Consider the following 57,671-nt stretch of genomic DNA (forward strand, 5'->3'; position numbering starts at 1 on the left):
CCCGCACCGCCCTCGAACGCCGGCGGGGCCCACCGAGTGGGCCCGACCGGCGTTCGGCGTGTGCGGACCGTCCGGCGTCCGGGGAGGAATCGGCCGTCCGGCCGGCTGCGCCGTGTGTGACCTTCGCCGCTCCCGCCGTGGGGGGTGGGCAGTCTGGTTACTCGCAAGTAGCATGATGGTGGCGGCGCACTTCCGGGTGCGCCGCGCAGCAGTGCCATCCCGCACCCTGGAGGAGAGCCATCGTGCCTCGTACCATCCGGGACGTCGTCTTCGTCGACGGCGTCCGCACCCCGTTCGGCAAAGCGGGCCCGAAGGGCATCTACCACGAGACCCGCGCCGACGATCTCGTCGTGAAGGCCATCCGGGAGCTGCTGCGCCGCAACCCGGAACTGGACCCGGCCCGTATCGACGAGGTCGCCATCGCCGCGACCACCCAGATCGGCGACCAGGGTCTGACGCTGGGCCGTACCGCCGGAATCCTGGCCGGTCTGCCGCAGTCCGTCCCCGGTTATTCGATCGACCGCATGTGTGCGGGCGCCCTGACCGCCGTCACGTCGACGGCCGGTTCCATCGCCTTCGGCGCGTACGACGTCGTCGTCGCCGGCGGTGTCGAGCACATGGGCCGCCACCCGATGGGCGAGGGCGTGGACCCGAACCCGCGCTTCGTGTCGGAGAAGCTGGTCGACGAGTCCGCCCTGTTCATGGGCATGACCGCGGAGAACCTGCACGACCGCTACCCGCAGATCACCAAGGCCCGCGCCGACGAGTACGCGGTCCGCTCGCAGGAGAAGGCCGCCAAGGCGTACGCCAACGGCAAGATCCAGCAGGACCTGGTGCCGGTCTCCGTGCGCCGTACCAACGCCGAGGCCGGCGAGACGGGCTGGGGCCTGGTCACCGCCGACGAGCCGATGCGTCCGGGCACCACGCTGGAGTCCCTGGCCGGTCTGAAGACCCCGTTCCGCCCCCACGGCCGCGTCACCGCCGGTAACGCCGCGGGGCTCAACGACGGCGCCACCGCCTCCCTGCTCGCCGCCGAGGACGTCGCCCGCGAGCTCGGCCTCCCGGTCAAGATGCGCCTCGTCTCGTACGCCTTCGCCGGTGTCGAGCCGGAGGTCATGGGCTACGGTCCGATCCCCGCGACGGAGAAGGCTCTCGCCAAGGCCGGGCTGACGATCGGTGACATCGGTCTCTTCGAGATCAACGAGGCGTTCGCCGTGCAGGTGCTCGCCTTCCTCGACCACTACGGCATCGCCGACGACGACGCGCGCGTCAACCAGTACGGCGGCGCCATCGCCTACGGCCACCCGCTGGCCTCGTCCGGTGTGCGTCTGATGACGCAGCTGGGCCGGCAGTTCGAGGAGCAGCCGCAGGTCCGCTACGGCCTGACCACCATGTGCGTCGGCTTCGGCATGGGCGCGACGGTCATCTGGGAGAACCCGAACTTCGACGGAGGCAACGCGTGAGCGAGCGCAGCGAGCGAACGGACAAGAGGTGCAGCCTGAGCGAATGCTGGGCCGAGCGAAGCGAGGGTCAGGCATGAGCTCCACCACTGAACTTCTGAAGGGCGCAGCCGAGCTGTTCCCGGGCGAGGTCGTCACGCAGGCGCACGTACGCCACCTCGACCTGCCGGCGGGCGCGGGCAGGTTCGCCCTCATCACGCTGGACAACGGCCTGGACCACACCAAGCCGACCACCTTCGGACCGCAGTCGCTGGCGAACCTGAACGCCGCCGTCGACCAGGTCGAGAAGGAGGCCGCCGAGGGTGCGATCGCCGGTATCGGCATCACCGGCAAGCCGTTCATCTTCGCCGTCGGCGCCGACCTCAAGGGCGTCGAGCTGCTGAAGAACCACGACGACGCGCTCGCCATCGGCAAGGGCGGCCACGACGTCTTCCGCCGCCTCTCCGGCCTCGCGGTCCCGACGTTCGCGTACTACAACGGCGCGGCGATGGGCGGCGGCGTCGAGGTCGGTCTGCACTGCTCGTACCGCACCGTCTCCAAGGCGCTGCCCGCGTTCTCGCTGCCCGAGGTCTTTCTCGGCCTGGTCCCCGGCTGGGGCGGCTGCGCCCTGCTGCCGAACCTGATCGGCGCCGACCGCGCGGTCTCGGTGATCATCGAGAACTCGCTGAACCAGAACCGTCAGCTCAAGGGCAAGCAGGTCTTCGAGCTCGGGATCGCCGACGCCCTCTTCGAGGGTGCGGACTTCCTGGAGCAGTCGCTGATCTGGACCGCGGACGTGCTGAACGGCACGGTCACGGTGGAGCGCCCCGAGGTCGACCGCGGTGACGCCTGGGACCAGGCCGTCGCCCGTGGCCGGGCCATCGCCGACTCCAAGGTGCACGGCGCAGCCCCGGCCGCGTATCGCGCGCTGGAGATCATCGCCGCGGCGAAGGACGGCGACCTGAGCGCCGGCTTCGACGCCGAGGACCAGGCGCTCGCGGACCTGATCATGGGCGGCGAGCTGCGCTCCGGGATCTACGCCTTCAACCTGGTCCAGAAGCGCGCGAAGCGCCCGGCCGGTGCCCCGGACAAGAGCCTGGCCCGCCCGGTCACCAAGGTCGGTGTCGTCGGCGCTGGCCTGATGGCCTCGCAGCTGGCGCTGCTCTTCCTGCGCCGCCTGGAGGTGCCGGTCGTGCTGACCGACATCGACCAGGAGCGCGTCGACAAGGGTGTCGGCTACGTCCACGCCGAGATCGAGAAGCTGCTGGGCAAGAGCCGGATCAACCAGGACAAGGCCAACCGCCTGAAGGCCCTGGTCTCCGGTGTGCTGGACAAGGCCGAGGGCTTCTCCGACGCCGACTTCATCATCGAGGCGGTCTTCGAGGAGATCGGCGTCAAGCAGCAGGTGTTCGCGGAGGTCGAGGCGGTCGCCCCGGCGCACGCGATCCTCGCCACCAACACCTCGTCCCTCTCGGTCACCGAGATGGCGTCGAAGCTGCAGCACCCCGAGCGGGTCGTCGGCTTCCACTTCTTCAACCCGGTCGCGATCCTGCCGCTGCTGGAGATCGTCCGCGGCGAGCAGACCGACGACGCCTCGCTGGCCACGGCGTTCGGTGTGGCGCGGAAGCTGAAGAAGACCGCGGTGCTGGTGAAGGACGCCCCGGCGTTCGTCGTCAACCGCATCCTCACCCGCTTCATGGGCGAGATCCAGAACGTGATCGACGAGGGCACCCCGGTCGCGGTCGCGGAGAAGGCCATCGAGCCCCTCGGCCTGCCGATGTCCCCGCTGGTGCTGCTGGAGCTGGTCGGCCCGGCCATCGGTCTGCATGTCTCCGAGACCCTGAACCGCGCCTTCCCGGAGCGCTTCACCGTCTCCGAGAACCTCGCAGCGGTCGTCAAGGCCGGCAAGCGCGGCTTCTACGTCTACGACTCCGGCAAGCCGGAGCTGGACCCGGAGGTCGCCGCGCTTCTCCAGCAGGGCGACGTCGTCCTGTCCGAGGAGCAGGTCCGCGACCGCGTCCTGGACGCGGTGGCGCAGGAGATCGGTCTGATGCTGGACGAAGGCGTCGTCGCCGAGGCCCAGGACATCGACCTCTGCCTGATCACCGGTGCGGGCTGGCCCTTCCACCTGGGCGGCATCACGCCGTACCTGGACCGTGAGGGCGTCTCGGAGCGGGTCACGGGCAAGAAGTTCCTGGACCAGGGCGTGGCGAGCGTTCCGGCGTAACACCACTGCCCGGCGACGGAGGGTGCGGCTCGCAGGACGGGCCGCACCCTCCGTGCGTCGACCGGGCCGTCCGGACTCGACGGGGTGGTGACAGAATGTCCGGTCTCATCCCTGAGGTGGACGGTGTTCCGTCCCTGAGCAGAGACGGCGGTCACCGTCAGGCATGGCACGTACCGGCAGTCTCATCGGGCGCAGAGCACTGATCGTCGCGTGCGCCGGCACCGTGATCGCGGCCGCCGGAGGCGTTCTGCTGCCGCGCGGACCCGACCCCGATCCGCAGGACGACGGCAGACCCGCGGGACCGGTCGGACTCTTCGACGTCTCCGCGGCGTCGGAACTGCTGCCGCCCAGCCCGCTGCACCATGTCTCCGGCCCGCAGTCGGTCTCGTACGGCGACGGGTCCGGCACGGTGTACGCGCTCCAGGTCGTACCGGCCTCGGTCCGGCTGCCCGACGAGCGGCGGCCGCTCGGCGGCCGCGCCCGGCGGCTGGCCGGCGACCTGTGCGTCTCGGTCCTCTCCCGTTCCGGTGCCGAGACCGGGCACATGTATCTGCGGGGGTTCGGGCACGGGATCTCGTTCGGGGTGGAGTCCTCGGGCGGGGAGCTGCTGCTGTGGGTGGAGTCCGACGTGGACCCCAGGACCGGGTACGGGCGGGCCGTCGCCCGGATCCCGTTCCACGACGGCGCGGTGCTCGACAGTTCGTCGCCGCGGGTGCGGCACCACCGCCCGCTGCCCGGCAGCCGGCAGCTCCATCCGACGCTGGATCCGGCAGCCCGCCGCGTGCTGGTCAGCCACTGGATCGGCCGGACCCACCACTACACGGTCTACCGCACGGCGGACTTCGTCTCCGGGCGGTACGAGCCGCTGCACCACGTCGAGGACTCCGCGCTGCGGGACGGCGAGACGTTCCAGGGCTGCGCCCTGCACGGGGATCACATCTACCAGCTGACGGGGCAGCAGTACACGGACGCGGCGGGCGGCAACCCTCCGTCCGCCGGAGGCAACACCTTCGTGTCGGCGATCGACGTGCGGAGCGGGCGGACGGTCGGGCGCCGGAAGGTGACTGCGGGCCCCGGGCTGAACTTCCGCGAGCCGGAGGGCATCGCCGTCCGGCCGGGCCCGGAGGCGCGGCTCTGTGTGGCCTTCTCGGTCAAGACGCCCGGCCGGAGGGAGCTGGCGGTCTACGCGTGTCCGCCCGGAGCCGGGCCCTCGGCTTGAGAGACCTGAGCACCGGGTGAGCTGGAAAGCGTTACGGAGGTCACACCGGAAACCGCAAGTTCATAACTGTTCGGTATCCAGACGTCAAATGTTCGACTTTTGACCCTGTGAATGTTCACCAAAAGCGTCATGAGTGTCTAAAGTTCGATCGGATGCTTCACAAGTTCCTTACGCACCGTCCGCGCCCTGCACTTCTGCGGACCGGCCCCCCACTGTGACGTGCGGCACTCCCGTCCGCATCGGCAACGTAGCCCCTGCGCCGCACACAGATCACTGAAGGAGGGCCCTGCCGCCCATGGGCAAGGCAAAACGTCAGGCCGTGCTTGGGTTCCTGATCACAGCGGCCCTGGTTCTCAGCTTCGTCGCCATGCTGGCGGCAGTCGTGTTGGCTTCGCTCCCCGTCTTCGCCTACGCGACCGCGGTCAGCTACGCGGCCGACCTGCTGCTGCACACTTCCGAGTCCTCGACCCTCGACCGGCTGAGGGATTCACGCTTCGGCCTCACCATCCGGTTCCTGATCCGTCAGTTCCTGCTGCTGGCCCTCTGCGGCTCGATCAGTGACCTCGACTCGTTCGTCGTGCAGATGTCGTCGGTGGGCCTGCTGCTGCTCTTCGTCCTGCAGCTCGCCTACGGCGGGCTGCTGAAGCGGGTCAAGTCCGAACGCGCGGCACTGCCCTTCACCACCCGCGGCCTCGACCTGGAGGCGCTGGGGATCCGGCGGCTGCCCCACCCGTTCCTGATGGACAAGCACGTCCGGAAGATGCTGCACCTGGACGTCCCGCTGGTCGGCGGCACGATCGGCACGATCGCCACCGACCGCTGGGAGTACGTGACGTTCGGCGGCATCGCCTCCGTCTGGTTCGCCTTCGTCGCGGTCCTGGTGCTGATACCCGGGGCCCGGAACGCCCTCGTCCTGCCCTCCGCCGACGACGCCATCGACGAGCTGAACTGGCAGCTGGCGCAGTACCGGCCGCAGGTCGCGCTCTACTTCACCTTCGCCGCTGTCTCCCGCGACTTCATGTACCAGGTCAACATGTGGCTGGAGTCCCTGGAGTCGATGGATCTGCGGCCCATCATCGTCCTGCGGGAACGCGCCACCCTGCGCTTCCTGGACGCCACGTCCGTACCGGTCATCTGCGTCCCGAAGGCCGAGTACCTGGCCCGCGTCGAGATGCCCGAGCTCCGGGTCACGCTCTATCCCGGCAACGCCGGCAAGAACGTGCACATGCTCCAGCGCCATGAGGTCAAGCACGTCTTCATCGGTCACGGCGACAGCGACAAGCTGGCCAGCAGCAACCGGGTGAGCAAGGTCTTCGACGAGATCTGGGTGGCCGGACGGGCCGGACGCGACCGCTACGAGCGCATCAAGCACGCCGTGGCCCCCCACCAGATCGTCGAGGTCGGACGGCCCCAGCTGATGACCCTGCGCCGCTGGACCGGCTCGGTCGGCCAGGCCGTTCCCACCGTCATCTACGCCCCCACCTGGGAGGGCTGGACCGACGACGCCTGCTACACATCGGTCATCCCGGCGGGCGAGCACCTCATCCGTACCCTGCTGTCGCACGAGCGGCAGCTGCGGATCATCTACAAGCCGCACCCGCTGACGGGCACCCGTTCCCCCGCCGCGGCGGCCGCGCACCGTCGCATCATCGCGCTCCTGCAGGAGGACAACGCCCGCCGGTTCGGCCGGAAGATCCTCGACTCGAAGACGGCGGCCCGGCGGCTGGCCCGTATCGACAAGCGGCTCGCGGCGCTCCAGGAGCGCGGTGTCCGCTCGAAGTACCCGGACCTCACCGAGCAGGAGCGGACCACCCGGATCCGTAAGCTCCGTGACCAGGCCGGCACGCTCTACTGGGACTCGCTGCCCGTCGACGCGCACCATGTGGTGACCGACCGGGTCCCCACCCTGTACGACTGCTTCAACCACTCGGACCTGCTGATCGGCGACATGTCGAGCGTGGTCTCGGACTTCGTGGCGACCCGGAAGCCGTACGCGATCTTCAATCTGGAGGGTCTTCCGGACGCGGAGTTCAGGAACGAGCAGCGCACCGCGTACGCCTCGTACCTGCTGGACGCCGAATGCAACGGTCTGGACACGGCGCTCACCGCGATGTTCTCCCGGGACCAGGACGTCATGGCCCCGTACCGGGAGCAGCTCAAGGACTACCTGCTCGGCCCGGACAACCCGCCGTCGGCCGTCCGCTTCGCCCACGCCGCGAACGATCTCTACCTCCGCGGGCTGAGGGACTTCCCGGTCGAGTACCCCGAGTACCCGGACCAGCAGGAGCGGCAGCCTGCCTGACGGGCGTCGCCTGTCCGGCCCGTTCCTCACCTACGACAGAGAGCTCAAAACGTTGACCATCCGCGCAACCCGTCGCCGCACTGTCGCTGTCGTCCTCGCCGGTGGCACCGGGCAGCGCATCGGGCTCGCCATCCCGAAGCAGCTCCTGAAGATCGCCGGGAAGCCGATACTCGAGCACACCCTGCACATCTTCGAGAACGCCCCGGACATCGACGACGTCATCGTCCTGATGACGCCGGATCACGTCCCCGCCGCCGAGAAGATCGTCGCGAGGGCGGGTCTCGGCAAGGTGTCGCGGGTACTGGCCGGTGGCAGCACCCGCAGCGAGACGACGAACATCGCGATCCAGGCGGTGGCGGACCGGCTCGGCGACGGCGAGGACTGCAATCTGCTGTTCCACGACGCGGTGCGTCCGCTGCTCTCCCAGCGGGTGGTCAAGGAGTGCGTCGAGGCGCTGGAGCGGTACCGCGCCGTCGACGTGGCCATCCCGTCGGCCGACACCGTGATCGTGACCAGGACGCACGGCGACGACGGCGAGTTCATCACCGAAGTGCCCGACCGCGGCCGGCTGCGGCGGGGGCAGACCCCCCAGGGATTCCGGCTCTCCACGATCCGGGACGCGTACGAGCGCGCGGCGGCCGACCCGCTGTTCCGCGCCACCGACGACTGTTCGGTCGTCGTCAAGTACCTTCCCGACGTGCCCGTCCATGTGGTCATGGGCGACGAGTACAACATGAAGGTCACCCAGCCCGTCGACGTGTTCATCGCCGACAAGCTCTTCCAGCTGGCCTCGACCACGGCGCCGGCCCCCGGCGACGAGCAGGTCTACCGGGACCGGCTGGCCGGACGGACCCTCCTCGTGTTCGGCGGCGCGCACGGCACCGGGGCGGACATCGCCCGCATCGCCGAGGGGTACGGGGCACGCGTCCACACCCCCGACCGCTCCACCACGGGCACCGATGTGGCAAGCCCCGAGCAGGTGGACGAGGCCTTCGCCAGGGCGTACGCCGAGACGGGCCGGATCGACTACGTCGTCAACGCCGCGGGTGTGCTCCCGGTCGGCCGGCTCGACGAGACGGACATCGCCACCGTTCGCGAGGCGCTCCGGATCAACTACCTCGCCCCGGTGAACATCGCCCGGTCCGCGTACAAGTACCTCGCGGAGAGTCAGGGACAGCTGCTGCTCTTCACCGCCGGCAGCTACACCCGCGGGCGCGCCGAGTACAGCCTCTACTCCTCGACCAAGGCGGCGATGGTGAACCTCACCCAGGCGCTGTCGGAGGAGTGGGCCGAGGACGGCATCCGGGTCAACTGCGTGAATCCGGACCGGACCGCGGCCCCGCTGGGCGGCAGGGCGCTCGGGCGTCAGCCCGGCGGTCCGCTGCTCTCCTCCGAGGAGGTCGCGCGCAGCTCACTCGACGTCCTGCTCTCCGGCATGACCGGCCATGTGATCGATGTGCGCCGGGACGACCCCGCGTCGGCACCCCGCTCGGCCTTCGAGACGGCCCTCTCGCGCGTTCTCGACGACTCCGGCGACCAGCCCGCCTGAGGCCCGCCGGGAGACCACCGCGCGCGGCATTCGGAGCTGAAGCCCTCACGGCCACGGATCCTGGAGGACCCACGTGAAAATCGCATTTCTGATGTACAGCGCCTATGGACAGGCCGGTACGTCCGTCGCCACCGGGACCCTCGCCAACGCGCTCGCCGCCCGGCAGCACGAGGTCGAGCTGGTGAGCGTGTTCCAGTACCACGACGTGCCACCGCTCCGCTACGCGCCGGGCGTCCGGCTGCGCACGCTCGTGGACACCCGCGCGGGCTCGCCCGATCTGAAGGATCCACTGCACGCGTCGGCCTCCCGGCACTGCACGGGGTTCAAGGCCGACGACAAGAACCGCTACAGCCGGCTGATGGACGAGCGGGCCGCCGCCTATCTGGAGAGCTCCGACGCCGATGTCGTCATCGCCACCGCCCCCAACACGGTGTCGCTGCTGAGCGCCCTCGGGACCGGCCGGTACATCACGCTGGGCCAGGCGCACACGCATTACCACCACCAGACGGCGGCCTCGCGGAAGATGCTGGATGCCGCCATTCCGCGTCTGGACGGGTTCGTCACGGTGACCGCGAAGGACGCCCAGACCCACCGGGACGCGTACGGCGCGGTCGGGACGGCGTTCCACGCCATTCCCAACGCCGTCCCCGGCACCTTCCTCCGGGCCGACGTGCACAGCTCACGCATCGTCACGGCGTCGGGCCGGCTGGTCGACTGGAAGCGTTTCGACCTGCTGGTGAACGCCTTCGCGCAGCTCGGCAGGAGGCATCCCGACTGGACTCTGCGGATCTACGGAAGCGGCGAGGAGAAGCCGAAGCTGCGCAAGCTCATCGACGATCTCGGAGCCAACGAGCGCGTCCTCCTGATGGGGCACACCCAGCATCTCCGCGAGGAGCTGGCCAAGGCGGCACTGCACACCTCGACATCGACGGACGAGACGTTCGGCCTGACGATCGTGGAGGCCATGACGTGCGGTGTCCCGGTGCTCAGTACGGCGGGGCCGCACGGCCCGTCGGAGATCATTTCCGACGGGGTGGACGGTGCGCTGTCGCCGGTCGGCGATGTGGACGCGTTCACCAAGAATCTGGACTGGCTGCTGGGGGACGCCGATCTGCGGGCACGACTCGGCGCGAACGCGGTGGAGAAGTCCCGTCACTACAGCAGCGAATCGCAGGCGCAGGCCTACGAGACGTACCTGTCACGGCTGCTCACGGCGCGCGACTTCCGGCCCGAGGCGCTGTGCCGGGCCACCCCCGCGGGTGACCTGGAGTTCGTGGTCGATCCGGCCAGGGCTCCGGGCAGCCGGTTCACCGTGCTCTGCGTCAACGCGGCGGACGGCCGGCAGGCGCTGCTGGCGGCGCAGGTCGAGCAGGCGGCCAACGGGCACCTCTACGCCGTGGTCCCGGCCCGGCTCCGGCTGGCGCCCGGTACGTGGAACGTGCTGCTGCGCCGGGAGGACGACGGCGTCATGCGCAGGGTCAAGGTCGACGAGCTCCAGCAGTCGGCGAACTCACTGATATCGTCTCCGGCGCAGGCCAGCCCGGTGCGCTTCCGTACCTTCACACGTTCCGAGGACGGCGGCTGCCTCCAGATCGTCTCGCGCGAGTTCCCCGCCCACGCGGAGGTGCTGTCGGTGGAGTCGAACGGCTCGCATCTCAATGTCCGCTCGTACGCCCTCGGGGTCACCGCCGGCGTGAGCGGCCCGCAGGTCGACCTCGCCGGTCAGGGTGCGCATGTGATCGCGCAGAGCCGGAAGAACGCGGACGCCTTCGTCACCATTCCGTGCGCGTTCTCGGACGGCGGGGCCTCGTTCACGATCGATCTGCAGCAGTACGCGGACCGGATGATCGACGTCGACACCATCTGGGACCTGTCGCTGGACATTCCGGGGAACCTGACGGTCTCCGGCGAGGCGCACCGGCTGCGGCTGGGGCGGTTCGGTGACGAGATCACGCAGCGCAAGCACGTACACGTCTATCCGAAGCGGACCGTCACCACCGCGCAGGGGCGCTCGGTGACCTTCCACCCGTACTACACCGACAGCAACTACCTGTCCATCGGGCTGAAGCTTGCCTCCTGAGCCGTGTTCCCGCCCCGTGAGGCAACGGGGGCACTCGCCGTGGTGAGTGCCCCCGTTGCCGACGGTTCGGCCCGCAGGGGCGGTTGTTCAGACCCGGACGGAGTGCTCCAGCGCGAGGCCCGGCTCACGGCTCTGCCGGGCGACGCGCAGGGCGCCGTCCTCGCCGACCAGTGCGAGCACCACGCGGCCGTACGCGTCGTACGCGAGCGCGGGTCCGCCGACGCAGCGCTCGCCCGTCGGCGACCACCACACGCCCGCTCCCTCGTTCTCGGTGCCGCAGGCGGTGAGCATGACCTGGCCCTCCTGGTCCCGGTGGGCCAGCACCGTGCAGTCGTAGCCGTCGAGCATGGCGCGCAGCGCGGCCACCGGACCGTACGACGGGGAGCTGTTGAGCGGGATCGCCCAGGTACCGGGGCGGAGCGCCACGATGCCGCCGGTGGCCTCGTCGGCCCAGTAGTACGTCACCCTTTCCGGGGCGGTCTCCAGAGCGGTGGCGCTGCCCGGGAGGTGGGCGAACGGGATGTCCTGGTCCTGCGCGAAGGCACCGGAGGGTTCGTTCTGTCCCCAGCGCATCGTCATCCCCTGCCCGGGCACGAGCACTTCGACGCGGCCGGACGCGGTGGCGACCGCGGCCGCCCCGTCCTGGAGCCGGCCGCCCTTGAGGTCCTGCCAGCCCTCCCACTTGCCGCCCGTCTTCTCGCGCCGCAGGGCGAGCTTCCCGTCGGCGTTACGGGCGAAGACGTGCAGCAGCCCGCCCGCGCCCACCGCGGCCGTCGGAGCGCCGAGCCGGGCCGCTTTCTCGCGGTCCTTGTGGGGGTTGCCGACGGAGCGCCACTCGGTGACGGGTCGGCCGGACTGGAACTGGGTGGCATGCACGACGTCGACGACAGGGCCGTCGTCCTTCCGCACGGTGCGGCGGCCGATGAGGTGCACGAAGCCGTCGGTTCCCTGGGTCACCGACAGATGGGTCAGGTTCGCCACCGGGAAGAAGTCGGGGCCGGCCCAACCGGGGCCGCCGGGGCGGGTCTCCGTCCAGCGGAGCAACCCTCCGTCGCAGGGCGCATAGGCGCTGAGCCGGCCGTCCTTGCCGAGAACGAGCCAGTGTCCGTCGGCCGTCGCCCGCGCCGCCCGGTTCCTGTCTGCGTCGTGGACGCCGGCTCCCGGAACGGGGGCCTTCCCCTGGGCAGCGCGTCTGGATCTGACCGGCATGACGTGAAGTCGTCCTTCCCCATGGTTCCTCGGCCCCGGCCGGGGAGCCGTTTCGGCTCTCCGGCACGCCACGGGCCGAACCCACCCATCATAGATTCCCCGCCCGCCGGGCAGGTCGGCGCTCCTGGGCACCACAAGGATCCGCGAAGGCAACTGCATTACCACGGAACGAATAACAATTCGGTGCCGGAGTTGAAGACCACACGAAGGATCACACAACATTCGAAAATATGTCTATAGTGCACGCTCAGCCCCCCACATGCGTGGACCGGCCCCACCCGAGTCCCCGGCCCCACCCCGGCCCCTGCGGGCCACGAGATCAAGGGACTCGAGCAGGATGAGCCACGACGACGTTCCCCCCGGCCCGCGCGGATCACGGCGGGCGAATCCGCGTAAGAAGGACCGCAGACCCCGCAAGCACAAGGGCTTGAAGATCACCCTGAGTGTCCTGCTCGTGCTGCTCCTCGCCGCCGGTGGCACCGTCTGGTGGCTGTACAGCCGTCTCGACGGGAACATCAAGGGCGTCGACATCGACAAGGCGCTGGGCGACAACCGGCCGGAGAAGCTGCCGACGAGCGGTCAGAATCTGCTGGTCCTCGGTTCGGACTCGCGAGCCGGTGCCGAGAACAAGGCGCTGGGCGGTGGCGGTGGCGTCAGTGGTGCCCGGTCCGACACCGCGCTGGTGGTGCACATACCCGAGGGCCGGCAGAAGGCCGTCGCCGTGTCCATCCCACGCGACACCCTCGTCACCCGGCCCGAGTGCGCCAAGGCCGACGGCTCGACGATGCCGACCGCGAACCGTGTGATGTTCAACTCCGTCTACTCGCAGGTCGGTCCGGCCTGTGTGGTCAAGACCGTCGAGAAGATGTCCGGGGTCCGGATCGACCACTACCTGGAAATCAACTTCGCGGGATTCAAGGACCTGGTCGACGCCATCGGCGGGGTCACGGTCGATGTCCCGCAGGACATCCACGACTCCGCGTCCGGCCTCGACCTCACGGCCGGCCCGCACAAGCTCGACGGCACCCAGTCCCTCTCCTACGTCCGCACCCGGCACGGCATCGGCGACGGCAGCGACCTGGGCCGGATCGGGCTCCAGCAGCAGTTCCTCCTCGCGCTGCTGAGCGAGGTCAAGTCGCAGAACCTGCTGGGCAGCCCGACCAACTCGTACAAGATCGCCAACTCGGCCACCAAGTCGCTGACCACCGACTCCGGCCTCGCCTCGCTGAAGTCCCTCGCGGAGTTCGCCCGGTCGATGAACGGCGTGGACCCGAGCACGATGGAAACGATCATGCTGCCGGTGGCGTACGACAAGCAGGACCCGAACCGCGTGGTGGCGGCCCAGCCGCAGGCCGGTGACCTCTGGAAGGCCATCCGCAAGGACACCACGATCCCGGAGTCGGCGAAGAAGTCCCCGGCCCACGGCGGCTGACGGCCCGTCCGGCGGGCGGAGGTGGCGCCGTACGGTGCGTGGGCCGCCGTACGGCACAGGCGCCGCCCCGCCCCCGTCGCGGCCGCACCGGACGGTCTACGGGCGGCTGGTGTCGACATCGATGCGGCTGTGCCTGCGCCCGTACGCGAAGTAGATGCCCACGCCGATGATCATCCAGATGACGAACCGGAGCCATGTCTCCGCCGGCAGATTGAGCATCAGCCAGACCGAGGCGGCCACCGAGGCGATCGGGAGCACCGGAACCCACGGCGTGCGGAACGCACGGGGCAGGTCGGGGCGGGTCCGGCGCAGCACGATGACTCCGAGGGCGACGACGACGAACGCGAAGAGCGTGCCGATGTTCACCAGTGTCGCCAGCTCGTTGATGCTGGTGAAGCCGGCGACGATCGCGATGATCACGCCGAGCAGGATGGTCGGGCGGTACGGCGTCCCGAACCTCGGATGCGTCTTCGAGAAGAACCGCGGAAGCAGCCCGTCGCGGCTCATCGCGAAGAACACCCGGGTCTGCCCCAGCAGCAGGATCATGCAGACGGTGGTGAGTCCGACCGCCGCGCCGAAGCTGATGAACCCCGCGAAGACGGGATGGCCGACGGCCTTGAAGGCGTCGGCCAGCGGCGCGCTCACCGACAGCTCGGTGTAGTGCTGCATGCCGGTGACCACCAGCGAGACGGCGACGTAGAGCACGGTGCAGATGAACAGCGAGGCGAGGATTCCCCGCGGCATGTCGCGCTGCGGGAGCTTGGTCTCCTCGGCGGCGGTCGCCACGACGTCGAAACCGATGAAGGCGAAGAAGACGATGGAGGCGGCGGTGAAGATGCCCAGGACACCGAAGTTGGTGGGCGCGTAGCCGAACATCAGCTGGATCAAAGGGGCGTTGAGACCGGAGTCGGCGGACTGCGGCTGCGCCGGCGGGATGAAGGGCGAGTAGTTGGCGGTCTTGATGAAGAAGAACCCCGCGATGATCACGATCAGGACGACGGCCACCTTGATGGCGACCACGACCGTCGTGACCCGGGCGGATAGCTTCATGCCGAGGACCAGGATCACGGTCAGGACGAGCACCAGGACGAAGGCCAGGATGTCGAAGCCGAACCCCGTCGCCACATCCGGTCCGGAGAGCACATCGGGCATGTGCCAGCCCACGTTGTCCATCAGTGAGCGGACGTACCCGGACCACCCGACCGCCACCACCGCCGTGCCCAGGGCGAACTCCAGCACCAGGTCCCAGCCGATGATCCAGGCGATCAGTTCGCCCAGCGAGGCGTACGAGAAGGTGTAGGCGGATCCCGCGACCGGCACGGTGGAGGCGAACTCGGCGTAGCAGAGCGCGGCGAGGGCGCAGACGACTGCCGCGACCACGAAGGCGATGGCGGTCGCGGGCCCGGCCGCCTCCTTGGCCACCTTGCCGGTCAGTACGAAGATGCCGGTGCCGATGATGACACCCACTCCGAAGACCGTGAGGTCGAGGGCGGAGAGGGACTTCTTGAGAGCGTGCTCCGGCTCCTCGGTGTCACGGATGGACTGCTCGATCGTCTTGGTGCGGAACAGTCCTTCTCTGCTGGGTGGTGTGTCCTGCTGGGCGGTCACCGGCGTACCTCCACGCACTCGTCGTGTACGCCATGATTGGGACAGCACCGGCGGCGAAGAGCGCCGCCCGGGGCGATTTCACGCGAATGGGCCGGTCGGACCACCCGTACAGGGTGGCCGACCGGCCCATCTGCCGTGCATGGAGCCGGCGGCGGGGACCGTACGGGTCAGTCGCGCGCGGGCTCGATCACGGAGCGGCTGTGGTCGTAGCGGCCGTCGAGCCTGGCGACGAGACCGGTGACCTGCCGGGCGATGTCCGGCGCCGTCAGCCCGATCTCGGCCATGACCTCCTTGCGGGAGGCGTGGTCGAGGAAGCGCGCCGGGATTCCGAAGTCGCGCAGCGGCATGTCGACCCCGGCGTCGCGCAGCGCCTGGGCGACCGCGGAGCCGACACCGCCGGCCCGGCTGTTGTCCTCCACGGTGACCACGACGCGGTGCCGTTCGGCGAGCGGCGCCATGGCCTCGTCGACCGGCTTGACCCAGCGCGGGTCGACGACCGTCGTCGTGATGCCCTGGGCGTCCAGCAGATCGGCGATCTCCAGGCACATCGGGGCGAGCGCGCCGACGGAGACCAGGAGAACGTCCGGGCGGGACGACTCGCAGGCACGCAGCACGTCCATGCCGCCGACCCTGCCGACGGCCTTGACCGCCGGGCCGACCGCGCCCTTGGAGAAGCGGACCACGGTCGGCGCGTCGTCGACCTCGACGGCCTCGCGCAGCTGGGCGCGTACCTGGTCGGCGTCGCGCGGGGCGGCGATCCGCAGGCCGGGCACGCACTGCAGGATCGACATGTCCCACATGCCGTTGTGCGAGGCGCCGTCGGTACCGGTGACACCGGCCCGGTCCAGGACGAACGTCACACCGCACTTGTGCAGGGCGACATCCATCAGGACCTGGTCGAAGGCCCGGTTGAGGAAGGTGGCGTACACCGCGAAGACCGGGTGGAGTCCGCCGGTGGCGAGGCCCGCCGCGGAGACCGCGCCGTGCTGCTCAGCGATGCCGACGTCGTAGATCCGGTCCGGGAATTCCTTCTCGAACTTGGTGAGCCCGACCGGCTGGAGCATGGCCGCGGTGATCGCGACGATGTCCTTGCGCTCCTTGCCGAGCTTGACCATCTCCTCGCCGAAGACGGAGGTCCAGTCGAGGCCGGAGGTGGCGACGGGCAGGCCGGTGTCGGGGTGGATCTTGCCGACCGCGTGGAAGCGGTCGGCCTCGTCGAGGAGGGCGGGGGTGTAGCCGCGGCCCTTCTCGGTGAGGCAGTGCACGATGACCGGACCGCCGAAGCGCTTGGCGCGCTGCAGCGCGGACTCCAGGGCCTCGATGTCGTGGCCGTCGATCGGGCCGACGTACTTGAGGCCGAGGTCCTCGAACATGCCCTGCGGGGCGATGAAGTCCTTCAGCCCCTTCTTCGCGCCGTGCAGGGTCTCGTACAGCGGCTTCCCGACGACGGGGGTGCGCTCCAGGATGTCCTTGCCGCGGGCCAGGAAACGCTCGTAGCCGTCGGTGGTACGGAGCGTCGCGAGGTGGTTGGCGAGGCCGCCGATGGTCGGGGCGTAGGAGCGCTCGTTGTCGTTGACGACGATGACGAGCGGGCGGTCCTTGGCGGCGGCGATGTTGTTCAGCGCCTCCCAGGCCATACCGCCGGTGAGCGCGCCGTCGCCGATGACCGCGACGACGTGGTCGTCCTTCCTCAGTACCTCGTTGGCCTTGGCGAGGCCGTCGGCCCAGCCCAGGACGGTCGAGGCGTGCGAGTTCTCGATGACGTCGTGCTCGGACTCGGCGCGCGAGGGGTAGCCGGACAGGCCGCCCTTGCTCTTGAGCTTCGAGAAGTCCTGGCGACCGGTGAGCAGCTTGTGCACATAGCTCTGGTGGCCGGTGTCGAACAGCACCTTGTCCTTCGGCGAATCGAAGACCCGGTGCAGGGCGATGGTCAGCTCGACCACGCCCAGGTTGGGGCCGAGGTGGCCGCCGGTCTTGGAGACGGCGTCGACGAGGAAGGTCCGGATCTCTTCGGCGAGCTGGTCCAGCTGCTCGGGAGTGAGCCGGTCCAGGTCACGCGGTCCACCGATGCGGGTCAGCAGAGCCACCCGTGCCTCCTTGCGTTTCGAGCTGGTCGAGCATGCCGATCCGATGAGTCTAATGTTCCGTCCGCGCCCGGAGTCATCGGGCGGCGTGTTCGCGGGGGGATCGCCTGCGGACGCCCCTGTGAACGGATGCGCGCATCCGCGCTCGGAAGCGGGCGCGGATGCACGCGCGCGTGTGCCCGGCACCACGAAGGGTGCCGGGCACACGCGTGCGTGCCGCGGTCAGGCGCGGCCCGCGGTCTTCTGGGTCTTGCGCGAGACCGAGTCGATGATCACGGCGATGAGGAGTACTCCACCGGTGATCATGTACTGGATCGCGTTCGACGACAGGTTCATCTGGTTGAGGCCCTGGACGATCGACTGGATGACCAGGATGCCCAGCAGCGCGGACCAGACCTTGCCGCGTCCGCCGAACAGGGACGTACCGCCGATGACGGCTGCGGCGATGCACATCATGAGCTGGTTGCCGCCACCGAGCGAACGGTCGGCGCCGCCGGTCGCGGAGGCCAGGAAGAGACCGCCGACCGCACCGAGCGTGCCGGAGATCATGAACACCGAGATGCGGATCCAGGACACGTTGATACCGGCACGACGCGCTGCCTCGATGCCACCGCCGACCGCGAAGATCTGACGGCCGTAGGTGGTGCGGCGCAGAACGAAGTCGGTGATGACCAGGATCGCGAGGAAGATCACCAGGGAGAGCGGGAGGCCCTGCTCCTGGTTGAACGCGTACGCGGCGAGGAGGCACAGGACGGCGATCAGCCCGGTGCGCAGGATGATCTCGCTCTGCGGGCGGTGCGGCAGCTCTGCGGCCTTGCGGCGGCTCGAGTCGCGCAGCTGCGCGAGGTAGAAGGCGACGATCACGACCACGGCGAGACCGTAGGCGGCGGCGACGTCGGCGAAGTAGTAGCTGGTCAGGTCGCGGACGAAGCTGCCGAGCGGGGTGGTGATGGTGGACTTGTCGCCCATCACCCAGGTCTGCAGACCGGCCCAGCCCAGGAAGCCTGCCAGCGTCACGACGAACGCGGGCACGCCGATCTTGGCGAAGACGATGCCGTGGAAGGCGCCGATGACCGTGCCGGACAGGATGCCGACCACGATGGCGAGGGAGTCGGGCATGTCCGTGCCGAGCACGGCCCACACCGAACCCGCGAGACCCGCGACGGAACCGACCGCGAGGTCGATCTCGCCGAGCAGCAGTACGAAGACGATGCCCACGGCCATGATGCCGGGGCCCGCCGCGTACAGCGTGATCTGGTCGAGGTTGTACGAGGTGAGGAAGTTGCCGGTCTCGGCCTGGAAGACGATCCCGATGACGATCAGGCCCACCACGACAGGCAGCGAGCCGATCTCACCCGAGCGCACCTTGCGCTTGAACTCGGTCCAGTAGCCCTTGAAGCCCTGCTCACGGATGAGCAGGCGGGGGTCGACGACCTTGACTGCGCCGGCCGCTGCTACGGGAGCCTCGGTGGCCTTTGCCTGGGCCGGGACCTCGGCCGAAGTCTTGCTGATCTTGCTCACTTGGATGCCTCCGCGCTGCGGGACTTGCGACGGGTCACGGCGTTGTCCGTGGCGCCCGTGATCGCGGCGATGATTTCTTCGTGGCTGGTCGTCGCCACAGGGAAGATGCCGTTGTTGTGGCCGAGTCGCAGCACGGCGACCTTGTCGGCGACAGCCTTCACATCGGCCATGTTGTGGCTGATGAGGATGACGCCGAGGTTCTGCTCGCGCAGCCGCTCCACCAGGTCGAGGACCTGTGCGGTCTGCTCGACGCCGAGGGCCGCGGTGGGCTCGTCCAGGATCACGATCTTGGGGTTGCCGACCAGGGCACGGGCGATGGCCACGACCTGGCGCTGGCCGCCGGAGAGCGCGGCAACCGGGATACGGACGCTGGGGATACGGATGGAGAGCGTGGACAGGAGGTCCTGTGCCCGCTTCTCCATGGCGACCTCGTCGAGGACGCCACCCTTCTTGATCTCGCGACCGAGGAAGAGGTTGGCGACGACATCCAGGTTGTCGCAGAGCGCAAGGTCCTGGTAGACGGTGGCGACGCCGAGGTTCTGGGCGTCGTGCGGACGGTTGATGTCCACCTTCGCGCCCTCCCACTCGATGACGCCCTCATCGATGGGGTGCACGCCGGCGATCGTCTTGACCAGCGTGGACTTTCCTGCACCGTTGTCGCCGACCAGGGCGACCACTTCTCCGGCGTGGACTTCGAGATCGACACCGGAGAGGACCTGGACCGCTCCGAATCGCTTGAAGACTCCACGCAACGCCAGCACGGGCGTCTGTGACACGTGAACCATCTCCTTCGCCGCCTGACCGGCGGGGATGTGCCGCCTGACCGGCGGAGACGCCGCGCCACGAGGGGCAGCGTCGATGTACTGGAAGTACTGGGGGAAGAATGTCCGGCACCCGGCCGGCAGCGGGGTGTGGGCCGGCCGGGGCCGGACAGTCATGGGGCGGGCGGACTCCGCCGTGCGGCGCGGACCAAACCCGTACGCGCCAGGGCCTGTTGGCCCTGGGCGCGAGGAGGGACTACTTGATGCCCAGTGCGGTGCACTTGGCGGCGATGTCCTTGACGCAGATCGCGGAGGCCTGGTAGATGCCGTCCTTGACCACGGTGGACTCGATGTTGTCCTTGTTCACCACGGTCGGCTCGAGCAGCGTGGAGGGAACGCCGTCCGTCTTGCCCGAGGCGCCGATGTCCTTGCCCTGGAGCAGGTTGACAGCGAACTGGGCGGCCGTCGGGGCGAGCTGCTTCGGCGACTTGTAGATCGTGAAGGTCTGCGTACCGGCGATGATCCGCTGGATACCGGGGAGCTCGGCGTCCTGGCCACCCACCGGGATGTCCTTGATGCCGGCGTTGCTCAGGGACGTGATGATGCCGCCGGCCATGCCGTCGTTGGCGGAGTAGACCGCGTTGATCTTGCCCTTGCCGACCGAGGAGATCGCGGCGGTCATCTTCTCGCCGGCGATCTTCGGGTCCCACTCGCCGGACGCCTCGTAGGCAATCTTGATCTTGCCGTCGAGGGCCTCGTGAGCACCCTTCTTGAACAGGCCGGCGTTCGGGTCCTTCTCGTCACCGTTGATCATGACGAGGTTGGAGCCGGCCGCCTTGGAGCCGAGGGCGTCGAGGACGGCCTGGCCCTGGAGCTTGCCGATCTTCTCGTTGTCGTGGCTGACGTAGGCGTCGGCACCGACGATGGCGCGGTCGTACGCGACGACCTTGACGCCCTTCTTGTGTGCGTCGGCAACCCACGCGGCGGACTTCTCGGCGTCGACCGAGGAGATCGCGATGACCTTGATGCCGTCGGCGATCTGCTGCTCGAACTGCTGCTTCTGCTGGCCGACATCACCGGCCGCGTTGTTGTAGACGACCTCGCAGGCCGCGCAGTCCTTCTTGACCGCTTCGATGAACAGCGGCTTGTCCAGCGTCTCGTAGCGAGCGGTCTTGTTCTCCGGGAGCAGCAGACCGATCTTGGTCTTGCTGCCCGAGTCCGCCGAGTCCTTCTTGTCGTCGCCCGCCTTGCCACAGGCTGCGAGGGAGACGGCCATCGAAACTGCGGCCGTGCCTATGACGATGCGTCGCGTCATTGCGTTCATTGCGGGTGTGCCTCCCTGACGAGGCCGCAGCGTTGCGGCCGAGGTGGCTGGAAGTCAACTCGGCCTCAACGTCGGCGTCAAGGAGTAAATCCTTAACGAGATGACAACGGTGCCATTCGTTATCTAAGTGAAGGCAGGAGTCGCAGTCGGGAGAGTGCTCTCCAAAAGGGTCGAATCGCCCATTTCGCTCAGCACGAGAGCCAGTGCGCCGAGCACCTCCGCACGCCCTCCCAGCGCCCCGGGAAGGACGGAGAGCTGCCGTGCCGCACTGGGGATGGCGTAGCGCGACACGGAGTCGCGGATCGGCCCGAGGACCAGCTCCCCCGCCTCCGCCAGGGAGCCGCCGAGCACCACCCGGCTGGGATTGAGCAGGTTGCACAGATTGGCGACGCCGCTGCCGATGTGGCGGCCCACGTCGCCGATCACCCGGCGGCAGCCCGGGTCGCCCTCGCGTGCCAGCTGGACCACCCGCTCCATGGTGAGATCGGCCCCGTGGCTGGGCTGGAGCAGGGGCAGCACGTACCGCGCGGCGGTGAACGTCTCCAGGCACCCACGGTTGCCGCAGCGGCAGACCGGGCCCGATTCGTCGAGCGTGATGTGGCCGATCTCGCCGGCCGTGCCCCCGGGGCCCCGGTAGATGTGCCCGTCGATCACCAGACCGGCACCGACGCCGCTGGCGACCTTGATGTACGCCAGGTCCGTGACCCCCCGGCCGCTGCCCCAGACCAGCTCCCCCAGCGCGCCGAGATTGGCGTCGTTGTCGACGTACACCGGGACGCCCAGCCGCGAGGCGAGCTCGTCGCTCGGGTTGATGCCCGTCCAGCCCGGCAGGATCGATGTGGAGCCCAGCGTCCCGGACTCCACATCGATCGGGCCGGGAACACCGAGACCGACGCCGATCACCTTGTCCGGACTGATCCCGGTCGTCTCGATCAGCCGTTTGACCAGCTGTTCCGCCCGCCCGAAGCCCTCCGCGGACGAGGCGTCGACGTCCAGCGGCTCGGACTCCTCGGCCAGCACCTGGTGGGCCAGGTTGCCGACGGCCACACGCAGGTGCGTATGGCCGAAGTCGACGCCGATCACGATGCCCGCGTCGCCGCTGAGCGAGACGCTCCGGGCCCGGCGGCCACCGGCCGAGGTCGGGGTCACCTCGACCGTCCCGCCGTCCTTCAGTTCGCGAACGATATTGGAAACCGTAGCCGCGGAGAGGCCCGTGCTTCTGGCGATCTCCGCCTGGGTGAGCGAACCCGCCATACGCACGGCACGCACGACCCGCTCAAGGTTGGCGCGATGCAGAGATGTCTGCGATCCCGGAGTCTCCATCGACTCACTCACTCCTACCGGTTTCTCTAACATGTGAACTCTAAGCTGAGCGTTTTGGGGTACTCCCCGTCAAGACCTTGAGCAGTGGAAGCCTCGGATGAGCAGCCTGTGCAGCCGGTGCGACCACGAAAAACAGACGAACCGCCCGCCGGCATGTGGCCGACGGGCGGTTTTTCTGTGTGCAAGAAGTGTGCGGCGCTACTTCACGGCTCCCGCGGTCAGACCCGCGACGACCTGGCGCTGGAAGATGATGTAGGCCGCGAGGACCGGCAGCATCGCCATCACCAGACCGGCGAAGAGACCGGACCAGTCACCCTTGTAGCCCTGGCTGTTGGCCAGTTCGACCAGGCCCTGGGAGAGCACCCGGTATTTCGGGTCGGTGTTGAGCACCGTGGGCAGCATGTACTGGTTCCACTGTCCGAGGAAGTTGAAGATACCGACGCTGATCAGGCCGGGCTTCGCCATCGGCAGCATCACCTGGAAGAACGTCCGGGTGTGCGAGGCCCCGTCGAGCATCGCCGCCTCCGCCACCGAGGTCGGCAGCGTCCGGAAGAACGAGGTGAGGAAGAAGACGGTGAACGGCAGTGAGTACGCGATGTAGACCAGGATCAGTCCGTGTCGCGTGTTCAGCAGGCCCATGTTGTTCATCACGAAGAACAGCGGAACCAGCGCCAGGATGATCGGGAAGCTCATCCCGCCGATGAACAGGAAGTACAGGAAGCGGTTCCCCGGGAAGTCGAACCGCGCCAGCACGTACGCAGCCATGGAACCCAGCAGCAACGTGCCGACGAGCGAGCAGCCCACCACGATGATCGTGTTGAAGAAGTAGTCGCTCATGTGCGCCTGGCTCCAGGCGCGCGACCAGTTGTCGAAGTGCAGCTTGTCGGGCAGCGCCCACGGCGTCGACAGAATCGAGTCGTCGGTCTTGAAAGAGGCCATCACCGCCCAGAGCAGCGGCATGACGACCAGGATCGCCCAGATGATCAGCACACCGTGCGAGAAGACATTGAGGACCTGACCCTCGCTGCCCTTCTCCTTCTTGCCGCCGGGCACGGTCACCTTCGACACGGGCACGCGGTCCGCCGCAGGCGCGGGAGGGGTGTCAGTCGTCTTCATCAGAACTCCAGCCGCTCGCGCCGGCCCAGTCGCATCACGATGGCCGCGAAGGCCATGGTGACGATGAGCAGTCCGACACCGATCGTTGTTGCGTATCCTGCCTGGCCGTCACGGAAAGCGGTCTGGTACACGTACAGCGGGAGGACCGTCGTCGAGTAGGCGGGACCACCGGGACCCACGGTCATGACCTGTACGGCCGTGAAGGCCTCCACGCCGAGGGCCAGGATTCCCATGTAGACCCAGCCCGACTGCACCGTGTCCCAGAGCAGCGGCAGGGTGATCCTGAAGAACGTCGTGAAACGATTGGCCCCGTCGAGGAGCGCCGCCTCGTAGAAGTCCTTCGGAATGGACGCCATTCCGGCGGAGAACAGGACGACGAAGAATCCGACCGTCGACCAGATCAGCACCGACATGACGCAGACGAGCGCGAGGCTCGGATCACCCAGCCAGTCCGGCTGAATGGATCCGAGACCGATCCCCTTCAGCGTCGCATTCAGCATCCCGTCGCGGGGATTGAAAGCGAACTGGAAGAGCAGGGCGACAATGACGATCGAGAGCACCTGGGGGAAGAAATAGGCGATCTTGTAGAAGCCCGAGCCCCGCACGCCGGCGACCGTGGCGTCCTTGCGCCGTCGGCCACCGACATTGAGCATGAAGGCGAAGAAAAGCGCCAGGCCCAGCGTCACCAGCGGCAGCAGCAGCACAAGCAACACGCTGTGCTGCAAGGACTTCCAGAAGATGTCGTCCTTCAGCATCCTGGTGTAGTTGTCGAACCCGACCATCTTGAAGTCCGGGCTCAGACCTGTCCAGTCCGTGAACGAGTAGTAGATGGACTGGATGAACGGCCAAATGACGAAGACCGCGTACAACGCCAGTGGGGCTGCCAGGAACCCCACAATGAAGCGGTACTTGCCGTGCTGCATCGTTTACCGACCCCGATCTTTCCGCGGGTGCCGCCGCTGGTGACGGTTGCTCACTGGTGCTTGTAGTGCTTGATGGACTGGTCCTTGGCCGCCGCGTCCGCGAAGGCCTGGATCTTCTTGATGGCCTCCGCCGGGGTCGCGCGGCCCGCCATCATCTCGCCGATGCCGGCGACACCGATCTGCTCCTTCTGGAGCTTGACGTACCAGTCCTGCAGACGCGGGTTCACCACGTTGTCGCCGGCCTTCTTCAGCGCGTCGACACCGGCCTGCATGGCCGTGGACAGGGTCAGACCGTCGGTGCCACCGTTGAAGGCGCTGAGGGACTTGACCTGCTTGGTGAAGTTCTTCGAGGACTCCTCGGAGAGCATGATGCGCAGCTGCTCCATGCCGCCCTCGGGGTTCTTCGCCTTGGCCGGGACGACGAAGGGCTCGCCGCCGGAGGCCCAGATGGTGCCGAACGGCATCTTGTCCGACGAGTCCAGGCTGGACGGCGCCGAGACCATCATCTTGAAGTCCTTGGGCGTGGTGGGCGCCGCCTCGTTCTCCACCCACGAACCGTTCGGGATGAAGAGCGCCTTGCCCTTGGTCCACTCGGTCTGCGACTGGATGTGGGTCAGGCCCGGGGTGCCCTTGAGGATGTACCCCTTCTTGTAGAGCTCGTAGTACGCCTCGAACGCCGCCTTGACCGCGGGGTCCTTCCAGGCGTTCGGCTCCAGGTTGTCGATCTTGTCGAGAACCTCCCGGCCACCGATCTTGCCGATGAACGGGTAGAGCGAGAACGGCAGGTAGTAGGGGTACTTACCGGCGTACGTCCAGCCGGCGATGCCCTTCTTCTTCGCCTTCTCGCAGAGGGCGAGCATGTCGTCCCAGTTCTCGGGGTACTGCGCGTCGAGGTTGTCCAGCGCGGTCTGCGAGTACCAGACGCCGTAGACCGTGTACGCGTAGTACATGATCCAGACCGGGTCGCCGTCGAACTGGCCCATCTCCAGGACGCCGGGACGCAGCGTGTCGCGGACCTTCTTGCTCGGGTCGTCGATGGACGGGGCGTCCATCAGCGGCGTCAGGTCGAGCAGCTGCTTCTTGCCGACCAGGACACCCATGTCCATCTGCTCGGCACCCGAGTTGTCGATCAGGTCCGGCGGGGTGCCGCCGTTGAAGCGCGGCTGCAGCTGCGACTGGATCTTCTGGGTCGCGCTGTGCTTGACCTTCGGGGCCTTCGGGAACGCCGCGTTGTACTTCTTCTCCGCGTCGATCGCGTACTGCTGACCGAAACCGCCGTCGAAGATGACGACGTCGAGGGGGGCGGTCTCGTTGACGCCGAGCGGGTTCTTGGCGCTCGTCTTGCCCTTCTTGACCGTGTTGTCGCTGCCGCTGTCGCTGCTCGCACATGCCGACAGGAAGCTCATCGTCGGAACGGTGATCAGACCGAGTGCGGCAGAACGCTTGATCACGTCGCGACGGCCAAGGCCCTCATTCGTGTGGCCGGAGGTGGATCCCATGCTCAAGTCCTCGCCTTCTCCAGGACTCAGGCGGTGTGTACCGGTCGCCCGTCGAAATTCGCCTCAGGCGAAGGGCCCCGCCACCGCGGTCAGTTGCGCTTGGGTTGTGCTGATTTTGCAGGCTAGCCAGATACAGCGGGGATTCGGGATGTCGAGCAGTGGATGCACCTGCGGCACCCTTCGGCCGTTGCCCCTGCCCCCGTGTCGCCCGCGTGGAAACGGCGGGGCGGACGCCGACAGGTATAGTCCACTTGCAGTGGGGTGGGCAAGATCGAATGCACCTTTGAGCGGCAGTCTTTCCCGAGTTGAGACCTCACAGATACATGGACCTCGCATGCATGCGTCCGGGTGTAACGATTTCCGCAATACGGTCGATTCTCCCGGCCGTTCGTGCCCAACGCCCTTGACACATCCAGTCACTTGGCTCCCTACTAGATCCTGCGCATCACTCTGACAACGTTGTCCAGGCGCACATCCTCGGGAGGAATGGCTCGGCATGCAGCCCCGACATGGTTCTCGCAAGAGACAAAGCCGTACGGCCGCACTCATCGCGGCTTCGCTGGTCCTGGTGGTGACCGCCCCTTCGGCGGCCTTCGCCCAGTCGGCAAGGTCCACCGAAAGGGGTGAAAGGCCCACAGGTGACCAGACGTTCAGCTCGTCGTTCGAAACGGACGAGAAGCAGCCGGACTGGCGCAACACCGTGGAAGTCGGGCCGGACGGAAAGAATCGGTCATCCGGCATCGATGGTGGCTTCTCTTCCGGAATACCGGGAAATGTCACGGACAAGGTCACGGACGTCCGGGCCAGCGATGAGAACAGCGGCGGCGGCGAGGTCAAGGAGAACCTCGTCGACGGGGAGTCCTCCACCAAGTGGCTGTCCTTCGAACCCACCGCCTGGGTCGAGTTCGACCTCGAGGCGCCGGTCAAGGTCGTCACCTATGCACTGACGTCGGCCAACGACCACGACGAGCGCGACCCGAAGGACTGGACCCTTCAGGGCTCGGACGACGGCAAGACGTGGAAGGACCTCGACACCAGGACCGACCAGTCCTTCACCGAGCGCTTCCAGACGAAGTCGTACGACTTCACGGCCGACGCGGCCTACCAGCACTTCCGGCTCAACATCACGAAGAACAACGGCGCTTCGGACGCGACCCAGCTCGCCGACGTCCAGTTCTCCGACGGCAACACCAGCACCCCGGCACCCGCGGAGATGCGCAGCCAGGTCGACCACGGCCCCTCGGGCTCGCCCACCGCCAAGTCGGGCGCGGGCTTCACGGGTACGAAGGCCCTGCGGTACGCGGGTACGCACAAGGCGGACGGTCACGCCTACTCGTACAACAAGGTCTTCGACGTCAACACCGCCGTCACCCGTGACACCGACCTCTCCTACCTGGTCTACCCGCAGATGGGCGAGACCGACCTCTCCTACCCCGCCACGCATGTGGCGGTGGACCTGGCGTTCACGGACGGCACGTACCTGAGCGATCTGCGGGCCACCGACAGCAACGGCGGTCTGCTGACCCCGCAGGGCCAGGCGGACGCCAAGCGGCTGTACGTCAACCAGTGGAACAAGGTCGACTCGCGCATCGGCACGGTCGCGGCGGGCAAGACCGTCGACCGGATCCTGGTGGCGTACGACTCCCCCAAGGGCCCGGCGAAGTTCCAGGGCTGGATCGACGACATCAAGATCGCCCCGAAGGCTCCGGAGAAGCGCCGCGCGCACCTGTCCGACTACGCGTCGACGGTCCGCGGCACCAACTCCAGCGGCGGCTTCTCGCGCGGCAACAACTTCCCCGCCACGGCGGTCCCGAACGGCTTCAACTTCTGGACTCCGGTCACCAACGCCGGGTCGACGAGCTGGCTGTACGACTACGCGCGCGCCAACAACGACGACAACCTGCCGACCATGCAGGCGTTCAGCGCGAGCCACGAGCCGAGCCCCTGGATGGGCGACCGGCAGACGTTCCAGCTGATGCCGTCGGTGGCCTCGGGCACCCCGGACGCCTCCCGCACCGCGCGCGCACTGCCGTTCAAGCACGAGAACGAGACGGCGAAGCCGCACTACTACGGTGTGAAGTTCGAGAACGGCCTCAAGGCCGAGATGACTCCGACCGATCACGCGGCACGGATGCGGTTCACGTACCCGGGTGACGACGCGAGCATCGTCTTCGACAACATCTCCAACGCCGGTGGCCTCACGCTCGACCCGAAGACCAGCTCCTTCACGGGCTTCTCCGACGTGAAGAGCGGCCTCTCCACCGGTGCCACCCGGCTGTTCGTGTACGGCGTCTTCGACGCGCCGGTCACCGCGAGCGGCAAGCTGCCCGGTGGTGGCGGCGACGACGTGACCGGCTACCTCCGCTTCGACGCGGGCAAGGACCGGACCGTCAACCTGCGACTGGCCACCTCGCTGATCAGCGTCGACCAGGCGAAGCAGAACCTGGCCTCCGAGATCCCCGCCTCCAGCTCCTTCGAGCGGATCGAGGACCGGGCGCAGCACGCCTGGGACAGCATCCTGGGCAAGGTCGAGGTCGAGGGTGCCAACGCCGACCAGCTGACCACGCTCTACTCCAGCCTCTACCGTCTCTACCTCTACCCGAACTCGGGCTTCGAGAAGGTCGACGGCAAGGACAAGTACGCCAGCCCGTTCTCGGCGCAGCCCGTCCCCGACTCCCCGACCCACACGGGCGCGAAGATCGTCGACGGCAAGGTGTACATCAACAACGGGTTCTGGGACACCTACCGGACCACCTGGCCCGCGTACTCCTTCCTCACGCCGACGAAGGCCGGCGAGATGGTCGACGGGTTCGTCCAGCAGTACAAGGACGGCGGCTGGATCTCCCGCTGGTCCTCCCCCGGCTACGCCGACCTGATGACCGGCACCTCGTCCGACGTGGCGTTCGCCGACGCGTACGTCAAGGGCGTGAAGTTCGACGCCGAGGCGGCGTACGACGCGGCCGTGAAGAACGCCACGGTGGTCCCGCCGACGTCGGGTGTCGGACGCAAGGGGATGGAGACCTCCCCGTTCGACGGATACGCGAACACGTCGACGCACGAGGGTCTGTCCTGGTCGCTCGAGGGCTACCTCAACGACTACGGCATCGCCCAGATGGGCAAGGCGCTCTACAAGAAGACGAAGAAGCAGCGGTACAAGGAGGAGTCCGAGTACTTCCTCAACCGGGCCCAGAACTACGTCGATCTCTTCGACACCAAGGCCGGCTTCTTCCAGGGCAAGGACGCCGACGGTGACTGGCGCGTCCCGTCCGACCAGTACGACCCGCGGATCTGGGGTTACGACTACACGGAGACCAACGGCTGGGGTTACGCCTTCACGGCGCCGCAGGACAGCCGCGGTCTGGCGAACCTGTACGGCGGCCGCGACGGCCTGGCGAAGAAGCTCGACACGTACTTCTCCACGCCGGAGACGGCCGGACCGGACGTCGTCGGCTCGTACGGCGGAGTCATCCACGAGATGACGGAGGCCCGCGACGTACGCATGGGCATGTACGGCCACAGCAACCAGGTCGCGCACCACGTCACGTACATGTACGACGCGGCGTCGCAGCCGTGGAAGACCCAGGAGAAGGTCCGCGAGGTCCTCGGCCGTCTCTACACGGGCAGCGAGATCGGCCAGGGCTACCACGGTGACGAGGACAACGGCGAGCAGTCGGCCTGGTACCTCTTCTCCTCGCTCGGCTTCTACCCGCTGGTGATGGGCAGTGGCGAGTACGCGATCGGCTCCCCGCTCTTCACGAAGACGACCGTGCACCTGGAGAACGGCCACGACCTCGTGGTCAAGGCTCCGAAGAACAGCACGAAGAACATCTACGTGCAGGGTCTGAAGGTCAACGGCAAGACCTGGACGTCCACGTCGCTGCCGCACGACCTGCTGGCCAAGGGCGGCGTCCTGGACTTCGACATGGGCTCCAAGCCGTCGTCGTGGGGCACCGGCAAGAACGCGGCCCCCACCTCGATCACCACGGACGACAAGACTCCGTCGCCCCGGACGGACGCCCTGAAGGGTGAGGGCGCACTGTTCGACAACACGTCGGCCACCACGGCGACGGTGAGCGGCTCGGTGGAGCTGCCGGTCGGATCGGCGACGAAGGCGGTCCAGTACACGCTGACGTCGGGTTCGGCGGCGAAGGCGCCGACGGGCTGGGTGCTGCAGGGCTCGTCGGACGGCACGACCTGGAAGGACCTCGACAAGCGGTCCGGACAGTCGTTCGCGTGGGACAAGCAGACGCGGGTGTTCTCGGTGAGCAACCCGGGGTCGTACGCGCACTACCGTCTGGTTCCCGCCGGTGACGGGAGCCTCGCGGAGCTGGAGCTGCTTTCCTGATCCAGCGTTCGTCACGTGTGACGCGGACGGCCGGTACCTCCCTTCCGGGGGGTACCGGCCGTCTGTCCTTCCGGGGGGACCGGCCGTCCGTCCAGCTCGTCCGCCGGGGTCAGCCCCACTCCGCCGGATCCGGCAGTGCCCCGCGCAGAAGCCTCTCCGGCAGCGCCAGGTTCAGTGCGGTGACGACCGGCTTGCCGTGCTCGGTGCCGAGCCGTGAGACGGCCCCCGTGGCGAGCTGGAACATGGTGCCGCCGGCCGGAGTCAGCCCCAGGTAGCGGGCGGTGAGCACGCGCAGGAAGTGGGAGTGCGCGACGAGAGCGATGTCCGCGTCCCCCATCTGTTCGGCGGCCGCCCGGACCTCGCTCAGTACCCGGTCCGCCCGTTCCCCCACGTCGGCCGGCGTCTCCCCGGGGTGGGACTCGGGTCCGGGGGCGACGCCGTCCGTCCACAGGTTCCAGGTGGGCCGGGTGCGGTAGATCTCGACGGTGGTCACCCCCTCGTAGCCGCCGTAGTCCCACTCGCGCAGGTCCGGGGTGATACGGGGCGAGGACAGCCCCGCGAGCTCGGCGGTGCGGCGGGCCCGCAGGGCCGGGCTGACGAGGGTGAGACCGATCTTCAGATCGGCGATCAGCGGCACGAGCGCGCGGGCCTGCCGCTCGCCCCGTTCGGTCAGGGGCAGATCGGTGTGGCTCGTGTGGCGCCCGTTCCGGGACCACTCGGTCTCGCCGTGCCGGATCAGGATCAACTCGCCCATGGATGCCATCCGCTCTCTGTGCTGGTCACGCCGCGTACTGCGTAACGTGGAAACCCATCGGTCCACGATCGCATTCCGGATGGCCCGCGAGACGGCGGCCGGTGCTCGTTCCGGGTGCGGCAGCGGGCGGAGTCCGCGGCGGTTCAGTGCGGGATGCTGTCAATGAGTTCTCGGGCGCCCTGCCGCAGAAGGGCCACCGCGACAGATGTTCCGAGCGTGGCCGGGTCCAGGCGCCCCGCCCACTCGTGCGCGTTGAGGATCACCTTGCCGTCGGGGGTGAAGACCTTCGCCCGCAGCGACAGCTCACCGGATCCCTCGGTCCGGGCGTAGCCGGCGATGGGGCTGTTGCAGTGGCCCTGCAGCACGTGGAGGAACATGCGCTCGGCGGTGGCCTCCCGGTGGGTCGCGGGGTGACCGAGACCGCTGACCGCGTCGATCAGCGCCGTGTCCCCCTCACGGCACTGGAGGGCGAGGATCCCGGCTCCGATCGGCGGGCACATCACCTCGACCGGCAGGACTTCGGTGACCACGTCCATGCGGTCGATGCGTTCCAGCCCCGCGACGGCCAGCAGCAGCGCATCCGCCTCGCCCGCGGCGAGCTTCTCCAGACGGCGGTTGGCGTTGCCCCGCATCGGCACGCAGCGCAGGTGCGGGTGGGATGCGGCCAGCTGGGCACTGCGCCGTACGGATGAGGTGCCGATGCGGGTTCCGTCGGGGAGCCGGTCGAGGGAGAGTCCGCCCGGGTGAACGAGCGCGTCCCGGATGTCGTCCCGTTCGACGAAGGCCGCGAAGGTCGTGCCGGCGGGCAGCGGCCGGTCGGCGGGAATGTCCTTGACGCAGTGCACCGCGAGATCCGCCTCGCCCGAGAGCAGGGCCGCGTCGACCTCCTTGGTGAACGCCCCCTTCCCCTCGACCTGGGCGAGATCGCCCATCCATCTGTCACCGGTGGTCTTGACGGCCACGACCTCGGTGGCGGTGCCGGGGAGGAGCGCGGCCAGCTCGGCACGGACCCGGGCCACCTGGGCGAGGGCCATGGGCGAGTCGCGGGACACGATGCGGATGAGTTCAGGGGTGGACATGGCGCCCACGATAGACCGTCGGACCCGGGTCCCCCGGCGCACGCCGCGTACCCATGTGCGCGGAGACGTAAGCAAGTTGAAGCCATCGGACGGGTGTGCGAGACAAGTCCGACGCCACTGCCACGGACCCTCGCGCCGCCTGCCCGGAATCTCCCGCGAGGCCGTTGCCGTCCCGGACGAGGCTGCCGACCGCCAGGAGATCACACCGTGGAAACCTGGCCGCAGTCCGATCGACAAGACGTCCTGTTACGGTCGACGGCATGCGGCCGACGTCGCCCGCCCCGACAGCCCCGGATCCTGTCCGGCCGGTGTACGAGGAGGTCAGCCGTGCATGTCCCGGTACGTCGCGGTGCCCGGTCCGTCCGGCGCCCCGCGCCCGTCTGGCTCACCCACCCGCTGAGCCGGCGCCCGGCTCCCGTTCCCCGGACCGCGATGGTGCGTGGCGCGCTGGCGGCGGGGCCGCTGCTCGGCGCCGGAATCGTCACGGAGCACACGGGGCCCGGAGTTCTCGCGGCGCTCGGAGCGATGCTCGCCGGGGTCAACGACCGCCCGGGGACCCGGCGCAGGGGCGCGGTGGGCATCGGACTGCCCGCCCTGGCCGGATCGCTCGGGATACTGGTCGGGACCACGGTCGCGGACAGTGCCGGAGCCTGGGCCGCGGTGCCCGTGCTCTTCCTGGTGGGATGGTTCTCCGGCGCGCTCAGCACGGTGGGTCCGGTGTGGTCGGCGGCCGCCCTCCAGCTGCTGGTCGCCACCACGATCGGCCTGGGGATGCCGATGCCGGGTCCGGCCTGGTTCAAGGCCGGCTGTTTCCTCTCCGGCGCCTCCTGGCTGCTGCTGTTGCGCCTGGTCCCGCGGACGCCGCGGCCCGGCGGGCCCGTACGGTCGAACGGTGAACACGAGGCGGTCGCCGCCGTGTTCGACGCGCTGGCGGACGCTCTGCACGCATTCGGCGGACCTCGGGGCCCGGCCGCGCGCCGCAGGCTGGTCGCCGCGCAGCAGCAGGCGGACGAGGCGCTACGTCTGATGCGGCTGCTGCCCTGGCCCGGTCGGGCCGGCGCTGCGGGCCATCCGCTGGCCAAGCGTCTCGGCGCTGCCGTCGCGCTGTGCGAGGCGGGCATCGCGCTGCTGTGGGAAGGTCGCGCCGTGCCCGGCGAGGTCGCCGACGGACCCCGCAGGCTGGCCGCCGCCGTACGGACCGGCGGCCCGGTGGGGCTGCTGCCGAGCCCGCTGTCGGACACGGTGGGGCGGGCGGCGTTCGACCGGGCGCTGCTGGAGGCCGCCGTGGTGTTCGACCGGACGCTTCACGGCGCCGCCTCCCCGGGCCCGAGGAAGGTCACCGCGCCGGCGCGGCCGTGGCGGAGCATGCGGTCGCCCGCCGGGAGGGAGTACGGGCTGCGGGTGGCGCTCTGCGTCACGGTCACCGGTGCGGTGGCACAGACGCTGCACGAGGCGCACTGGTACTGGCTGCCGGCCACCGCCGCGTTCCTCGTCAAGCCGGACATGGGGCCGCTGTTCTCCCGGGTGGTGAACCGGTTCGCGGGCACCGTCGCCGGGGTACTGGCGTTCGTCCTGTGCACGGCGGTTCCCGGCGGGCTCGGCGCCCCGGCCACCGTGGCGCTGGTCGTCGCGGGTGGCGCGCTGATCCCGTTCTCCGTACGCCACTTCGGTCTGCAGACCGCGGTGATCACGGTGCTGGTGCTCTCCTTCGTCCGCACGGCCGGTGACACCGAGGCCGCTCCCGCCCGGCTGCTGGAGACCACTCTCGCCTGCGCCATCGTGCTGCTCGTCGGGCACCTTCCACGGCTGGCCGACCCCGGGGTGCGGGTGGGCCACCGGTACGCGGTCGCGCTGCGCTGCACCGAGCGGTATCTGCGCCATGTGCTGGCCGGGCCGGAAGGGTCGCTGGCCCCGCGCAGGCCGGGCGCGCAGGGGCCGGCTCTGCGCAACGCCGCGTACCGCGCGCTCGCCGAGGCACGCGCGGCCGCGGAGACGGCCGCGGCCGAACTGCCGGGCCCGTACGGGGGGAAGAGGCGCGACTGGTCGGCCGTGACGGCCTCCGCGGAACTGATCGTCGACGCGGCCGCCGTGTGCGCGCTCCGGGTCGAGCACGGTGTGCCCCGGCCCTCCCCGGCCGAGGTGGAGCAGGTGACGACCGCGCTGTCGTCGGCTGCCGACGCGCTGGAGGGCGGTCACGGCGGCAGCCGTCCCGCGCCGGGTGCGGGGCCGCGGGACTGCCGTTCGCTGCGGGACGTCATGACCCAGCTGCACGGCATTCACGCGTTCACCGCCGCCGCGTGAACGCGGCAGGGCCGCATCCCGTCACCGGGATGCGGCCCTGCCTGCTGTTCCTGCCGGACCCTACTTGCGGATCAGGCTGCGGAGCACGTACTGCATGATGCCGCCGTTGCGGTAGTAGTCCGCCTCGCCGGGGGTGTCGATGCGGACGACCGCGTCGAACTCCACACCGGTGTCGGTGGAGACCTTCACCGTGCGCGGCGTGGTGCCGTTGTTCAGCTCCGTCACACCGGTGAAGGAGAAGGTCTCCTCGCCGGTGAGGCCGAGGGTCTCGGCGGTCGCGCCCTCCGGGAACTGGAGCGGCAGGACACCCATGCCGATGAGGTTCGAGCGGTGGATGCGCTCGTACGACTCGGCGATGACGGCCTTGACGCCGAGGAGCGCGGTGCCCTTGGCGGCCCAGTCACGGGACGAGCCGGAGCCGTACTCCTTGCCCGCCAGGATGACCAGCGGGACGCCCGCGGCCTGGTAGTTCTGCGAGGCATCGTAGATGAACGACACCGGCGCACCTTCATCGGACCGGGTGAAGTCGCGGGTGTAGCCACCCTCGGTGCCCGGGGCGATCTGGTTGCGCAGGCGGATGTTCGCGAAGGTGCCGCGAATCATGACCTCGTGGTTACCGCGGCGCGAGCCGTACGAGTTGAAGTCGCGGCGCTCGACACCGTGCTCCGTCAGGTACGTGCCGGCCGGGGTGTCGGCCTTGATCGCACCGGCCGGGGAGATGTGGTCGGTGGTGACCGAGTCGCCCAGCTTGGCGAGCACGCGCGCGCCGGCGATGTCGGAGACCGGGGTGGTCTCCATCGTCATGCCCTCGAAGTACGGGGGCTTACGGACGTAGGTCGACTCGGCGTCCCACTCGAAGGTGTTGCCGGTCGGGATCGGCAGCGCCTGCCACTGGGCGTCGCCCGCGAAGACGTCCTGGTAGGACTTGTTGAACATGTCCTCGCCGATGGAGTTGGCGACGACGTCGTTGACCTCGGCCTCGGTGGGCCAGATGTCCGCGAGGTGGACCGGCTTGCCGTCCTGGTCGACGCCCAGGGCGTCCTTGGTGATGTCGACCTTCATCGAACCGGCGATGGCGTACGCGACGACCAGCGGCGGGGACGCCAGGTAGTTCATCTTGACGTCGGGGTTGATCCGGCCCTCGAAGTTACGGTTGCCGGAGAGCACCGAGGTCACGGCCAGGTCGTGCTCGTTGACCGCCTTGGAGACCTCTTCCGGCAGCGGGCCGGAGTTGCCGATGCAGGTGGTGCAGCCGTAGCCGACGAGGTTGAAGCCGACCTTGTCGAGGTACGGGGTCAGGCCCGCCTTGTCGAAGTAGTCGGTGACGACCTTGGAGCCCGGGGCGAGCGTGGTCTTGACCCACGGCTTGCGGGTCAGGCCCTTCTCGACCGCCTTCTTGGCCACGAGCGCGGCGGCGACCATGACGTACGGGTTCGAGGTGTTGGTGCACGAGGTGATCGCGGCGACGGTGACGGCGCCGTGGTCGATCTCGTACGTCGTCCCGTCGGGGGCCGTCACCGTGGTCGGACGCGACGGCACACCGTTGCTGGAGGCCGGCGAGTCGGAGGCCGGGAAGGACTCCTTGCCCGACTCCTCGTCCTCGGAGACGTAGTTGCGGACGTCCTGCGCGAACTGCTGCGAGGCGTTGGCGAGGACGATGCGGTCCTGCGGGCGCTTCGGGCCGGCGATGGAGGGGACGACCGTGGAGAGGTCGAGCTCCAGCTTCTCGGAGAAGTCCGGCTCGGCGGCCGGGTCGAGCCAGAGGCCCTGCTCCTTGGCGTACGCCTCGACGAGCGCGACCTGCTGCTCGTCACGGCCGGTCAGGCGCAGGTACTTCAGCGTCTCGTCGTCGATCGGGAAGATCGCGGCGGTGGAGCCGAACTCCGGCGACATGTTGCCGATGGTGGCGCGGTTCGCGAGGGAGGTGGCGGCGACGCCCTCACCGTAGAACTCGACGAACTTGCCGACGACGCCGTGCTTGCGGAGCATCTCCGTGATGGTCAGCACGAGGTCGGTGGCGGTGGTGCCGGGCTTCAGCTCGCCGGTCAGCTTGAAGCCGACGACGCGCGGGATGAGCATCGAGACCGGCTGGCCGAGCATCGCGGCCTCGGCCTCGATGCCGCCGACGCCCCAGCCCAGCACGCCGAGGCCGTTGACCATGGTGGTGTGCGAGTCGGTGCCGACGAGGGTGTCGGGGTACGCCTGGCCGTTCCGGACCATGACCGTACGGGCCAGGTGCTCGATGTTGACCTGGTGGACGATGCCGGTGCCCGGGGGGACGACCTTGAACTCGTCGAAGGCGGTCTGGCCCCAGCGCAGGAACTGGTAGCGCTCCTTGTTGCGGCCGTACTCCAGCTCGACGTTCTGCGCGAACGCGTCCTTGGTGCCGAACTTGTCCGCGATGACGGAGTGGTCGATGACCAGCTCGGCCGGCGCCAGCGGGTTGATCTTCGCCGGGTCGCCGCCGAGCTCCTTCACGGCCTCACGCATGGTGGCGAGGTCCACGACACACGGAACGCCGGTGAAGTCCTGCATGATCACGCGGGCCGGCGTGAACTGGATCTCCTGGCTGGGCTGGGCCTGGGAGTCCCAGCCACCCAGCGCCCGGATGTGGTCGGCGGTGATGTTCGCGCCGTCCTCGGTGCGGAGCAGGTTCTCCAGCAGCACCTTCAGGCTGTAAGGGAGGCGCGCGGAGCCCTCGACCTTGTCCAGCTTGAAGATCTCGTACGACTCGTCGCCCACGCGCAGCGTGCTGCGGGCGTCGAAGCTGTTCGCCGACACGACAGTCTCCTTCATCAATGTGCGCGTACTACCGCGCCGCGCCTCTTTTTCGGCGGGCGCCGCGTGGTGCCGCCTACGGCTCCTCGACCATCCGCTAAGGTAAGGCTTAGTTAGGTAACCCTTACCTCTCGGCGGCGCGGTGCACCCTCGGCAGATATCTCGATGTCGAGATAACTCTAGTACATCACCGCCGACGGGTCATGCGCGGCTGCCCCTGTCCTGCCCCGACGAAGTCAGTCGCCCTCGCCCGCGCTCGTCCGCGTGGACCGGATCGGGTGAGACGTAGAGACTCGGTTCGTCGAGACGGATCCCGGGGGCCAGGACCGAACAGGCTCCGTACCGTCCGGTCCCAGGTCGGGCTGCCGCTGTACCGGTCGGGCCGTCACGCCCTGGCGCCGGCGACTCCCGAGCCATCCGTGCAGTCACGGACTCGCGCACCACCGTTCGCGCCGTGGCGACCGCGGCGAGCGTCGATCCGGCTCTGGCCATGCAGTACTTCGGCTCGAAGCGGGAGCTGTTCAGCCAAGTCGTGCAGGCGCCCTCCGGACGCGCCGGCGACGGTGCGGGCGCCCTGCGCCCGGTCCGGGCCCGTGCTCTTCCCCGATTCGCCTGCCCACGGGACGCCCCTGCGGCCACAATCGGCTGCGGCCGACGAGGGAGCACCTCCACACCTGCGGCGAGGGGAACGGACCGGATGGACGAGCGCACGCGGCAGGCCGAGCGATTCGAGGGAGAACGGGCCCGTCTGCGAGCGATGGCCTACCGGATGCTCGGCTCGGTGAGCGAGGCCGACGACGCCGTCCAGGAGACCTGGCTGCGCCTCGGCCGCACCGACGCGGCCGGCATCGAGAATCTCGGCGGATGGCTGACGACGGTGGCGGCCCGGGTGTGTCTGAACATGCTGCGCGCACGGGAGTCACGGCGTGAGGAACCTCTCGGCGCGTCCGCCCCCGAACCGGTCGCGGGCCACCGGGACGGCGGCGCTCCCGAGGAGGAGGCGATCCTGGCCGACTCGGTCGGCCTGGCCCTGCTGGTGGTGCTGGACACGCTGTCACCGGCCGAGCGGATCGCCTTCGTGCTGCACGACCTCTTCGCGGTGCCCTTCGACGAGATAGCCCCGATGATCGAGCGCTCCCCGACCGCGACCAGGCAGCTCGCCAGCCGCGCCCGCCGCCGGGTCAAGGGGGTCTCCCCTGCGCCCGCCGCCGATCCGGCGCTTCAGCGTCGCGTCGTCGAGGCCTTCCTGACCGCCACCCGCGGCGGGGACTTCGACGCACTGGTACGGCTGCTCCACCCGGACGTGGTCCTCCGCGCCGACCCCGCGGTGATCCCCACCCCCACGCCCGTCGTCGTCCGCGGCGCCCGCACCGTCGCCGAGGGGGCGATGGCCGCCATGGGACGGGCCCGGTCCACCCGGACCGGCCTGGTCGACGGAACGGCCGGACTCGTGATGGCCCCTGGTGGACGACTGTTCCTGGTACTCGCGTTCACGATCACCGACGGCGTGATCACCGGGATCGACGTGATCGCGGACCCGGAGCGTCTGCGCCGGATCGATATCGCGGTTCTCGACGCGTGAGCACGAACCGGCGTCCCGCACCCGGACAACGGAGGCCGGACCGGATGCCGGCCCGTCCGACCCCGGGGCGCTCACTCCGCGACACCCGGTCGGACCCGCCCGGCGTGCCGAACCGCCGCAACAGGCGGACAGTGGGACCGGGTGGCGCGTCCTTTTCCGAGGGCGCGCTCCCTAGTGCGCCCGCGCCCCCTCCAGCGCTTCACATGCGTCACTCGAACACCACGGCCCCGCCTCATTGACATCTCATATTTGAGATAACCTGGCGTCATGTCAGACGACTACCTTGCACGCATCGGCAAGCTCATACGTGACGCCCGCCAGCACAGGGGCTGGACACAGAGCCAACTCGCCGAGGCGCTCGGCACCAGCCAGAGCGCCGTGAACCGCATCGAGCGCGGCAATCAGAACATCAGTCTTGAGATGATTGCCCGTATCGGTGAAGCACTCGACAGCGAGATCGTGTCGCTCGGCTATGCCGGGCCGATGCACCTCCGGGTGGTCGGCGGACGCCGCCTCTCGGGCTCCATCGACGTCAAGACCAGCAAGAACGCCTGCGTGGCCCTGCTCTGCGGCTCGTTGCTCAACAAGGGGCGTACGGTGCTGCGCCGGGTCGCCCGGATCGAAGAGGTCTACCGCCTCCTCGAAGTGCTGAACTCCATCGGTGTCCGCGCCCGGTGGATCAACGACGGTACCGATCTGGAGATCGTCCCGCCGGCCCGGCTCGACATGGACGCCATCGACGCGGACGCAGCCCGCCGCACCCGGTCCATCATCATGTTCCTCGGCCCCCTGCTGCATCGCATGGACCGGTTCAAACTGCCCTACGCGGGCGGCTGCGACCTCGGCACCCGGACCATCGAGCCGCACATGATCGCACTGCGCCGGTTCGGCCTGGAGATCGCCGCCACCGAGGGCCTGTACCACGCACAGATAGACCACTCGGTCACCCCGGACCGCCCCATCGTGCTGACGGAGCGAGGGGACACGGTGACCGAGAACGCACTGCTGGCCGCCGCCCGCCACGACGGCACGACCGTCATCCGCAACGCGTCCTCCAACTACATGGTCCAGGACCTCTGCTTCTTCCTGGAGGCGCTGGGCGTACGGGTGGACGGCGTCGGTACGACGACGCTGACCGTGCACGGCGTGCCGCACATAGACGTGGACGTCGACTACTCCCCCTCCGAGGACCCGGTCGAGGCGATGAGTCTGCTCGCCGCCGCCGTGGTGACGGAGTCCCGGCTGACCATCCGCAGGGTCCCGATCGAGTTCCTGGAGATCGAGCTCGCGGTACTGGAGGAGATGGGCGTCGACTGCGACCGCACGGCGGAGTACGCAGCGGACAACGGCCGTACCCGGCTGGTCGACCTGACGGTCCGGCCCTCCAAGCTGGAGGCCCCGATCGACAAGATCCACCCGATGCCGTTCCCCGGCCTCAACATCGACAACGTGCCGTTCTTCGCGGCCATCGCCGCCTCGGCGCACGGCCAGACCCTCATACACGACTGGGTCTACGACAACCGGGCGATCTATCTGACCGACCTCAACCGCCTGGGCGGCCGACTCCAACTCCTCGACCCGCACCGGGTTCTGGTGGAGGGTCCGACCCGGTGGCGCGCGGCCGAGATGATGTGCCCGCCGGCGCTGCGCCCCGCCGTGGTGGTCCTGCTGGCGATGATGGCGGCCGAAGGGACCTCCGTCCTGCGCAATGTGTACGTCATCAACCGCGGCTACGAGGAACTGGCCGAACGGCTCAACTCGGTCGGCGCCCAGATCGAGATCTTCCGGGACATCTGAGACTGGACAAGTGACCACTCCGCCACACCCCACCCGAGCTGCGCACATACAGATTCGGAGGGGGTGTGGCGGTGACCTTGGGACTTCCCTGGGACTTTGCGCCGTGCGCAATTCAGGATATTTCCGTTCGGGCGATTGACGCGTACATGCAGTACAATGCGCCTCTGGAATCTACTCAGAAGAGAGCATTGTGAATAAAGCGCGCACATTTCTCGTGGTGGCATGCACACTCATGGTCGCCGCATGCGGGGGAAGCAGCACTTCCATCAACACATCCCGCCTGACCGACCGGGAAAAGGAATGGGTCGAGTTCTCCTACGCGCACGAGAAGAACGAAGATATCAAACGGACCTGGGAACAACTGCCCGCCGAAGGCGTCAAGTCCTACCTCGATCAGCAGCGTCCCCGCCTGTGCGGCGACACGGCGTCGCTGATGCAGAGTCTGAAGGAAGCGGGCTACGAGGCAGGTGAAATGCAGGAGTACAAGGAAAAGACAGCGGAACTCATTTGCTAGCCCCCATGGAGCGGATTTTTTCCGTCAAGGCGTTCCAGGGGCAGACCACACGCTTGCAGAGCGAAGGTCCCTGCCGTCGCCGGCAGGGACCTTCACGTCCGGAAGCCGGCTACTTGCTGGATGACACCGCGCCTCCGAGAATCCTCAGTGAATACTTGTCATACGCCCGGTGCAGAACCATCGTCACCGGACCCGAGGTGAAGACCCCACTGACGACGTACTCCATCTTGTTTCCCAACTCGGCGACCTTCTTCTCATACAGGGAATCGGTCTCCTTCTTCGCCTGCTCGAGCCACGAAGACGCCTTTCCGTGGTCTACTCCCGCCACGTCGAGTCCGGTGCAGGAAGCGAGGAAGTCGAAACCATCGGATTGGTTCGTGCTGGTTCCGCACAGGAGAGACGACATGTTCTCGTGATCGGCGTATCCGGCCGAAACCGTCACCCCGTTCCCGCCGCGTCCGTGGACATAAGTTCTCTTTTTCCCGTCGGGCATCTCCTGCTCAACGGGCTTGTCCAGCTTCAGCTTCCACTCTCTCGAGAGCCCGGTGAGGAATTCTTTCCCGGTGTATCCCGAGGCCATCGTGTCCGCCGCGCCGAAGCTGGGCCGCTTGTCGCCGGTTACCGCGTGCTTCGGCAGATCGGCAGCACGCGGCGCAGTCCGCGTCCTGGACGGCTCAGGATGAGGCGCTGCCGCCTTCGTACGCTCGGACGCTGCCGTTCCGGGGCTGTTCCGGCTGCAGGAGGCGGCTCCCGCCGCGCCGATGACGACAGTCATCAGCACGGCGGGAACGCGGATGGCGGCGCGTATCACAAGCCACCGTCGTTGAGGGCGCACGGGCCGGGGTCGGAGTAGTTGAACGGAACGAAGGCGATCGCGTCGAACGCCACGTTGTCGTCTCCGGTGCCGTCCTTGTGGATGTTGTCCGCCTCGATCCGGCCACCCTTCCAGAAGCTGAAGGTGCCCAGCTCGAACCAGGTGTCGTTGCCCGCGCTGCGGGTTCCCTGGTTGACATTGCAGTAGTCGGGTTTGGCGCCCATCGTGTTGTCGCCCGGGATGAGGTCGTACCGGACGACCGCTTCCGCGCCGTGGCTGGGCAGGTGGACATAGACCTTGTAGCGCTGACCGGGCTGGTCTCCGGAGGGGAGCTTCTCCTGGTTGACCTCCCACCGGCCGGTGACCTTGTGGAAGGGCTCGCTGTATCCGTAGCTGTGCGTGAAGTAGATGTGGTGGTCGTACCCGGCACCGAGCTGGTGGAGGTCGATGGGGGCGATGTAGGGGGTCGCGCGGAAGGTGCCGTCGTCCCTCAGCATGGTGATGTTGTCACCGGTCTGAAGGGTGAACTTGCCGTCGTCGGCCGCCTCGAAGTCCCCGCAGTCGTAGGTGTCCTCGTGCTCTCCGAGGTCATCGACGATGATGGCGTCGGTGTAGACGCTCGGGTGGTCGATGCACGGGCCGTGACCGTACTTGCTCTTGAGTTCGGGCTCTCCCGAGCCGAGCGAGTAGCTGAGCTGCTCGGTACTGGAGTTGCCGGTGCTCTGCGAGCCCATCCAGTCCACGGTGCCGCTCCAGTAGCAACTCTCGTCCCAGCTCGGGCAAGGGTCGGCCGCGTCCGAGTCGCACGCGTTGATGGACGGGTCGCAGAACAGAGTGCGCGGGGCGACCTTGATCACGCCGAGCGGCATGTCCGGCCTGGAGTACGACTCCTCTGCGTCCCAGGTCTTCTGCGGGACTTCCGCCCAGCCGAAGATCTTTTCCGGGTAGTTCCAGTCGGCGGGGTGGGAGGCGTCGTCATAGCTGTAGCGCAGGAACGGCTGCCGGTCGGCCGGGTAGGACGGGTTGATCGGGTTGTTCAAGAAGCCCAAGCCGACGGAACCGGAGGTGTAGACGCCGGAGTTGTAGCCCCACAGCGCCGTGTACCAGTTCTCGATGTAGGCCGGGCTGCCGTTGTTGATGTTCATGCCCAGCGCCTTGAGCTGGTTCCACTTCTCGGCCAGGATGCCCAGACCGGCGGCGATGTTCGCGGCGTAGTCAGTGGTGACGGCACCGGCGTGCAAGGGGTCGAGCTGCTCCGCGTGCTTCTCGGACATGCCGGTCGTCACCTGGGCGATGCCGTAACCGCAGTCGGCCTTCGCCCGGTTGGGGTAGCCGTGGACACCGTTTGCGTTGCCGAACCAGTCGGACTTGGTCACGTTGCCCGAGTCGCCGTTCACAGAGTGCCAGGACGCCTGCTTGAAGTTGGACTCCTGGGCGAGGATGCCCAGCATGACCTGTGCGGGAATGTCGCCCCCGCCGGTCAACGGCGGCTTGGGGAACAGCCCCTGCGGGGTGTAGGCGGCAAGGCCGGTGTCGTGCCAGTCCTTCGGGCGGGAGACCTTCAACTCGCCGTGCACAGCCTGGTCGACCGCCCACTCGACCATGTTCGCGCTGGGCTGGAGTGCCTGGCGCTTCGGGTCGTTGCGTTTGACGATGCAGGGGGTTTCCATCTCCGGGACCTTGCCGAAGACGGCCGCACCGGATCCGGACAGGCACTGCGATTCCGGCCCGCCCTCACCGCAGGTGGCAGGATCGTCGTCATCGTCTCCGGCCACGGTGAACGCGGCCGGGTCCATCGGCAACGAGGAATCCGGCTTCGGCCGCTTGCGGTCGGCGTCCACGAGCTTGGTGGCCTTCGCACCGGTCTTGAGCGCGGTCGCCTTGACGGTCAGCGATCCGGCGCCCTCGTCCGAGGGTGAGCCGATGCGCGTGGTGATGCCCTTCATCTGCTCGGAGAACACCGAGTTGGTCACCAGGTGACCGTGGCGGGAGATCCCGGCCACGCGGCCGTCCACCGCGTGCTTGGAGAGCCCCGGGGCGTTACTGGTGTCGATTCCCTTCACGTCGCCGACGACCGCGTCGCCGTCGGCCACGGGGAGGAGTTTGACCTCCCCCTTCGGGGCTCGGCCCAGTTCGGTGAAGTCCTTGCCGGTGAAGCGGGAGATGACGCTGCTCTTGCCGTCGACCGTGCCGACGTCCACGGTGCCGTTCTTCGAGGCGGTCAGCGCGAACATCGGGCCGGGCACCGCGGCGAGCTTGCGGGCGGACAGCTTCTTGCCGTTGCCCTTCAGGTCGACGAGGTTGCCGTCGAGCACGCCGACCGTGCGCTTCTGTGTGGGCGTGACGTGCGTCAGGTAGCCGTCGACCGTGCGGCGGGAGGAAACCGATCCCGTGGCCGCGTCGACCGATGTCACCGTCGTCGAGCCGGCGGACCTGTCGGTGGCCGAACTGGAGGTGAACGCCACCTCGTCGCCCGTGCCGCAGCCCGGCGTGAAGTACGCCAGTTGCACCCGGTCGGGAACCTCGGTCACCTTGCCGTCGGAGAGACGGATCACCGCGGCGAACGCGCCGTTCTGGTACGCGCCGGGCTCGTTGGACCAGGCCGACGGGGCGTAGACCGCTGCCGCGTAATTCCCTGATCCCGTGGTGCAGACGTAGCCCGTCCACGGGCCGACGTCGGAAAGTTGCTTGCGGTTGAGGCGGGCGATCTCGTAGAAGGAGAACCCGTCGCTCTCCCTCGCCGCGAGGATGTGCAGTCCCTCGGCGTCACCGGTGGCCTGCACGATCGCGTCCGGTGACGAGGCATAGCCCGACCCCAGGTCCTGGCTCGGTGTGGAGAACAGGCGGGGCGTCGAACCGTCCGCGGCGGTCGGGGCCACCGTGGTGTCCGCGGAAGCCAGCGGGACCAGGGCGGCGGATGCCGCCACCACGCTCATGGCTATCAGCGGATTCATGGACAAATATCTTCTGAGACGTCTCTTTCGCATGATCTTCCTTAAAGCCAGTCCGTACAAAGGCCGTGCATGACCGGGAGGCTCGCGTCGACCGGTTTGTCCGTGGTGGTACTGGGGTCGTTGATGATGTACCTCAGCGGCTCGGGGTCGTACTGGGAATCGACGTCGTTCCAGCACGCCTTCGCGGTCGTGCTCTTCCAGTTCTGCATCTTGGTGTAGGCGCCTGCCACGCCGTCGGCGAGCAGGCCCGCCGTGTCGTAGGCCTCGATGCCGCCGTCGGGATCACGTGTCGTCCACAGCGTCAGGTACACGTAGTCAGGCGATGTGTCGAGATCGCGTGAGACCTTCGCCCATACCCCCTGACAATTCGGTGACCACATCAGCCGCACCGCGACCGACTCGTCCGGCTCGGTCACCTGCTGAAGAATCTCGGCGTCGTCGTCACACCCCATCTGAATCGGGTCCTTGCCCGAACAGGTGGCTCGCCAGCAGTCGGCGGCGGATGCCGGGGACGCGTGAATTCCCTGAAAAACTCCGGCCAGCAGCGTCAGAGCAGCCGCTGCCGGCCCCCATCTACGTATGCCGTGCACACACATCACCTCAGATATTTCTTCTCCGTGCCGCATCGGGCGCAGCACGGAGGGCGTGTTCATCCTTGTTGTCCTCGTGCCACTCAGGGCGTCGGAGGAACGCGTGCAGTTTACGTGAACACGCCAGCGGGTCAGGGGAGTTGTGCCGCCTTTCACCTGCGCTGATGCCGAAGTCGGACGTGTGATGGCAGCGCACCTCATAGGTGGTGCGCGACCACAGAGTGGGGCGTGTCAGGCAGTGTTTCCGCAGCGGTCAGCAGGGTGTGCAACTGCCACTTCGGAATCTCGGAGCACTGAGGAACTGTCGCTCCACGCCGGGCCGTTCCGGCTCACCCGAGCAAGTGACTCCTCGACGACTTGGGTGGCGACGGCGATCCGGCACGGTGGGCGCGGGCCGTTGCGGCCGAGCCCGTCGGCGGACTCCGGGGGCGTAGGCGTGCGCCTCGTCGACGGTGAACGTCCTTCCCGGCAAAGGCCGGCAACCGCGGTGCCGGACGCGGATTTCGAGGGCGCGGAGCCGTCAGAGGCCGGCGAGCAGGCCGTCGAGCGGGGCGGGTACGGCGTCGGGGTCGAGGGCCTCGACGAGGGCGCGACCGTAGTGGATCTTGCGCCCCTTCTTTGTGCCGAGGAAGCGCCGCAACTGCTGCTGCGGAGTGCGTCCCTGTTGTGCGGGCTGCTGGAGGAAGATCTCCAGGGCGCGCAGGTCTCCCTCCGCACGGACGAGCTCCTGCACCCGTGTCACGCCCAGCGCGCGGATCAGCTCGTCCTCGAGATCCTTCGCGCAGACGAAGAACCCCTGCTGTGGCGCACCGGCCCGTTCCAGGCCGCGGACGTAGTAGGGATGCTCGGCTTCGTCGCACAACCCCGTGAGGCGGAGGCCCAGGCCGGGTGGCCCGAGGAGACGGGTGAAGCGCCCGACGCTCATCGCACCGCCCATCGGCAGGACGCAGACTCCTTCGGCCTCCAGGTCCCGTCCGCGGCGCGCGGCCAGCGCACCGACCGCTGCGGCGTCGCTCGGCCCTTCGAGCAGGACGGCTGTCCGGACAGGCAGCCGCTCGGCCAGCTCGCGCGCGGGGTCGCCGGGGCCACCGGCCGCCCACGCGACGACTGCCTCCCGGAACTCCCCCATGCCGACCATGGGACGAGTCTCCGCCCTTCCCGGCTGTCACGGTAGGGAATTTCCGCCGCACGTCGATCGGCGGTGAGCGGTCCGCCGCGGCCCGGCGGCCCTGTTCGACCCGGTCAGCCATTCGCGTGAAGCTGTATCGCCGCTGCGTGTACTGGTCCGGGGCGGCACGCTCCTCGAACAGGATTCGACAATGACCACGGTACGAGGAATGCGATGACGGCCACCGGACCGGCGCGGGAGGCGGCGTCGCGCGCGGCCGCCGATCTCTCACGGACAACCCTCCCGGAGCAGCCGCGCGGCCAGGTGCTGCCGGTGGCCGACGGGGCGGCGGGCACCTGGTCCGTGCCTTCGTGGGCAGGGCTCTGGCCGGCTGCGCTCTGTCTCGCGCCGCTCGGCCTGCTGGGGGTGGCGGCGTGGTTCGGGCGCTGGGTCCGCCCCAGCGCCGACGAGTGGTGTTTCCTGCCTGTCGTGCGTGACCAGGGGCTCGCCGGAATGATCGGCAAGTTCTATCTCGGGGACAACGGGCGGATCGCGAATGCCGTGATGGTCTGGGCGTACGCGAAGCCAGGTGTGGCGGGGCACCAGTGGTTCGGTCTGGTCAGCGGCACCGTCATGCTGGGGATCCTGTGGGCGGTGACCGCCTCGGCGCTGCGCAGGGCGGGGCTGACGGCTCCGCGCGGAGTCCCGTTGCTCGTGGCCTCGATGGTGACGGCCGTCTTCCTCCTCGCGACACCCAATACGTACAAGACGTTCTACTGGCCCGCCTCCTCCGTCTCGCACACGATGGCACCGGTGCTCGCCTGCGCCGCTGCCCTGCCCGCGCTGCGGGCGCGGTCCCGGACGGGGAGGCGTGCCGCAACGGCCGTCGTCCTCCTGGCGGGGCTCTGCATGGGCACGCTGTCGGAAGAGGCATCGGTCGTCGTGATCGTCGTGATGTCGGCCGTCGCGCTCCTCGCCCGTCCGGTCTTCCCCGGGCGACGGCGGGCCGCCGTGCGCGTCTGGTGCCTGGCCGGCATCGGCGGGACCGGTATCGGGACTCTCGTGCTCTTCACGTCTCCGGGCGCCCGGATCCGGCGGGGGCGGTTCGGTACGGACGGGGTGTCCTTCCTGGCGCCCGATCCACTCCTCGGAGCCCTGCGCGACTTCGGGCACATCCTGGGAACACTGCTGACCACCTGGGCCTACCTGGGTGCCGTCGCGGCCGGGGTGCTGCTGGGGCTGCTCGTCAGGGGCGGGGACGGGCGCCGCGTGACGCTGCCGCGGCGCTGGCCGCTGTTCGGCGGCGCCGGTGTCCTCGTGTTCCTGCTCGCCGGCTACCTCTGCACGGTCGTCGCGTATCCCGTCTTCGGCAGGAGCGTGGTCACCTCCTCCCGGATCTGGAACGACTACCTCCTGCTGTTCCTGGCGGTGCTCGTCGGTGCAGGTGCGCTGCTGGGACTCGCGCTCGGGCGGCGTGCCCGGCGTTCCGGCGCGGTGCGGGCGGCCGGGGCCGCGGTGTGCGCGGCGGTGTGCGCCGTCGTGTGTGTCGCTCTCACCGTGCCGCTGGGGCGGCTCGAAGGGGACATGCGTGTACGGGCGGTGGCCTGGGAGCGGCAGGACCGGTGGATGCGCGCCCGCGCGGCGGCCGGTGCCCGGGTCCTCCCGTACACGCCCCTGCCGGTCGCCGGAATGGTGGAACCGTTCCGGCACCACGGGCGGCGGGTCTGGCCGAACACCTGCGTCGCCGACTACTACCGCCTGGACCGGATCACCTATGCGCCGCGGGTCCCCTGACCGGTCGCAGCCGCGGCCGCCCCCTCACCGCCGGCCGGGACCCGGCGTGCCCGTCAGCGCTCCTCGGTCAGCTGTGCGTCCAGTTCGTCGAAGAGCAGTTCGCTGTGGTCGATCTGACCGGTCCGGTACGCGGAGCGCGCCACCAGGTGCGCGGCGACCGGTCCGGTCATCAGCTGGAAGAACCCGATGAGGGCGAGCGTGGCGAGGTCCATGCCGCTGCGCAGCCGCAGCGCGACCCCGGCGAGGACCAGCAGCATGCCGAGGCTCTGCGGTTTGGTCGCGGCGTGGCTACGGGACAGGACGTCCGGCAGCCGCAGCATGCCGATCACTCCGAGCAGGCAGATGGCGGCGCCGATGAGGACCAGCACCGCGCCGGTCGTGTCGGCGACCTGGAGCCAGACGTTCACTTCGCTCCCTCCTCCTTCTGCGGCTTCCTCTTCGGCCGGTCGCGCACCGCGATGAAGCGCGCGATGCCCACCGAGCCGGTGAACCCGAGGAAGGCGAGCACCAGCATGATCGGGAAGTAGAACGGATCGCGGGCGAAGGCCGACTTGGCGCCGAGACCCGCGATGATGAGGGCCGCGCAGACGTCCAGCGAGATGGCCCGGTCCAGCATCGAAGGACCACGCCAGATACGGGTGAGCAGCCCCGCCCCGGCGATGATGATCAGCACGACGGCGGCGGTGAGCACCACCCGGTCGACGGTCTCCGGGACGGTCATGCGTCCGCTCCTCCTTCCCCTGTCCGCGGCATGGGCGGGGGTGGTCCTGCCACCCGGGCGATCTCGTCGCTGGTGCCGAACGCCCGTACCGTCAGCGCCTCCAGCCGCCACACGGACCTTCGGGCGGCATCGAGTACGGCGGGCCGGTCCGCGTCGAGAACGTGCAGGAAGACGGTGGCCGTGGCGCGGCGCACCTCGACGACCGATCCGCCGGGCACGTTCGACACGGCGACCGCGGTCGCGGCGAGCATCAGGTCGGAACGGCAGCGCAGCGGTACGGCGATGACGGCGGCCCGGTGCGGATGGTCGACGAAGATCTGCCGGGTGACCTTCAGACCCGAGGTGTACATGTCGTAGAGGAGATAGCCGGCGAGGAGCACGATGCCCCAGGGGTGCAGCCGGAGCCCCAGGTCGACGCGGGGCAGCGGGAACGCCAGGCAGACAGCCACCGCGACGAGCACCCCGGTCACCACGTTGGCCCAGCTCAGGCTGGACCAGAGGAGCACCCAGATGACGGTGAGCCAGGCGATCAGTGGAAGGTCGAGCACCCGGCGTCGGCGGCCGAATTCGCAGCTGAACGGGGGAAGTTCGGCGTTCCGGTGGGAGAAGGTGATCCAGCGACTCACCGGCCGAGCACCGCCTCGGTGTACGGGGTGCGTGCGAGGAGTTCGGCGGCGGTGCGGTCGGTGTAGGAGGTCAGCGGCCCGGCCAGCACGGTGAAGGAGAGTCCGAAGGCGACGGCTGCCGCGGTGGCGCCGGTCATGAGCCGCGGCAGCCGTGTCGTGGTGGTGACCGCGTGGCCGTGCAGGGTGGCGGCCACCGCGCGCCCGGCGGGCTGGTGACGGGGGAGGACCGGTTCGTCGCCGGAGCCGGGGATGTGGTCCGGGCCCGTGTCGGCGTCCTCGTCGTCACCGTCCTCGTCGTCGGACTCCAGGACCGTTCCGTCCGCCGCCTGGCCGGGTGGCGCGGCCCGCCAGAACGCCAGGTTCCAGACCTTGGCCATCACGTACAGCGTGAGGAGGCTGGCCGTCACCGAGCCGACGACGAGGATCCAGGCCCAGACGCTGCCGTCGGCGACGCCTGCCCGCATGAGTCCGAGCTTGCCGATGAATCCGGAGAGCGGCGGGATCCCGGCGAGGTTCATGGCGGGGACGAAGAAGAGTGCGGCGAGCAGCGGGGAGGCCTTGGCAAGTCCGCCGATCCGGGTGAGTTCGGTGGTGCCGGTGCGGCGCTCGATCAGTCCGGCGACGAGGAAGAGGGTGGTCTGGACGGTGATGTGGTGGGCGACGTAGACGATCGCGCCGCCGTACGCCTCGCGGGTGGCCAGGCCGATCCCGAAGACCATGTAGCCGATGTGGCTGATGAGGGTGAAGGAGAGCAGCCGCTTGAGGTCGGTCTGGGCGACGGCTCCCAGGATGCCGATCACCATCGAGGCGAGCGCGGCCGCCATCAGCAGGTCGCCGAGCCGGTTGCCGGGGAAGAGCAGGGTCTCGGTACGCAGCATGCAGTAGACACCGACCTTGGTGAGCAGTCCCGCGAAGACGGCGGTGACGGGGGCGGGTGCGGTCGGGTACGAGTCGGGGAGCCAGGCGGCGAGCGGGAAGACGGCCGCCTTGATGGCGAAGACCGTCAGGAGCATCGCCTGGATCAGGGTCTGCACGCCGAGCGGGAGGTCACGCAGACGCACGGCCAGCTGGGCGAAGTTGGCGGTGCCGGTGGCGGCGTACGTCATGGCGATCGCGGTGAGAAACAGCATCGACGAGAAGAGCGAGATGATCACGTAAGTGGAGCCGGCCCGGACCCGTGGGCCGGTACCACCGAGGGTGAGCAGGACGAAGCTGGCCACCAGCATGATCTCGAAGCCGACGTAGAGATTGACGAGGTCTCCGGCGAGGAAGGTGCAGGAGACCCCGGCGACCAGGATCAGGTACGCCGGGTGGAAGACCGCAACGGGTGTCTCTTCGTCGCGGTCGGCCATGCCCTGGCCGAGGGAGTAGACCAGGACGCACAGGGTGACGGCCGAGGAGACGGTCAGCATCAGCCCGGAGAGCCGGTCGGCGACCAGGGTGATGCCGAGCGGCGGGGCGAAGTCACCGAGGTGGACGGTGAGCGGGCCGCCGCTGTCCGCGGCGATCATCAGGGTGACGGAGAGCGCCAGTACGGCGGTGAGCACGGCGACGCTGATCAGACGCTGGAACTGTTTGAGCCGGGTGCCGAAGGCGAGGCTCAGGCCGGTGGCGCACAGGGGCAGCAGCACCGGCAGCGGGACGAGTTCGTTCACCCGGTGCCTCCTCGGTTCACGTCGTCGGTGCGGGCTTCGGTACGGGCTTCGGGGTCCGCACCCAGTACGTCGTCCCAGAGGTCCCCGGCGGCGTAGCGGCCGCGGGCCTGGAGTGCGCGGTCGGCGCGCAGCCGGCCCCTGAGCCGTCTGCGTTCCTCGCGGTACCGGGACCGCTCCTGCGGCGTGCGTCCGGATTCGGCCCGGTACTGCTCACGCAGTTCGTCCCGCTCGCCCAGGACCTCGGCGCGGAGTGCGATACGGCGGTCCTCCAGGTCGTCGTGGACCTCGTCGGTGCCGGTCAACTGGTGGCTGCGGTACGCCATGGCGAGGAGGAACGCCGTGGTGGCGAGGGTGATGACGATCGCGGTGAGCGCGATGGCCTGCGGCAGCGGGTCGGTGACCTGCCGGAGCGGGACGCCGTACAGGAGGGGCGCCCTGCCCGCCCTGCCGGTGGCGGCGAGGACGAGCAGGTTGATGCCGTTGCCCGCGATGACGGCGCCGAGCAGGATGCGGGTGAGCGGGCGGGTGAGCATGAGGATGCCGCCGACGGCGCAGAGCACGGCGGCCGTGACGAGGAGCGAGGCGCTGACCGTCATCCGGTGGCACCGCCCGGCTCGGGCGCCGGTCCCGCTGCGGCCGCCGCCCGTTCCGCCGCGGCCCGTTCGATCTGCCGGTCGATCTTGGCTCCGAGTGCGCGCACGATGTCCAGCACCACGCCCAGCACCAGCAGATAGACGCCGAAGTCGAAGAGGACCGGCGTGCCGAGGTGGATCGCGCCGAACACGGGCAGGGTGCCGTGGTACGTCCAGGCGTGCAGGACCGTTCCGTCGGCGAGGCCGAGCAGCGCCACCCCCGTGGAGAGGAACAGTCCGAACCCGGTGAAGAGTCCGGGCTGCAGCGGTGCGGCTTCGGCCAGTTCGAACCGGCCGCCCGCCAAGTAGCGGATGATCAGGGCGACTCCGGCGACGAGTCCGGCGACGAAGCCGCCACCCGGCATGTTCTCGGCGCAGAACAGCAGATAGACGGAGAGCACCAGGACCGGGTGGAACAGCAGCCTCGCGACGACCTCGAAGACGATCGAACGGTGTTCGGGGGCGAGGGTCGAACCTGCCGCGAGCCAGCCGCGCTCGGGTGCCCCCTCGTCGCCCTGTGGTACCCCGGTCAGTTCGGACGCCGTCAGTGACCAGGCCGTACGTCCGGGCGCTTCCTCGCGCTGCCCGGATCCGTCCGCCCGGCGGTGCAGATAGATCAGGCTGGTCACACCGATCGCCGCGGCGGCGAGCACGGCGGACTCCCCCATCGTGTCCCAGGCCCGCAGGTCGACCAGGATGGTGGCGACGACGTCCTTGAGCCCGTGGTGCGCGGTCTCCTCGACCATGGCGGCGCCCGCGGGGGCCGCGGTGCGCGCGGCTGCCGCGACCCACACCACCACGCCGAGGGTGGCCGCCGCGGCCAGCGCCACCGGGATGCGCACGGCGCGCCGCCAGGTGCTCACGGTCTCCTGGAAGTGCACCGGCATCCGCCGCAGCACCAGCACGAACACGATCATCGACACGGTCTCGACGCAGAACTGGGTGAGCGCCAGGTCGGGGCCGCCCTGGACGACGAAGAGAAGCGCGGTCCCGTACCCCGTCAGTCCGGCCAGCACCACGGCTTTCATCCGTCGGCTGACGGTGAGGCAGAGAAGCGCGGCCGCGCACGTCAGCGCGGCCACGGCGCCCTGCAGCGGTACGTCCCACAGCCGCGGCGGCGCCGCCCCCTGCCAGGGCCGGTCCGCCGCGAGCACCGCGAGCTGCCCGGCCAGCATCACGAGGAGCGTGGTCGCGAGGTAGACGGAGAGCGAGCCGCGCTGGACGAATCCGGTGACGTCGAGCGAGATCCGTTCCAGGCCGAAGACCAGGCGTCCGAAGACCCGGTCGGCGGTCGGCCAGGCGATGCGCCGGGACAGCCGGATCACGGTGGTGCGCGCCGCGAAGAGCGCCACACCCCCCGCGATCGCGACGGCGGAGAACAGCACGGCGGGACCGAACCCGTGCCAGAGCGCGAGATGGTAGGGGTGCACGGGGACGGAGAAGGTGTCCGCGTACGCGCTCAGCAGCCGGTAGGTCCAGCCGATCCCCGGTCCGAGCACCAGACCGCAGACGGCCAGCAGGGCGGGCGGGGCGAGGAATGCCGGGCCGACCCGGTGCACCGGGGTGTCCCCGGTCCCGGGCTTGCGGGCGAACATGCCCCAGACGAACCGCGTGGTGTACGCGAACGTCAGCGCCGAGCCCGCGACGGTGACGCCGAGCGCCCACCGGTCCGCGGTGTCGCCGTGCAGCAGGGCGTCGAACGCGGCTTCCTTCGCGGCGAATCCGAGCATCGGCGGGAGCGCGGCCATGGACGCGGCGGCGAGCACGGCCACCGCGCACACCTGTGGCAGCGCCCGGCCGACACCGGAGAGACGGCGCAGATCACGGGTGCCGGCCGCGTGGTCGACGATGCCGGTGACGAGGAACAGCGGGGCCTTGAACAGCGCGTGGCTCAGGACCATGACGGTGGCGGCGAGCGCCGTGTCGCGGTTGCCGACGCCGGCGAGCAGGGTCAGGAAGCCGAGTTGGCTGACGGTGCCGTAGGCGAGCACGAGTTTGAGGTCGTTCAGCCGCAGTGCCCGCCAGCCGCCGAGCAGCATGGTCGCGCAGCCGAGGACCATCACGACGGGCCGCCAGACAGGAACGTCGGCGAAGCCCGGCGCGAGCCGGGCCACCAGGTAGACGCCGGCCTTGACCATGGCCGCGGCGTGCAGATAGGCGCTGACGGGGGTGGGCGCCGCCATGGCGTTCGGCAGCCAGAGGCTGAACGGCCAGATCGCCGACTTCGAGAGCGCCCCGCACAGGATCAGCACGACGGCCACCGAGACGGAGACGCTCGTCCCGGGCGGATCGGCGACGATCGCGGAGATCCGGTACGTGCCGGCCGCCCGGCCGAGGATCAGGAAACCCACGAGCATCGCGAGGCCGCCCAGCGTGGTCACCGTGAGTGCCTGGAGCGCGGAGCGGCGGCTGTGCTTGTGCTCGCTGCTGTGCCCGATCAGCAGGAAGGAGAAGACCGTGGTCAGTTCCCAGAACACGTAGAGGGTGATCAGGTCGTCGGCGAGGACCAGTGCGAGCATCGCGCCGGCGAAGGCGAGCAGGTTCCCGGCGAACGCGGGCAGCTGCGGGGTGTCGTCGGAGAAGTACGGGACGCAGTACAGCAGGACGAGGGCGCCGATTCCCGCGGCGAGCAGCACCATGAGTTCGCCGAGTGCGTCGAGGCGCAGGGCGACCGAGACGTCGTACGCCGGCATCCACTGCCACGACCAGGTGACGGACCCGCCGGACGCGGCGGTGTTCCACTGCGTGGCCGCCCACACCGTGGCGGCGGCGGGCGGCAGCGCCAGCAGGGCGAAGGCACGGCTGCCCAGCCGCCGCACCAGCGGGCGCGCGAACGCGGCGAGAACGAAATGGCAGACGACGAGCGCGGTCATACGGCCACGGAGGGCGCCCCACGCCCGCCCGTGGCGGGGGTCCGGGGGCGTGGCGATTGATTACGGGCAAAGGGCACTAAGTACAGATATATCTCCGAACACGCTTCACCCGTACGGCGCGCCGCGTCGCCCGCATCCGACTCGGATCATCCTCGGTCGCCGCGGGCACCTGCCGCGACGTTTCGCGGTGCGTCCGCGGCGCCGGCGCGCCGGGCCCGGACGCCTCCCGGTGGGCCGCGCCGGGTCCGGCTCACAGGGTCCCCGAGTACACCGGCTTCGCCAACTGGGGTGTGACGGCTCCCCGTCAGCCGCAGGTGCAGGGAGTGGTGATGGGCACCGCGGGCAAGGACGCCAAGGCGCTGATCACCTCGATCACCGACGAACTGATGTACCTGGGAGCGGTGTTCGCCGCGTCGGCGGAGTTCCGGCCGGACCCGGAGCGGGCTCACGAGCAGCTCGGGGAGCGGCTCGCCGCGTTCTCCGGACCGGTCGCCGAGGCGCCGGTCGCGGTCACCGACCGCGACCGTGGCGTACTCGCGGATCTCCCAGGTGACGGTCGAGGAGCCGTGCCGTGCTCAAGCAGGAGATGGGCGCCGGGACGACACCCGAGGCGGACGAGCTGCTCAAGGCCGGCACCCCGGATGCGGCGCACGTGCTGGTGCAGCCGTACTGAACCGTCCGCCGGGCGGGCGTGCCGCGGTGCCGCGCCCGCCCGGTCCACTCGGGAACGCCGCGCCCGGGAAGGCTGCGCTCACGGCAGTACGGCCGTCCCGTCGAGCTCGACGAGTGCCTGTTCGTCCCAGAGCCTGACCGTCCCGACGACTGCCATGGCCGGGTAGTCCCGGCCCGCCAACCGCTTCCAGATCCGGCCGAGTTCGGATGCGTGGGCGCGATAGTCGGCGACATCGGTGGCGTAGACCGTGACGCGTGCCAGATCGGCCGGGGCGCCGCCGGCCGCGCGCAGCGCGGTGAGCAGATTGGTCAGCGCCGTGGTGAACTGCTCGGGCAGCGTGGCGCCGACGAGCTTGCCGTCCCGGTCCAGTGCGGTCTGCCCGGCGAGGAAGATCAGCTGGCTGCCGGTGGCCGTGACGGCGTGCGAGAAGCCGGTGGGCGGGGACAGTTCGGCAGGGTTGATCCGTTGGATCGGACTCATGCGGTCGACTCCTCGTTCGCTTCCGGTGTCCGGTACCCGCCGGCCGGCTCGTGACACGCGGCGGCCGCGGTCGCGTACAGCTCCTTGGCGATGATCGTGCGCTGGACCTCGCTGGCGCCCTCGTAGATCCGCGGGGCACGTACCTCCCGGTAGAGGTGTTCGAGCAGATGGCCGCGGTGCAGTGCGCGGGCCCCGTGCAGCTGGACGGCGCTGTCCACGACGTACTGCGCCGCCTCGGTGGCGAACAACTTCGCCATGGCCGCCCTGCGCGGTACGCCCGGCTCCCCCGCGTCGTACGCCGCCGCGGCCGCGTACACCAGGAGCCGGGCGGCCTCGGTGCGGGTGGCCATCTCCGCGACCTGGTGGGCGACCGCCTGCAGCTCCGCCAGCGGGCCGCCGAACGCGGTGCGTTCCGCGGTGTGGGCGAGGGTCGCTTCGAGGGCGGCGCGGGCCATGCCGACGGCGAAGGCGCCGACGCTGGGGCGGAACAGGTTGAGGGTGTTCATGGCGACCCGGAAGCCGCGGTCCGGTTCGCCGAGCACGTCGTCGCGGGTGACCGGGACCCCGTCGAAGGCGAGCGCCCCGATCGGGTGCGGCGAGAGCATGTCGAGGGCGGTGCCGGTCAGTCCAGGGCGGTCGGCGGGGACCAGGAACGCCGTGACGCCGCGGGCTCCGGCGCCCGGTGTCGTACGGGCGAAGACGGTGTAGAAGTCGGCCTCGGGGGCGTTGGAGATCCAGCGTTTCTCGCCGGTCAGCAGCCAGCCGTCCGGGGCGGGTGCGGCGGCGAGGGCGAGAGCGGCGGCGTCGGAGCCGGCCCCGGGCTCGCTGAGCGCGAAGGCCGCGACGGCGCGGCCGGCCCGGACCTCGGGAAGCCAGCGCGCACGGTGGGCCGGAGTACCCGCCTGGACCAACGGGTACGTGCCGAGCCCCTGGAGTGCCAGCGCCGTCTCGGCCTCCGTGCAGCCCCGGGCCAGGGACTCGCGCAGCAAGCAGAGGTCGAGGGCGCCGGAGGAGAACAGCCGGTCCAGCAGCCCCAGTTCACCGAGGGCGGCGACCAGTGGGCGGTTGACGTGACCTGGTTCGCCCTTCTCGGCGAGGGGGCGCAGCTCCTTCTCGGCGAGGGCGCGCAGCTCCTCGCACCAGGCGGTCTGTTCCGGATCGAGTGAGAATGCCGTCATACCGGCGCCTCTCCTGTCCCGTATCGCGAACTGTTGACTACCGTCATTCAAACGATACGCTCCAAGGGCGACAAGGGGGCGATCCGTTATGGACCCGAAGACCTCAGCGCACCTCGACACCTTTGCCCGGGAGCATCTGCCGTCCCTGGACCAGTGGCCGGAACTGGTCTTCGGACTACCCGGGCTGGACTATCCGGACCGGCTGAACTGCGCGTCCGAACTGCTCGACGGCACGGTCGCACGGCTCGGACCCGACCGTCCCGCCTTCCGCACGCCCCACGGCGAGATCTGGAGCTACGGGGAGCTGCAGGACCGGGTCGACCGGATCGCCCACGTCCTGACCTCCGATCTGGGCGTCGTCCCCGGCAACCGCGTCCTGCTGCGCGGCCCCACCACTCCCCGGCTCGCCGCCTGCTGGCTGGCCGTGCTGAAGGCGGGCGCGATCGCCGTGACCGTACTGGCCCAGCAGCGGGCCCAGGAGCTCGCGACGATCTGTTCGATCGCCCGGATCGGCCATGCGCTGTGCGACGCCCGATCGGTCGACGACCTGGTGAGGGCGGAGGTGCCCGGGCTGCGGATCACGTCGTACGGGGGTGACTCCCCCGACGATCTGGACCGGCTGACCGAGCGCCGGCCGGGACCGTACCGCGCGGTCGACACGGCAGCGGACGATGTCGCGCTGATCGCGTTCACCTCGGGCACCACCGGACGCCCCAAAGGCTGTATGCACTTCCACCGCGACGTGCTGGCGATCGCCGACACGTTCTCGCGCCACATCCTGTGGCCCACCCCCGACGACGTGTTCGC

The 57,671-nt window shown here is 69.1% G+C and carries 39 protein-coding genes and 1 pseudogene (1 of these 40 only partly in view); 15 read left to right on the forward strand and 25 right to left on the reverse strand.

Annotated elements, in window-relative coordinates:
- Positions 1-242 precede the first annotated feature (242 nt).
- From ACFVXE_RS01605 to ACFVXE_RS01630, 6 genes are all read left to right on the forward strand, one after another.
- Positions 243-1,463, forward strand: coding sequence for a thiolase family protein (locus ACFVXE_RS01605; RefSeq protein WP_389668100.1), 1,221 nt, complete (start codon positions 243-245; stop codon positions 1,461-1,463).
- Positions 1,464-1,536: 73 nt separating this feature from the next.
- The gene (locus ACFVXE_RS01610; RefSeq protein ID WP_389668102.1) at positions 1,537-3,666 is read left to right on the forward strand and encodes a 3-hydroxyacyl-CoA dehydrogenase NAD-binding domain-containing protein; all 2,130 of its coding nucleotides are present in this window, start codon (positions 1,537-1,539) and stop codon (positions 3,664-3,666) included.
- Positions 3,667-3,829: 163 nt separating this feature from the next.
- Complete coding sequence (locus ACFVXE_RS01615) at positions 3,830-4,885, forward strand: signaling protein (RefSeq protein WP_389668104.1); 1,056 nt, start codon at positions 3,830-3,832, stop codon at positions 4,883-4,885.
- Positions 4,886-5,180: 295 nt separating this feature from the next.
- A complete protein-coding gene (locus ACFVXE_RS01620) occupies positions 5,181-7,187 on the forward strand; it encodes a hypothetical protein (protein ID WP_389668106.1) in 2,007 nt (668 codons plus the stop codon).
- A gap of 52 nt (positions 7,188-7,239) precedes the next feature.
- Entirely contained in the window at positions 7,240-8,736 is a 1,497-nt protein-coding gene (locus ACFVXE_RS01625) for an SDR family oxidoreductase (protein WP_389668108.1), read from the forward strand.
- A gap of 73 nt (positions 8,737-8,809) precedes the next feature.
- Positions 8,810-10,816 carry a glycosyltransferase gene (locus ACFVXE_RS01630; protein ID WP_389668110.1) on the forward strand — a complete coding sequence of 669 codons (2,007 nt, stop codon included), beginning with the start codon at positions 8,810-8,812 and terminating at the stop codon, positions 10,814-10,816.
- A gap of 87 nt (positions 10,817-10,903) precedes the next feature.
- On the opposite strand, the gene ACFVXE_RS01635 is transcribed toward ACFVXE_RS01630, so the two are convergent.
- Positions 10,904-12,025: a hypothetical protein gene (locus ACFVXE_RS01635; protein WP_389668111.1), complete on the reverse strand. Its 1,122-nt coding sequence runs from the start codon at positions 12,023-12,025 to the stop codon at positions 10,904-10,906.
- Positions 12,026-12,362: 337 nt separating this feature from the next.
- On the opposite strand from ACFVXE_RS01635, the gene ACFVXE_RS01640 reads away from it, so the two are divergent.
- Entirely contained in the window at positions 12,363-13,457 is a 1,095-nt protein-coding gene (locus ACFVXE_RS01640; protein WP_389668113.1) for an LCP family protein, read from the forward strand.
- A gap of 96 nt (positions 13,458-13,553) precedes the next feature.
- Here ACFVXE_RS01640 and ACFVXE_RS01645 read toward each other — a convergent pair whose 3' ends face one another.
- The 9 genes from ACFVXE_RS01645 to ngcE form a co-directional block, all read right to left on the reverse strand.
- The gene (locus ACFVXE_RS01645; RefSeq protein WP_389668114.1) at positions 13,554-15,065 is read right to left on the reverse strand and encodes an amino acid permease; all 1,512 of its coding nucleotides are present in this window, start codon (positions 15,063-15,065) and stop codon (positions 13,554-13,556) included.
- 167 nt (positions 15,066-15,232) lie between these two features.
- The gene (gene dxs, locus ACFVXE_RS01650; protein WP_389668116.1) at positions 15,233-17,152 is read right to left on the reverse strand and encodes a 1-deoxy-D-xylulose-5-phosphate synthase; all 1,920 of its coding nucleotides are present in this window, start codon (positions 17,150-17,152) and stop codon (positions 15,233-15,235) included.
- Positions 17,153-17,371: 219 nt separating this feature from the next.
- The gene (locus tag ACFVXE_RS01655) at positions 17,372-18,670 is read right to left on the reverse strand and encodes a sugar ABC transporter permease (protein WP_389668117.1); all 1,299 of its coding nucleotides are present in this window, start codon (positions 18,668-18,670) and stop codon (positions 17,372-17,374) included.
- Entirely contained in the window at positions 18,667-19,455 is a 789-nt protein-coding gene (locus tag ACFVXE_RS01660; protein ID WP_030979331.1) for an ATP-binding cassette domain-containing protein, read from the reverse strand. Before ACFVXE_RS01660 ends, ACFVXE_RS01655 begins: the two co-directional genes overlap by 4 nt.
- Before the next feature lie 232 nt (positions 19,456-19,687).
- Positions 19,688-20,755 carry a sugar ABC transporter substrate-binding protein gene (locus ACFVXE_RS01665; RefSeq protein ID WP_389668118.1) on the reverse strand — a complete coding sequence of 356 codons (1,068 nt, stop codon included), beginning with the start codon at positions 20,753-20,755 and terminating at the stop codon, positions 19,688-19,690.
- 123 nt (positions 20,756-20,878) lie between these two features.
- Positions 20,879-22,078 (reverse strand): ROK family protein, encoded by a 1,200-nt coding sequence (locus tag ACFVXE_RS01670; RefSeq protein ID WP_389668120.1) that lies wholly within the window; start codon positions 22,076-22,078, stop codon positions 20,879-20,881.
- A gap of 198 nt (positions 22,079-22,276) precedes the next feature.
- Positions 22,277-23,194 (reverse strand): carbohydrate ABC transporter permease, encoded by a 918-nt coding sequence (locus tag ACFVXE_RS01675; RefSeq protein WP_389668122.1) that lies wholly within the window; start codon positions 23,192-23,194, stop codon positions 22,277-22,279.
- Entirely contained in the window at positions 23,194-24,117 is a 924-nt protein-coding gene (locus ACFVXE_RS01680; RefSeq protein WP_389668124.1) for a carbohydrate ABC transporter permease, read from the reverse strand. The genes ACFVXE_RS01675 and ACFVXE_RS01680 overlap by 1 nt, the downstream gene beginning before the upstream one ends.
- A gap of 50 nt (positions 24,118-24,167) precedes the next feature.
- The gene (ngcE, locus tag ACFVXE_RS01685) at positions 24,168-25,616 is read right to left on the reverse strand and encodes an N-acetylglucosamine/diacetylchitobiose ABC transporter substrate-binding protein (RefSeq protein WP_389668126.1); all 1,449 of its coding nucleotides are present in this window, start codon (positions 25,614-25,616) and stop codon (positions 24,168-24,170) included.
- Between the two features lie 496 nt (positions 25,617-26,112).
- Here ngcE and ACFVXE_RS01690 point away from each other — a divergent pair, with 496 nt between their 5' ends.
- Positions 26,113-29,961, forward strand: coding sequence for a GH92 family glycosyl hydrolase (locus ACFVXE_RS01690; RefSeq protein ID WP_389668128.1), 3,849 nt, complete (start codon positions 26,113-26,115; stop codon positions 29,959-29,961).
- Between the two features lie 109 nt (positions 29,962-30,070).
- Here ACFVXE_RS01690 and ACFVXE_RS01695 read toward each other — a convergent pair whose 3' ends face one another.
- Together ACFVXE_RS01695 and hemC are read right to left on the reverse strand one after the other, a co-directional pair.
- Positions 30,071-30,715 (reverse strand): histidine phosphatase family protein, encoded by a 645-nt coding sequence (locus ACFVXE_RS01695; protein ID WP_389668130.1) that lies wholly within the window; start codon positions 30,713-30,715, stop codon positions 30,071-30,073.
- A gap of 143 nt (positions 30,716-30,858) precedes the next feature.
- Positions 30,859-31,794, reverse strand: coding sequence for a hydroxymethylbilane synthase (gene hemC / locus ACFVXE_RS01700; RefSeq protein WP_389668132.1), 936 nt, complete (start codon positions 31,792-31,794; stop codon positions 30,859-30,861).
- Between the two features lie 327 nt (positions 31,795-32,121).
- Between hemC and ACFVXE_RS01705 the strand changes: the two genes are divergently transcribed.
- On the forward strand, positions 32,122-34,095 hold the full coding sequence (locus ACFVXE_RS01705) for an FUSC family protein (protein ID WP_389668134.1): 1,974 nt from the start codon (positions 32,122-32,124) through the stop codon (positions 34,093-34,095).
- 60 nt (positions 34,096-34,155) lie between these two features.
- Here ACFVXE_RS01705 and acnA read toward each other — a convergent pair whose 3' ends face one another.
- Positions 34,156-36,876 carry an aconitate hydratase AcnA gene (gene acnA, locus ACFVXE_RS01710; RefSeq protein ID WP_389668136.1) on the reverse strand — a complete coding sequence of 907 codons (2,721 nt, stop codon included), beginning with the start codon at positions 36,874-36,876 and terminating at the stop codon, positions 34,156-34,158.
- A gap of 694 nt (positions 36,877-37,570) precedes the next feature.
- Here acnA and ACFVXE_RS01715 point away from each other — a divergent pair.
- From ACFVXE_RS01715 to ACFVXE_RS01725, 3 genes are all read left to right on the forward strand, one after another.
- A complete protein-coding gene (locus ACFVXE_RS01715; RefSeq protein ID WP_389668491.1) occupies positions 37,571-38,455 on the forward strand; it encodes a sigma-70 family RNA polymerase sigma factor in 885 nt (294 codons plus the stop codon).
- A 267-nt stretch (positions 38,456-38,722) separates the two neighbouring features.
- The gene (locus ACFVXE_RS01720) at positions 38,723-40,252 is read left to right on the forward strand and encodes a helix-turn-helix domain-containing protein (RefSeq protein WP_389668138.1); all 1,530 of its coding nucleotides are present in this window, start codon (positions 38,723-38,725) and stop codon (positions 40,250-40,252) included.
- 190 nt (positions 40,253-40,442) lie between these two features.
- Positions 40,443-40,766, forward strand: a complete 324-nt coding sequence (locus ACFVXE_RS01725; RefSeq protein WP_389668140.1) for a hypothetical protein — start codon at positions 40,443-40,445, stop codon at positions 40,764-40,766.
- A gap of 109 nt (positions 40,767-40,875) precedes the next feature.
- On the opposite strand, the gene ACFVXE_RS01730 is transcribed toward ACFVXE_RS01725, so the two are convergent.
- The 4 genes from ACFVXE_RS01730 to ACFVXE_RS01745 form a co-directional block, all read right to left on the reverse strand.
- Positions 40,876-41,541 (reverse strand): hypothetical protein, encoded by a 666-nt coding sequence (locus ACFVXE_RS01730; protein ID WP_389668142.1) that lies wholly within the window; start codon positions 41,539-41,541, stop codon positions 40,876-40,878.
- 32 nt (positions 41,542-41,573) lie between these two features.
- Positions 41,574-44,534, reverse strand: coding sequence for a hypothetical protein (locus tag ACFVXE_RS01735; protein WP_389668144.1), 2,961 nt, complete (start codon positions 44,532-44,534; stop codon positions 41,574-41,576).
- 41 nt (positions 44,535-44,575) lie between these two features.
- Positions 44,576-45,325 carry a DUF2690 domain-containing protein gene (locus tag ACFVXE_RS01740; RefSeq protein ID WP_389668146.1) on the reverse strand — a complete coding sequence of 250 codons (750 nt, stop codon included), beginning with the start codon at positions 45,323-45,325 and terminating at the stop codon, positions 44,576-44,578.
- A 319-nt stretch (positions 45,326-45,644) separates the two neighbouring features.
- Entirely contained in the window at positions 45,645-46,262 is a 618-nt protein-coding gene (locus ACFVXE_RS01745; protein WP_389668148.1) for a TOPRIM nucleotidyl transferase/hydrolase domain-containing protein, read from the reverse strand.
- A gap of 204 nt (positions 46,263-46,466) precedes the next feature.
- Here ACFVXE_RS01745 and ACFVXE_RS01750 point away from each other — a divergent pair, with 204 nt between their 5' ends.
- A complete protein-coding gene (locus ACFVXE_RS01750; RefSeq protein WP_389668150.1) occupies positions 46,467-48,026 on the forward strand; it encodes a DUF6056 family protein in 1,560 nt (519 codons plus the stop codon).
- Between the two features lie 53 nt (positions 48,027-48,079).
- Here the strand turns inward: ACFVXE_RS01750 and mnhG are convergent, their stop codons facing one another.
- From mnhG to ACFVXE_RS01780, 6 genes are read right to left on the reverse strand one after another with little or no spacing between them, the layout of a single operon-like run.
- Positions 48,080-48,433: a monovalent cation/H(+) antiporter subunit G gene (mnhG, locus tag ACFVXE_RS01755; RefSeq protein WP_389668151.1), complete on the reverse strand. Its 354-nt coding sequence runs from the start codon at positions 48,431-48,433 to the stop codon at positions 48,080-48,082.
- On the reverse strand, positions 48,430-48,747 hold the full coding sequence (locus tag ACFVXE_RS01760; protein ID WP_389668153.1) for a monovalent cation/H+ antiporter complex subunit F: 318 nt from the start codon (positions 48,745-48,747) through the stop codon (positions 48,430-48,432). The genes mnhG and ACFVXE_RS01760 overlap by 4 nt, the downstream gene beginning before the upstream one ends.
- On the reverse strand, positions 48,744-49,373 hold the full coding sequence (locus ACFVXE_RS01765) for a Na+/H+ antiporter subunit E (RefSeq protein ID WP_389668155.1): 630 nt from the start codon (positions 49,371-49,373) through the stop codon (positions 48,744-48,746). The genes ACFVXE_RS01760 and ACFVXE_RS01765 overlap by 4 nt, the downstream gene beginning before the upstream one ends.
- On the reverse strand, positions 49,370-51,028 hold the full coding sequence (locus ACFVXE_RS01770) for a Na+/H+ antiporter subunit D (protein WP_389668157.1): 1,659 nt from the start codon (positions 51,026-51,028) through the stop codon (positions 49,370-49,372). Before ACFVXE_RS01770 ends, ACFVXE_RS01765 begins: the two co-directional genes overlap by 4 nt.
- The gene (locus ACFVXE_RS01775) at positions 51,025-51,624 is read right to left on the reverse strand and encodes a Na(+)/H(+) antiporter subunit C (protein ID WP_389668159.1); all 600 of its coding nucleotides are present in this window, start codon (positions 51,622-51,624) and stop codon (positions 51,025-51,027) included. The genes ACFVXE_RS01770 and ACFVXE_RS01775 overlap by 4 nt, the downstream gene beginning before the upstream one ends.
- Entirely contained in the window at positions 51,621-54,533 is a 2,913-nt protein-coding gene (locus ACFVXE_RS01780; protein ID WP_389668161.1) for a Na+/H+ antiporter subunit A, read from the reverse strand. The genes ACFVXE_RS01775 and ACFVXE_RS01780 overlap by 4 nt, the downstream gene beginning before the upstream one ends.
- Before the next feature lie 260 nt (positions 54,534-54,793).
- On the opposite strand from ACFVXE_RS01780, the pseudogene ACFVXE_RS01785 reads away from it, so the two are divergent.
- Positions 54,794-55,206 (forward strand): annotated as a pseudogene (locus ACFVXE_RS01785) (FAD-dependent oxidoreductase); the annotation flags it as partial.
- Between the two features lie 78 nt (positions 55,207-55,284).
- On the opposite strand, the gene ACFVXE_RS01790 reads toward ACFVXE_RS01785, so the two are convergent.
- Complete coding sequence (locus tag ACFVXE_RS01790) at positions 55,285-55,686, reverse strand: RidA family protein (RefSeq protein WP_389668162.1); 402 nt, start codon at positions 55,684-55,686, stop codon at positions 55,285-55,287.
- A complete protein-coding gene (locus ACFVXE_RS01795; protein ID WP_389668164.1) occupies positions 55,683-56,864 on the reverse strand; it encodes an acyl-CoA dehydrogenase family protein in 1,182 nt (393 codons plus the stop codon). The genes ACFVXE_RS01790 and ACFVXE_RS01795 overlap by 4 nt, the downstream gene beginning before the upstream one ends.
- 88 nt (positions 56,865-56,952) lie before the next feature.
- Here ACFVXE_RS01795 and ACFVXE_RS01800 point away from each other — a divergent pair, with 88 nt between their 5' ends.
- Positions 56,953-57,671 carry the 5' portion of an AMP-binding protein gene (locus ACFVXE_RS01800; RefSeq protein WP_389668166.1) on the forward strand. Its footprint extends 913 nt past the window's final position, so the window shows 719 of its 1,632 coding nt (coding positions 1-719); its start codon is at positions 56,953-56,955; its stop codon lies beyond the right edge, outside the window.

This window comes from Streptomyces sp. NPDC058231, assembly GCF_042882275.1.
Classification (GTDB): domain Bacteria; phylum Actinomycetota; class Actinomycetes; order Streptomycetales; family Streptomycetaceae; genus Streptomyces.

Excerpts from the sequence above, each read along its gene's own strand:
- ACFVXE_RS01715 (WP_389668491.1), top strand. The coding sequence starts at position 37,571 with ATGGACGAGCGCACGCGGCAGGCCGAGCGATTCGAGGGAGAACGGGCC.
- ACFVXE_RS01640 (WP_389668113.1), top strand. The coding sequence starts at position 12,363 with ATGAGCCACGACGACGTTCCCCCCGGCCCGCGCGGATCACGGCGGGCG.
- ACFVXE_RS01675 (WP_389668122.1), bottom strand. The coding sequence starts at position 23,194 with ATGAAGACGACTGACACCCCTCCCGCGCCTGCGGCGGACCGCGTGCCC.
- ACFVXE_RS01615 (WP_389668104.1), top strand. The coding sequence starts at position 3,830 with ATGGCACGTACCGGCAGTCTCATCGGGCGCAGAGCACTGATCGTCGCG.
- ACFVXE_RS01780 (WP_389668161.1), bottom strand. The coding sequence starts at position 54,533 with ATGACCGCGCTCGTCGTCTGCCATTTCGTTCTCGCCGCGTTCGCGCGC.
- ACFVXE_RS01670 (WP_389668120.1), bottom strand. The coding sequence starts at position 22,078 with ATGGAGACTCCGGGATCGCAGACATCTCTGCATCGCGCCAACCTTGAG.
- ACFVXE_RS01745 (WP_389668148.1), bottom strand. The coding sequence starts at position 46,262 with ATGGTCGGCATGGGGGAGTTCCGGGAGGCAGTCGTCGCGTGGGCGGCC.
- ACFVXE_RS01690 (WP_389668128.1), top strand. The coding sequence starts at position 26,113 with ATGCAGCCCCGACATGGTTCTCGCAAGAGACAAAGCCGTACGGCCGCA.
- ACFVXE_RS01635 (WP_389668111.1), bottom strand. The coding sequence starts at position 12,025 with ATGCCGGTCAGATCCAGACGCGCTGCCCAGGGGAAGGCCCCCGTTCCG.
- ngcE (WP_389668126.1), bottom strand. The coding sequence starts at position 25,616 with ATGGGATCCACCTCCGGCCACACGAATGAGGGCCTTGGCCGTCGCGAC.
- ACFVXE_RS01665 (WP_389668118.1), bottom strand. The coding sequence starts at position 20,755 with ATGAACGCAATGACGCGACGCATCGTCATAGGCACGGCCGCAGTTTCG.
- ACFVXE_RS01610 (WP_389668102.1), top strand. The coding sequence starts at position 1,537 with ATGAGCTCCACCACTGAACTTCTGAAGGGCGCAGCCGAGCTGTTCCCG.
- ACFVXE_RS01750 (WP_389668150.1), top strand. The coding sequence starts at position 46,467 with ATGACGGCCACCGGACCGGCGCGGGAGGCGGCGTCGCGCGCGGCCGCC.
- ACFVXE_RS01660 (WP_030979331.1), bottom strand. The coding sequence starts at position 19,455 with ATGGTTCACGTGTCACAGACGCCCGTGCTGGCGTTGCGTGGAGTCTTC.
- ACFVXE_RS01735 (WP_389668144.1), bottom strand. The coding sequence starts at position 44,534 with ATGAATCCGCTGATAGCCATGAGCGTGGTGGCGGCATCCGCCGCCCTG.
- ACFVXE_RS01730 (WP_389668142.1), bottom strand. The coding sequence starts at position 41,541 with ATGACTGTCGTCATCGGCGCGGCGGGAGCCGCCTCCTGCAGCCGGAAC.
- ACFVXE_RS01795 (WP_389668164.1), bottom strand. The coding sequence starts at position 56,864 with ATGACGGCATTCTCACTCGATCCGGAACAGACCGCCTGGTGCGAGGAG.
- ACFVXE_RS01620 (WP_389668106.1), top strand. The coding sequence starts at position 5,181 with ATGGGCAAGGCAAAACGTCAGGCCGTGCTTGGGTTCCTGATCACAGCG.
- ACFVXE_RS01740 (WP_389668146.1), bottom strand. The coding sequence starts at position 45,325 with ATGAGGTGCGCTGCCATCACACGTCCGACTTCGGCATCAGCGCAGGTG.
- ACFVXE_RS01720 (WP_389668138.1), top strand. The coding sequence starts at position 38,723 with ATGTCAGACGACTACCTTGCACGCATCGGCAAGCTCATACGTGACGCC.
- ACFVXE_RS01695 (WP_389668130.1), bottom strand. The coding sequence starts at position 30,715 with ATGGGCGAGTTGATCCTGATCCGGCACGGCGAGACCGAGTGGTCCCGG.
- ACFVXE_RS01760 (WP_389668153.1), bottom strand. The coding sequence starts at position 48,747 with ATGACCGTCCCGGAGACCGTCGACCGGGTGGTGCTCACCGCCGCCGTC.
- ACFVXE_RS01775 (WP_389668159.1), bottom strand. The coding sequence starts at position 51,624 with ATGACGGTCAGCGCCTCGCTCCTCGTCACGGCCGCCGTGCTCTGCGCC.
- ACFVXE_RS01790 (WP_389668162.1), bottom strand. The coding sequence starts at position 55,686 with ATGAGTCCGATCCAACGGATCAACCCTGCCGAACTGTCCCCGCCCACC.
- ACFVXE_RS01680 (WP_389668124.1), bottom strand. The coding sequence starts at position 24,117 with ATGCAGCACGGCAAGTACCGCTTCATTGTGGGGTTCCTGGCAGCCCCA.
- hemC (WP_389668132.1), bottom strand. The coding sequence starts at position 31,794 with ATGTCCACCCCTGAACTCATCCGCATCGTGTCCCGCGACTCGCCCATG.